Here is a 57,671-nt window from a genome sequence, read left to right as displayed (position 1 = left end):
CTTCGGACACTCAACTTATCCGCATGGTCGGCCACGGGGTCGACCGTAACCTCCACAATCTGCTGCGCGTGGCGGTACGTCATAACAGCCGAAGCGACAAGTAGCTCGCGGAGCTCCTCGGGCCGGCTCGATCCGACGCGCTCGCGATATCGCCGAGCTGGTCGACGCAGCCCTCGACGTCGTCGCGAGTCAGACCCGTCGCCCGGCGCTGAGGCCACGAGGCACTGGCCTCCGAATTCAACGAGAGGCCGGTGTCGCGGGGGAAGCGAGTTCGTGCGTCAGATCGGCAGCGGATCGTAGTTGGCGCCGAACGGGGCGTCCGGCCTTGCGAACTCCCCCATCAATGCGCGCCTCAGGGGCGTGGTGCGCTCAAGGAACTCGGGGTCATTGCTGAAACGGTCGGCCATGCGGACCCACGGTGGGCTGTAGACGTAGTGCGTTGTATAGCGGTCGTAGTCGCCATCGTGGCGGAAGGTTCGATGCCAGACGCCGTTGTGGAACACCAGAGCAGCCCCGGCCTCGGCGCACACGACATGGCCGATCGCGATGTCGTCGTTGCTCTCACGGATTGAATCAGGTAGACCGACCCGCGAGCGATGGCTGCCGGGAATCAGCTCCATGTTGCCCATGCCGGGCACAGTCTGATCGGTGAGCAGATACGACACGCGGAGCTGAAGCAATGGAACCGGGAACCCCAGGTCCTTGAAGTCGAAGGCGGACGATCCGTCCTGGTGCCAACCGCCGTCCCCCGCATGCGCCGGCTGCATGGTGTTCCAGCCGGCCTGCAGCACGAATCGGTCGCCGAGCAGACCCTGCACCTTCGGAAGAACGTCAGGATGATCTATGAGCCGCTCGAGAACCGGCTCGCTCTCGTAGGTCCGGCCGATCTGCCCGAACTCGCGGTCGCGGTTCTGGTGCAGACGCCGCGAGACATCGTAAGCCTCGGCGGCCTCGTCCTTTGTCAAGACGTTGGGAATCATGAAGTAGCCCCACGACTCGAAGATGAAGCGGTCAGTCTCGGTCAGCTGACCTTTGTCGACGACGGGATCGAGCATTCTGTGTCCTCTTCTTCATGTTGTTGGAACGGCTTCTCGGATCTGGCATCACAGCGACCAGGGAGTCGGACGAATCACCAAATCGGCTGGTGGTCAGCGCAACAGCCACCATCCCGAGGCAACCCGCGGATGGTGGCTGTCAATGTTCGCGAGGTACTCAGATCCTCAGCGCACGCGACCATCGCCGGCAACGGGGCAACGCGATGGTGTCCTGAGGTTCCGCAAGAATCTCGTGCAGGTACAAACGGAGCTCGTGGCAGCCCCCCGGCACGCGGCTCGCCAGGCGGTGCGCCAGGTGGATGATTGCGCTCACGATCCAATTCTGACGCCAGTCATGTACCGATAAACATCCAACTCGCCCAGATTGGCACCCAACTCAGAACTCGCCAGCTCGCCTGCTAAGTCCTGCGGAGCATCGCGAGCGGCCGGAGCCTCTGGGACCGGGACACTCAACGAGCGCGAGTGGCGTCCAGCAGAGTGGTGTACGGCAGGCCCGCTGATGGGCGTGGCGTAGACGTGTGAAAGCGGTCATCGCGTGATCCTTTGGAAGACCTCTCACAGACTTCTGAAGGAGAACTACGCGATGACCGCGAACACCAGTATCGACCCTACCGAGTTCCTGCAAGACCAGTTGGCGATCGCGTCGCCGGATCTGTTGCGTGACTTGTTGGGCACGTTCATCCAGGCACTGTTGTCGGCGGATGCCGACGCGGTCTGTGGCGCCCCGTACGGTGTGCCGAGCCCGGATCGGACCAATTCCCGTAACGGGTACCGGCACCGCGACTTCGACACCCGGACCGGCACCGTGGACGTGGCGATCCCCAAGCTCCGGTCGGGGTCGTACTTTCCTGACTGGCTGCTGGAACGGCGTCGTCGCGCCGAGCGGGCCCTGACCACCGTGGTCGCGACCTGCTACCTGCTCGGGGTCAGCACGCGCCGGATGGAGAAACTGGTCGAGACTCTCGGCATCACCCGGCTGAGCAAGTCGCAGGTCTCGGTGATGGCCGCCGAGCTCGACGAGCAGGTCCACCAGTTCCGGACCCGCCCACTCGACCAAGGCCCGTACACGTTCGTGGCCGCGGACGCGCTGGTACTGAAGGTCCGCGAAGGCGGCCGGGTCGTCAACGTGCACGCCCTGGTCGCGACCGGCGTCAACGGCGACGGACACCGCGAAATCCTTGGCGTGGAAGTGACTTCGGCCGAGGACGGCGCCGGCTGGCTGGCGTTCCTGCGCGACCTCACCGCGCGTGGCCTGACCGGCGTCCGCCTCGTCACCAGCGACGCCCACGCCGGCCTCGTCGCCGCCATCGGCGCCACCTTGCCCGGCGCGAGCTGGCAGCGCTGCCGCACCCACTACGCCGCCAACCTGATGTCGGTCACCCCCAAAGCCTCCTGGCCGTGGGTGAAGACCCTGCTGCACTCGGTCTACGACCAACCCGACAAGGACGCGGTGCACGAGCAGTTCGACCGCGTCCTGGACGCCCTGGCCGAGAAACTGCCCACGGTCGTCGACCACCTCGAGACCGCCCGCGCCGACGTGCTCGCCTTCACCGCGTTCCCCAAAGAGATCTGGCGACAGATCTGGTCCAACAACCCCCAAGAACGCCTCAACCGCGAGATCCGCCGCCGCACCGACGTCGTCGGCATCTTCCCCGACCGCGGCGCCCTGATCCGCCTCGTCGGAGCCGTCCTCGCCGAACAACACGACGACTGGATCGAAGGCCGCCGCTACCTCGGCCTCGACATCCTCGCCAAGTCCCGCATCACCCTCATCGACACCACCGAGGAGACACCAACCGACACCGACCTGAAAGCCCTCAGCGCCTAACCAACCCAAGGATCACGCGACAAAACCGCTACACCACTCCGCTGGACTTGACCCGAGCGCGTCGTCTACCACGTCGAAGGCGGGCCCCGTCCCTTCGGGCGTCGCGGCACCAAGCTGAACGTCTGACAACTGCGTGCGGTCTGCAAGGTCGTTGAGCGCGCCCAGCCGATGGTGAATCAGCGGTTATGGGGTTCGACCGATGGGATCCGTGTCGATGTCCAGGCGTGTGGTTAAGGTGCGTGTTCCGCCTCGGACACAGGTAACGCGGGGCTGATCTATGGATCAGGCACCCGCGTTTCGTGGTTGTACGACTTTCATCGCGTCAAGCTCCTTCAGCCTCGCGCGAACATCTGCAGCGCTCTCCGCTCGGCCGCATGAATGGCAGCTTCCTTGCCCTGAGCCCCTACAACAGTCTCATCAAGATTCTGAGCGCTGAACAGCCCCGCGTCCGTGCCTCTCGCGGCCGCACAATCTTCGACTGCACAGACCGACGGAACATCACGACGTGCCCGGCCACCACATCATCCGGATCCAGCAACTCCCCAACTTTCTGCTACCGCCCATAGATCGCATCCCCGGTATACCGCGGATTCCCCAAGATCGCCGTACGACGGATTGCTGCGGTTCTGACGCGGCGAGCATAGCCGCCCGAACTCGTGCCAGGCAGCGGAAGGCTTGGGCGTGATGGTCCAGACCTCAGCCGGACACGAGGTACAGAGAGCGTTGCGCGAGGGCCAGCGGCTGAGCATTCGCGAGTTCGTGGTCTCCAGGTGGATGGCCGGCGGAGAAGACCCTCACCCGAGACCGCTCAATCAAGAAGGGTCCCCTGGCCCTGATGTGCCGGCCATGCAATCGTTCCGATCCCCCCGACCGGCGGATCTCACCTGTACTCCACTGTCGTCAAGTACCTCCACATGCACGTTGGTCCTCGCCTGTAGAACTAATAGCGAGGGTGCCTACCGCCTGTGGTCTGGTTTCGATGATGCCCGTGCTGGCCTGTGACGATCATCAGGATGGGTCTCTGTTGGGGCCGAGCGGTGCAGTTGACCCTTCTGCTGCATCGTGCGGAGACGCTGCAGCCGCTGCCCGAGGTCGGCAGACACCTCGCTCGGGTCGGTGCCGCCCTCGATCCGCGCGGAGACTGCGCGGCGTAGTTCCTGCAGGAACAGGCTTCGTAGATGCTCTCTGGGATCGGACATGGCGGGTTCCGATCTCAGCAGCCACGGCAGGCCAGCGCGGCCCAGAGGGCCGGACGTGTCAGGTCGACCGTTTCGACGGTTTTGACGTGGGCGCCGGTAAGAAGAGGCGCGAGGTCACGGTCGGGATCGAGCATCCACCGGTGTACGGCGTTCACCGCCGACCCCGGCGGCAGGCGATGGTCGACGAGCATCAAGTGGGTCATGAACAGGGCGAGTTCGGCGTACGGCGCCGGGACCGGCCATTGCCAGCCGATAACGCTCGAGAAGCCCGCGTCGAGGAACGCGTCAGCGATCGACGCGAACCCCCCGGGGTCTGGTTTCGCGAGAACGACCAGCCCTTTACCGTGCACGTCGTCGTCGCGCACGGCGAGCACGTCCCCACCGGCCAGGAGGAGCGCCGGCACCCCGCCCTTTCGTAGCCCGCACGCCAAGTGCGTCACTGATGCGTCGGGCAGGCTGCTCAGGACATCGTCCCTCGTCCCTGCTGCGTCCACCAGCTCGATGGCGCGACCCATACAGGTCGAGCGCGGATAGAACAGGCGCCGGAGGACCATGACGTCTGCCATCTCCGAATCCCGGTCACCGCGCGGGTTGACCACGAACAGCGGAGCGTCATTGATCGGCACAGGGGGGCGGCTGGCCAGGTCGACCACGCGTGTCCCGGACGACACGTAGGTGACGCTCACGTCCAGGGCAAGGCGGCGGCCTGCACCGGTACGTACGGCAGGCATGGCGAGCCGGTTGAGCTCGCCAGTGGCGACGACGAGGAGGCTGCCGGCGCACCACCGCCCCGTGATCGCAGACCAGCCGGGGTCGTCCAACAGCAGCGGATCATTCACCGGAACGTTCGCGAGCACATCGAGGCGGTCGGTAGCCGGGTCCAAGCACAACACACCGACGGTCCGGCCCGCGTCATCGGTCGGGTGAAGATAGAGGAGCGCGGCAGCCCCGGTACTCCGGACCGCGGCGGCCACGTCCGTGGGCGCCGGCACCTCTATCGGCGGCGAGGCCTGGGGTTCGATGCCGAGAATGACACCGAGAACATCTTCGGCGAGCTGAACTGATCGACCGGACGCCACCGCGGCAACTTCGAGGGCGGTGAACGCTTCCGCACTGTGCCCCTCAGCCAGCATCTGCCCGGCGAACCAGGCCGCGCTCACCTTGTCTTGACCGCCGCCGCCCAATGCGTTCACCCCGGCATCGCGGCTCAGCTCAGCGTCTCTGGGCGCGCCTCGTCGGCGATAGGCCGTGGCCAGCCGCCACCATGATCGGGTGCGCAATCCCATGCACGCATCGTCCAGCTCCCGGGTCGCGGCGGACAGCAGGCGAATGGCCACGTCGAGGTTTGGCCGCTCCGGCGTCAGTTCGAGGTAGCTCGCGCCGACCACCGCAGCGAACCGCGGCGACAGAACATCGCCGGTGAGTCCGTCGACAGCGTCGCGCAGCATCTCGGCGTCATCGTGGACCAGTGCGTCGAGCAGCCTGGTGACTCCCTTCGGTTCCGATCCGACCAGTGCGCGGACGCCGGCGGGATCGAGCGCCCGCACAGCCGCCGCGAGTCGAACCTGCTGGACCGCGGTCGACAGCGCGGCGTACGCGAAATGATCCCTCGGTACGGTGGCGACGGCAGCCCTGAGCGGGTCTGGATCGACAGCGATACCTGTGGCCACCACGCGACACAACTCGCTGACTGCAGCCACCGGCGGCGGGCGCGTGGACACCTTGGCTGCGTACGCCTCGAACCGACCGGTGATCGCTCCGGCCAATGGCCGCGCCTCGTCCAACATGCCGCCGAGTGCCTCCAATACAGCAGCGGCGGCCGGATGGTCGGGCGGGATGAGCTCGGCCGCAGCGAGAAGCTGCTCCGCGGCGGCGAAGTTGATGCCGGCGTCGTCCTCCTCGCCCCACCCGCTGCCGTCCCGCCGCTCCCGCAGGCACAGCCCAACCGCCGACAGCAGGCGATCCAGCCCCGACTCGACCGGGTCATCGTCTCCGGCCGCGGCCGCGCTCACCGCCGCGCCGATGAACGCGTCCAACTCTGCGGCTCCAAACTGCTCCGGCCCCACCTGAAGCAGAGCCAACGTCTGTTCCCCGACGGGCTGCCCGGAGAGACCCGACAAAGTTGCCAACCGGCTGCGCGCGGCCCTCCTGGCGGCGTCCGGTTTGGTGGGCGCAACAGGAGCCGACTCGGGACGACGCGGCGCCGAGGCCGGCGTCAGTGGAGCCGGCCCTTGCAGATCGAGAACGGGATAGTCGAGCGGGTCGACGTTGCTGAAGTCGACGGAGAGGGACAGCGGCGATGGCATTCCGCCGACGCCGGACGTTGCTAACAGGCCGCCGTCCTGCTGGATCTGTTGCACCGCCGCCATCGCGCTCATGACCTTGTTCATGTCAAAGCCGGCCGGGTTGCCGCTGAGCAGGGGCAGGACTGCTTCCGCAAGCGTGAGCATGGCCTGGATCAACCTGGCGATCTCGGCGTTGAACGTCGGGCGGGCGAGAACCTCGCGGAAGCACTCGATCGCCTTGTCCGCATCGGCCTTGGCCGCCACGGATGTACCACCTGGGAAGCCGCCGCGCGCCGTCGCAGGGTTGAACGCCTCCATCGCGCGGTTCAGGTGCAGTTGGCCGAGGGCCACGCGCGCCGTGATGATCTCCATCGACGAGAAGTCCGGGTAGCTGAGTGCCTCGCCGAGTACAACGATGGCGGTTTCCGCGTCCTGCGCCGAATTTCCGTGCCCGCCGTAGCGAGCGAAGAGCAGCCAGCCAAGGAGCCTGGCGAGGTGCCCGCGGGCCTGGTCGCCGGGTCTGACCAAGCCATGGGCCTCGCCGATCGCCGCGATTGCGTCGGACAGATCGCCAAGCGCACCTGGGGTGCCCGGTCCGGTGCGCATGTAGCGCTTGCCAAGCTCCTGCCCCAGGAGTAGCAGCTTGGGCAGCCGCGCCGGGCCCTTCAGCTGCGAGAGGTCCTCCCGTAGCTTCGCGATGGTTACGTCCATGGCATTGCTACCTTCCCGGTTGGTCATTGTCCCCAGTGGACGAACCCGGCCCACGAGGTGATGCGGGTGGGGTCGGCGTCCGCGAGCATGCGGCGCAGCGGTACGGGCATATCCCTGGGCGGCGTTCGGGCGTCGTCCAGCATCCACAGCTGCGCTTGGCGGAGCGCGTCCCACGGTGGTCGGCGCTCGGTGATCAAGAAGTGGTGGAACATGTACATGAGCAGTGACGTGTCTTGATCCGGGATGCTCCACTGGGTCGACAGCACCGTGCGCGCGCCGGCGGCGAGAAACAGCGTGCCGAGGCTGTATGCCTCGTCATAGCCGTGAATCGACTGGCCGGTGTGGCAGCCGGCGAGCACCACGATGCCGATGGGATGTCGATCGGCGTCCAGGGTGCGGATCAGCTCCTCGGCGGTGAGGTCCCCGCCAGCTAGCAGCAGGCGCGACGAAGCGTGGGCGGGATCGGTCGTCATGTCTCCGTGGGTCGCGAAATGGACCATCGTTCCCGCGTGTGAACCGTCGGCCCGCAGCCAGTTCCGAACTTCGTCGGGTGTGCCGGCGCCCGAGCCGCTGACGGAGCCGTCCGGCCGGCGGCCGACATAGGTCGCGCCGGGATAGAACGTCCGATGGATCGCGTATGCCTCGAGGCGTGCCGACAGCAGGTCCGATGCCAACCCGCCAGTGTCCGGGTCTGCCACCATCAGCCCGCTTGCTGTCTGCCGCACCGGCTCGGCCGCGGCGGAGGCGCACAGCATCCGGGCCGACGCGGCCTGCGATACGGCGACGAGCTCCACCAGATGTTTACCGTCGGGTCGTCGTGCGGCCTGCCACGGAACCCGGGCCAGGTCGCCCATCGGAATGAGTACGAGACGTGGCGTCCGGTCCGACGCGTCGTCGAGGTACGGTTTGACGATCGGCCCGATCGCCGCCTTCCATGCCCAGCCGCACAGCGCGTCGAGGCTCTTCACGAAATCAGCCGTCTCGACGGATCCAACCTCCCGACGCTTACCGAGAAGGGCCGCATCCCTGCCGGCCGCGGCGGCGAGATACCGCTCGATCTCCATCCCCTCGTCGATCATGAGGTTGGGCAGCGCGAGGTAGCGTGGCGTCCCCTCGGCCGGAGCGATCACCGCCCAGCCCGGCATCGCCGCAGTAGCGGGCACCAGGTAAACCAGCGCATCGGCGCCGAGACGGCCCAGCGCTTCCTGGATCTCTTCGAGGGTTGGTGGATCGAGCAGGTCGGTCTCGCGGGACAGCACCTCGATAACGTCGTCCCGCAGCCAAGCCGACTGCTCTTCCGTCCGCCATCTCTCCGCCAGGCCACGCTCGCCGGCCTCGATCAGACGGGTGCAAGGATCGCGCAGCTCGGTCGCCGCGAACAACAGCAGCCCCCGGCCGGCATCCAGCGCGCGTAGCGCGCCCTCGGGTTCATGGTCGACGAGGCAGCGGCCGGCTTCATCCACGGCATCTTGTGCCGCGTTCCGTGCGGTAGCGCGGGCACTCCCCGGGTCAGGCTGCAGCAATACCTGCCAGGCGTGACCATGGAGCGCGTCCAGCCCGGCGGGACTCGACGACGAGCTTTCCCCGCGTCGCCGACGGAACTGGGACAACAGCTCGGTGACGATGCTCCACTGCGGATCCGCTGGTCCCCGGGCCAGTTCCCGGGCTTGCTCCAGTACCGCGATCGCTTCGTCGACGTCAGCGAGTGATCCGGTGACCAGCGAACGGTGGTAGAGGGCCAGCGCGAGGCTGGAGAGGTGGATAACGTGCTCCGGATGATTGCTGGAAAGCTTCACGGCCTCCCGCAGGTCAGCGATGCCCTCGTTGATCCGCCCGAGATCCTGCTCCTCGCCTTGGTTCAGTGCCGCGGTGCCGGCGGCAAGTAGGCCCATCGCACGTTCGGCATCGGTGGCACTCGGACGGTCCGCGAGCTTTCGCGCCGCTTCGAGCCGGCGGTCGTTGGCGGCCTCGTCGCGGTCCGGCACGCTGTCGTCCAGCGACTCCATCAGCTCTGACACGAGCGCTATGTGCGCCGTCAGCTGCCGCAGGAGAGACGAGTCCGGAAACCCCTCGGACCGCTTCAAAATCTCGGCGAACCGAGCGCGCGTGGCCGGCAGGTCGCCGCCATGCTGGAACGACTGCACGGCGTCCAGGTAGTCCGGCATCAGTTCCATGATCGGGTTGGCCTTTTCGCCGGCCACCTGACTGAGGTTTTCGAACATTCGGCGCAGCCCATCCACATCGACGAGCCCGGGTGCAGTGGTCATCTTCAGGACTGCGCGCGTGGCTTCGACCAGAGCCTGGACCTGTGGGTCTCCCGCGAACGCCACCGCCAGCCGGTCCACCTCGTCCAGGGCCGTGCGCGGGTCGCCCAGCTCGCGGCCGTCAGCCGCCTTCTGCAGCTCCAACAAGCGGGCGACCGCTTCCGCCCTCGTCCAGGTCGGGTGCCCCAAACCGTCGTCGTTCGGTCCGTCCATACCCAAGTCCTCCTCGGTCCGCCTCCTACTGCTCTGACGGACGGTCGAGGTTTCCGAGCAGGTCGAGTACCGCAGCGACGATCCGCTTGAGCTTGACCGGGTCCTCGATCAGCGCGGCAACATGGCGGAGGCCGCCCTCGTCGGCTGGCATCCGCTCCAGGTCGTGCGAAGCCGGCAGGCTGCCGAACACTGTGCCGAGTACATCGGTGATCACCGCGGTGGCGTCCTCACCACGGTCGATTTGCGTGATCATGACCTCGATGGAGACGTTCGCCAGCTCGTGCAATACCGCCTCGTCCCGCTCGTCCGGATCCACCAAGGCCAGCGGCGTCGGCTCGGTGTGCACGTCGGTTGAGCTGTGCGATGAGTACCAGACCTGCGCCTGCTTGCGACCGAACGGACGCTCGACGTACTTCTCGTACCAGGCACGCCGCCGACGCATGGCGGTCAGGACGACCTCGACCTCGTCGGCTACCACGGCCTCGCTGGCAGTGTGATCCCCGGTCTGGCCGGCACGCCTTTCGGCAAAGGCATTCAGCGGCCACAGCGAGGACCCGGCCGTAGCATCGGTGCCGACCCATTCGAGGATCGCCTTGGCCAGATCGATCAGCCATGTGTCCCGCCCGAGCGCGTCGGCGAGCCACCCCGGTACGCGGGGCCGCTGTGGCGCGCCGCGTTCGCCGCGGCGGCGGCGGTATCCGTCCACGGTCGCTCGGATGAGCCGCGAGGTGAGCCAGCCCTCGAGGTTCACGATCGGCTTGTCCGCGTAGGTGAACAGGTCGTCCAGGACCGCGTCGACGTCGTCATGGAAGCGGTCCAGGCAGTCCGGCAGCATCCGCCGCAGCGTGCTGGCGCACTCGTAATGGCGACGCTTGCGCTCCACCGGCTTGGTCACTCGCTCGTACACCAGCGGCCCGGCGATCTCGGCGGCGCCGGCGCGCAAACTGCGCCGTTCGTCGCGGGATCCGTTCTGGAATCGATTCGCGAGCTCTCCGGCGCCGGCTAATCGGCGTACCTCGTCCGCGGCCCCGGACAGCTCCTCTGAATAAGGCACGGTGCGCTCCTTTGCATCGACGCTGCACCGATCGTCGATGGTCAGAAATGCGCGGAGAATGGCCTCAGGCACAGATACCGGGAAATACGTAGACGCCCACGAAAAGGGTTCGCGGAATACGTACGGGCCGGGTCCCCAGCGGAACCCGGCCCGTCTTCACCCGATCGTCAGGACATCTCGCTGGGCTTCGGTCCCTTGGTCAGGTCGAGGACCGCGCTGGAGGTGGCCGCGCCATTGAGGAAGACCGTGACGGCATGCCCAGCAGGGTCGTACAGCTGGAGCTCGACCGTCGTGCCGTTGGTCATCGCGTCGCGTACCAGACGGGCGATGCCGTCCGCGTCCGCGTCGGCGATGCCCCACTCCTGCTGTCCGATGACGAGCTTCTTGCTGATGTTCATGCTGTTGCTACCTTTCGATGATGCTCGCGAGGCGAGCGTTTGTAGAGGTTCGGGACGGCTTTCTCAGGCCACCGCCTCGACCGAGAACGTGAAGGTGAAGTCCTGCGGGTGCCGCTCGTGGCGGCCGATCCCGAACTGCTCCTGCGCCAGCAGGGAGGTTCGGTACAACCCGATGTTTTGGCCGACCACGCCGGTCAACAGGTCGTACGCCGTGTTCACCAGCACGGCGCCGGCGCTCACCGCCGCCACCGCCACGGCGGCGTGCGGCGCTGTCAGCACCAGCCCAGCCAACGGACCGAGCGTGGCCTGTGCCGCGGAGGCGCTGAACTTCTCCGCCAGCAGATCGCCGAGCGCGAGGCTGCCCGCAACGTCGCGGGAGACCCAGACCGCGAGGTCGAGGTAGTCCACGGCGGGTCCGTGGTAGATCAGCAGGTTGTCGAGCGGCAGCCGCTCGCCGTCACGAATGTTGCCGAACCGGGTGGTCTCGGCCCGGTAGACCGGCTGGTCGCCCACACTGCCGGTCAGCACCATCGCGTCCACCCGGATGTCGGCGCTGAGCAGCGCCCGGTTGCGATGGACGACCAGTTCGGCGATCCGGACCGCGATCCTGCCCGGTACCGGGTCGCGCGGGGAGAGCAGACGTACCGGTTGTTGCGGCCGGTCGTCGATCAGGAACTTCGGCCGCTCCGCCGTGGGCGGTGCGGTCGGGCTCAGCGTGAAGTCGATCGGCTCGACCGAGTAGCGAACCGACGCGGCCGGGGCGTCGCCGACTTCCCGGCTGCCGCCGGTGATGATCTGATTCAGCAGTCGATCGAGCGTGGACGCGTCCTCACGCAGGCGGGGTACTAGGGAATCCCGTGCGCTGTGCTGCCGCAGTACGCCGACATCGACCGGCCCGTCGCTGATCAAGGCGATGACCGTCTCGGGCCGCGCGACTGTCGCCTCGACCCCGTCCGGCCAGCTCATCTCGACGCCGGTGAGCTGCCCCAGGTCGTCGTTCCAGCCGTACGTGTAGGACGCCCCTGGAGCGATTCGGACACCGCCGGGGTCGGACGCGGTGAGAACCGAGATCCCGTACGCGATGCCGATGTCGATCAGCGACACGAACATCGCTTGTTCGCCGGTGTTCCGCAGCCGGAAGAAGACGCGTTCCTGGTCGTGAGCGAAGAGCAACGCACCCGTTCGGGAGAGTTGCTCCTCCTGGCCGTCGCGGACCCGGCCCCACTCGATCTCGACCCCGTGCGACAACGGCTTGTCGGGATCGCCGGTCAAGCGCCGCAGCGCCTCGGCCTGAGCGATCCGCTGCAGGTTGCCGACGACCGTGCTGACGCCGAGCGCCGTCGGCGGATACGGCTGAAGGAGCGGCACACCATTCTCCTGCACCACCAGCTCGCCCTGCGCGTCGACCGCGACTTCTGTCGGGGGCTGCTCGTCCGTGGTCGGGTCGGCCGGCCGGAGCAGCGGCCGCAACGAAAGCGCCTTGATCAGATCATTGGTCACCGGATGGCCCTGAGGCAGCCGCACGGGCAAAGCGGGCGCGGCGGCGCGAGTGCGGTGCGCCCGGGCATCCGGGGGCAGCGCTTGGCCGGCCGTCTGGAGCCGCAGTTGTCCGACTGCGGACGTCGGCAGTACTCGGTCGACTGTCGTCGATCCGATGGCCGGCCCGTCCTCCGGTCCGGTGGCAGACGCCGGCATGATGGCGAACTCGTCGCCGATCTCGACGCCCAGCAGGGGCGCGCCGAGCAGCTGAACCCGGTGCGATCCCACGGCCACCACCGGCAGGGTGTCCAGTGGATCCAGATCGGTCGTCTCGAACGGCTGCCGTTCGGACCGGCCCTCCGCCTCCGGCCGCTGGATCGGGGCCAGGTTCTGTACGTCCCGACGGACCGCGTCGATGAGCGTGGACCAGTTGACACGCAGCCCCTCCGACTCGCGCAGAACCCGGGCCAAGGCGTCGGTCAGCAGGCCCATGTCGACCCCCTCGCGGTTGGTGCCCTCCCAGGCCGACTCCGATGGCGAACAGGCGACCACCCGGACGGCTCGCGGGTTGCTGATCAAATGGCGCTTGTGCACGGGCAGACCGGCTTTGACGAGCCGCTCGACGTGCTGCTGAACAACCTCGTACGTCGCCGCCCGCAGCAGCGACTTGACGCGCAGACCGGAGTGGCGGGACATGTGCGCGGCATGGCAGCAGTCGAGGATGACGGTGGTGTTGGCTGTGCGGGTGGTGAGCCGAGCCAGCAGGACGGACAGTTCGACACCAGTGATGCCGCGGAAGTCGTCGTCGTTGGAGTCGGCGTAGTCGTCCGGCACGATGAACTGCAGATCCGGGCCTTCTGGCGTCTGCAGGCGGCCGCCATGGCCGCTGTAGTAGACCACGACGGCGTCGTTCTCGCCGCTGTCGACGATGAGCTTCTCGTACGCGTCGAGCACTGCGGCCCGGGTGGCGTGCGGTGTCACCAAACGTTCGATCTGGAAGCCGCGCGGTTGGAGCGCCCCTGCCATCGCCTCGACGTCGTTGAGCACACCGGTCAGGTTGTTGGTCTGGGCACCGATCAGGAGAGCTTTTCGCGTCATGCCCGTCCCTGACGGACAGTGCAGGTCAGTCGAAGAGGCTCTCCTTGTGTGCCAGCGTCACGGCCTCGGTGGCACCGCGGACACCCAACTTCCGATAGATGCTTCCAAGCTGGGTGGTGACCGTTCGCCGCGCCACGTTGCGGTTGACGGCGATCTTCGCCGCGCCCTGGCCATCGGTGAGCAGGCGCAAGGTCTCGAACTCCGCGTCGGTGAGGTTGTGCGGCAGTTCGACCCGCGGCTCCCGATAAACGTCGAGGCTGATTCTCTTGGCCAGCGCGGCCATCATGGCGCGCAATGGGGCGGCGCCCAGCTTCACCGCCACCTGGTGCGCGTCTCGGAGGATCGGCCGTGCCTCGCTCCGGCCGTTTGCCGCGACCATGGCAGTCGCCTGGCGGAATCGGGCGTAGGCCGCCGGATACGGCCGGTCCAGATCAGTCCAGCCGGCGGCGACCTTGTTCCACAAGGCGGCGGTGTCCGCGCGCTGGATTCGTTGCCGCTCTGCCTTGCACAGCTGCACAAGTTGTTCCGTCTCGGCCGTCGACGGTGCTGGGTGGGCGTCCCATACTTCGCGAGCGAGCCAGTCCCCGGTGGTCATCACGCCAGTACGATCCGCCTTCCTCGCACCCTGCCGGGGTGCCTGGTCGGCCGTGCTCCGGAGGCCTACCGCGCACAGCCGCAGCAGCTCCAGCGTGTTCTCGCTGCCCCGGACGATCTCCAGGCCCCGTTTCACCTCGTCGACGGCGCGGTTCAGGTCACCTTCGCCGAGGGCCAGCTCGGCCCGGATCGTATGCAGTGGTCCGAGGAAGCGCGGGTCCTCGCCATGGTCGACGTTGGCGATCGAGGTGAGTAGTTCTCGCGCCTGGCCGAAATCGCCGCGGGCCACCTTGATCTCGGCCAGGGTGAGCCGCGGATAGAGACTCTCAGCCACCGGCCGGTCCAGCGACACCTCGGTGATGATGCTCTCGGCGTCGTCCCACTCGCCCAGCAGTACGAGCGCGGCGCTGCCGTTGTTGGCCAGGACCGTGCCCTGCCGTGAGCCCGCCAGATCCAGCTGCCGCGCTTCCTCGAGCCCCTCCTTCGCCAGATCTGCCGCTTCCCTCAGCCGTCCCGCGTGCTCGAAGACGATGCCGAGGTTGCCGTACGCCCTGAACAGGTCCTCGATGTGGTGAGCCGACCGTGCGATCTCGATCGAGCGCCGCAGGCGGTTCACACCGTCCTGCTTGCCGAGCATGCCCATCGCGAGGCCGGAGATGTTCAGCGCCCGGCCCTCCTCGGCTTGCGCTCCGACCTCGGTCGCCATGGCCAGCGCCTTGTCGGCCTCCGCCAGGCCCTCCGCGTAGTGACCGGCCCTCAAGTAGGCGAGTCCGATCTCGGCGAGGACACGCGCCTCCGTCGCCGAAGGTGGCTTCCCGGCCAGGAGCCGCGCGGCCTCGCGGAAGGCATTGGCGGACTCTTTGGCCTGGCCGGCCTCCCAGAGGTACGTGGCGAGCCGTTCCTGCAGCTCGCCGTGCCGATCCGTTCTGCTGTCGGCCGTAGCCTCATCGATGGCCTGCCCGATGTGCTCGACGGCCCGATCGACGTGGCCGGACCAGCGGGCGGCGTCGGCCGCCTCGATCAGCAACTGGATCTTCCCGACGCCGGCCAGCACCTCCGGATCGTTGACCTGCCGCCACAACTGCAGCGCCCGGCCGAACTGGACCTCCGCAGACGGGAACGCCAGCGTGCGGGCCGCGAGTTGCCCGGCCTGCACAGCGGACGCGAGTGCCTTCGGCCGGTCGTCCGCCTGGTACCAGTGGCTGGCTTGCTCGGCGGTCGCCGAGCCCTCGGTGAGGCTCAGTGTCGGATCGGACGCCAAGGCCTCCGCCATCGCTGTGTGCAGATCGACCCGAGTGTCGCGGACGGTGGCCTGGTACACCGCCTCGCGCAGCAACGCATGCCGGAACCGATAGACGTCCTGGTCCTGTCCGGGGATCAGCATCTGCCGGTCGAAACACTCCTGCACTGCGTCGTGCAGCACCTTAGTGGGCAGGTCGCTGACCGTACGCAGCAGCCGACGACTCATCGCCCGACCGCCAACGGCGGCCACCCGCAGCACCTTGAGCGCGTCCGTGCTCAGATCGCTCACGCGCGCGAGCACCACTGACTCAATATCGGGCGGGAGCCGGACGTCCTGGCTGCTCTCCAGGGCGCCGGCGGCGATCAATTGTTCCGCATAGAAGGCGATCCCGTCGGACCACTCGAAGCAGCGCTCGACCAGCCGCGGATCGGCTCGGCCACCGCTCGCCGAGTCGACGAACTGACTCAACTCGTTAAGAGTGAAGGCTGGCAGCTCGATCCGCTCGGTCCGACGCAGGAACTTCGCTCCGGCCATCAGCTGCCACAACGGATCGTCGCGGCTGATCTCGCGGGTGCGATAGGTGCAGACGAGCAGCAGCCGACGGTCGACCTGCTCGGCCTGGCCGAGGTGCCGGACCAGGTCGAGCGTCGACGGATCCGCCCAGTGAAGGTCCTCGATGATCAGTACGACCGGGGTGTCTTCGCCGAGGTCGTCCAGCATCCGGCGGACGGCGAGGAAGACCTGTGACGGGTTGGTCATCGAGTCGCCACCCAGGTCGAAGAAGTCGGTCAGCCGCTCATAGGCCGGTCCGCCGATCGCACGTGCCCGCTCCCGGCCGTGCTCCCGGGCGAACCTCTCCAGCAGCTCCAGCAGCGGCCGGTACGGCATCGGGTCGCCGAAGTGTTCTTCGCAGGCACCGGCCAGCACATGGGCTCCAGTGGCGCGGGCCGATTCGGCGAAGGTCCCGACCAGCCGGCTCTTCCCGACGCCGGCGTCACCTCCGACCAGCACCGTTCGGGCGTAGCCGTCGCGCACGTCGGCGAGTCGCCGCGCCAGCAGTTCCCGCTGCTCCACCCGCCCGACGAACTCCGCTTCCCTGGACACAGCTCAGTGCCACCGGAGTGCGGCGCCGCCAGCTGCCACCGGCTGCGCTCGTCGGGGGTCGGGGGGCATCTCCACGGAGCGTATGTACCACGCTGTCGCTCGCAGCATCATATGGATGTCCCCCTGCACCTCGGTCCCCTGCGTCGCTGAGCCACCATCATGCTCGCAGTCAGAGCTGTGGGCGAGGTCTCAAGTTGGCCAGAACGGCTTTCGTTGGCGCGGCGGCGCGTGTCTCTCGCCGGGCCGCGCGTGCGAGGACTGATCGAAGGCGCGGTTCGAGGAGGCCAGCGACGCTCATGCCGTCAGCCCTGCCTGAAGATCGGACTGCTCCTGGTTGATCCGCGCCAACAGGACTGCCGGTGTGTAGAAGCGCCCGTAATGGGGTTCCGAGTCGATACAGCTTGTGTCTCGTCGCCGTGTGCTCGCCGCCGAAGATGTCGTCGACCCCGACCGGCTACCGACCATGCAGGCCGCAAGCACGTCCACTGCACCGCTCTCGTCGGACCCCGCCATCGGCGAGCCCATCGCTGTGGTCGATCAGCCGACCTCCTGTCGGCTGTCCGGCCGGTGTCGAGGTCCCACACTCGAATCATGGTGTCGCCGCCACCACCGGACGGCCATTTCGGATTCGGTGGTGAGGGCGTTCACCATGGCGTCGTCGCCTCCGCTGACCGCATCACTTGCTCTGCGGGCACTTCGGAATCTGTGAGCACCGGTGGTCGGAGAAATTGTTGATTCGTGCTTCCTTGCACCAGGCGCACTGACAGGTACAGGCCATGTTCACTCCTTGGTTCGTTCAGCTGATCTGGTCGGATCTGCCACGAGTACACCCTGAGCTTCGGTAGCAGCCGTGGTACCCGTATCTGACGGACAGAACGATCGGCTGCGCTGGAAGGGACAAGATCGCAACCGGCTGGGCGCGCGCGATTGCGCTGGGAGCGGTACGGTGCCGACAGGTCCCCCACCAGAAGAGCTCCACCGGACGCGAGGGTGAGAATTGGTGACTTCCAGAGTCGATCTGCTGACCAAGGAGCTGGACGATCTGCACCGCGGCCGCGGCATCCACGCGGCGCAGGCCGTCGAGAAGCTGGGACCGATGTTGCGGGAGCTGATCTTCGGCGACAACGTGCCCGAGGAGGCCGACAGTCGCGCCCTTGTCCGCGCAGCACTCCTGTCTGCCGCCGAGGTCCTGCCGGTTGATCTCGCCGAGGTCTTCCGCGCCGGGCTGGGATCCGACGACACCTCACGATTGCTGAGCGATCGGCTGGAGCGGCTGGGAAAGAAGATGGACCGCGGGCCCCGGACGATGAGTCGCCGGCTGACGGAGGCCAACCGTGCCATGGCACTGGTTCTGGAGCGCCGGTCCAAGCTCAGCAACGACCGGAATCCCTTTGCCAGCAAAGGCTGGTACGTCGACAGTCTCGCATCGCACGCCCTGATCGGCGACCGGCCTCAGTTCACCGGGATCCGAGAGATCAAGTTCACGCACGACGACGTCCGGTACCTGCGCGAGTCCTTCAGTGTTCCCAGGCCTCTCGGCGACGCGGCCGGTGAAGGCATCACGGTCGAGCCGACGGAAGGTTGTGAGTTCGTGGAGGTGGACCGGTTCTCGCCCAGCTGCTGGCGTCTGACGATCCATCTCCCCCGGACGTTTAGAGCCTTGGAGTCCCACCGGGTCGGCCTGACGGTGACGATGCCGTCGCGGGCGTTCATCCGGCCGTACAACGTGGTCACCCCGGTACGCCGTACACGCGCCTTCCACGCCACCGTCAAGTTCGCCCCGGAGATCGAAGTGAGCACGGTCTGGGGTTACGACGGCGTACCGCCCCCGTTGATCGAGGACGGCGTACCGACGCCGAGGCTGATCGCGCTCGGACCCGAGCGGTCCGTCACCGGCGAGTGGCCGATCGTTCGGCAGGGGCTCGCCTACGGGATCGGATGGTCCTGATCCTCGCGAGCTCAGCATCCGGGAGCAGGTCGTCCAGAACCTCGTCGACCTCGCAGCTCGGACGCCGCCCGAGTACTTCATCGGCGGAACGATCCAGCGCCTCCTGCGCCGATGCTCCCGCCAGCATCAGCGAGCGGAACCTCCCCCGGAGCTCGGCGACCGAGACGACATCGGCCGGATCGGCCTGCGCCGCGGCCAGCAGCCGTTGATGGTCCTCCGTCAAGGGCGTGACAAAGGTCTGCAACGGATGCAGGATCGCGTCGTCCATCCAGCGGCGGCCGGCCACCTTTTCGGCCGTCGCCAGCACCAGCTGGATGTCCTTCGACAGCTCGGCCCGGGTCGAGGACGCACCGATACTGCGCAGCACTCCGTCCACCGTGCTCTTCTCGGTGGACCAGACATCGAGTGGCCAGACCGCGCTGGCCCGGTTGTCGCGGCAGGCGTAACCCCGCATCATCCGGAACAGCGTCCGGAGCCAGATCCGGCCGTGGTCGTCCGCCGCCTGCCCGTCGAGCGCCGAGTTGATCCTGGCGGCGACGCCGTCGTTGCGGGTCGGCTTGGCCGGCAATCCGCGCCGGACTCTGCCGTGGCGCTCGTACTCGGACACCTGCGACGAGACGATCCGGCGCGCATAGCCCAGCAGATCCAGGACCGGTGCGGCGGCCTCCCGCCGGTCACTCAACCTCTGAATCGACCGAGCGTAGATCTCGTGCATGATGCCCAGGCAGCCGACGTCGAGGCAGAACTGATGAACCTTCCCTCCTGTCTCGGCGTACGGCACTCCCCTGGTCGGGCAATGCGCCTGGCCCACTACCGCATGGGCACGGTGGCGGAGCGTGGCCGTACCGAACCACACCAGTTCCGCCAGCCCGGAATCGACAACAGCTGACATCCTCATCGAACCCCTCCTACGAACCACGGCCTCACCGGCCGCCGCCCCCACAAGGCGTTGGTGCTCCCATGTTTGAGGTGGATCCGCGCAGTACCGAGCAGAACGGGAGAACTGTCAACTATTTGTCAGGTCGACGATTCGCCACCGGATCTGTCACGGTGATCAGGCACCTGGACGTGCCTGACCGGGCCGTTTCCTGTTCCGCCTCCGCCACCAGCCGGTCCAGGCCGCTGCCGCCTCGTGGATTCGGCCATTCGAGGGGGATCCCCATGTCCTCCAGGGGTGTCTCGGTCAGCAGCAGGGACTGGGCCCTGCCCAGCCGGAAGCTCCGGACCATTCGCGCGTCGATGGCCGCGCTCTGGAGACTCCGCACCGCGGCCGGGGCAGGATCGACCCGGGCGGCATAACCGTCGTCGACCAGATATGTCGGCAGCTCGCCGGACGCGGCGATCGCACCGCCACCGTCTGCGGCCAGTACTACGGCGGTCAGATGGATCACCACATGGTCGAACAGCCCGCGCTCGCGAAGGAGCCCGTCCTTGGCCACCTGGATCTGTTCCAGAGCTTGTTGATGTGGGGTGCTGCCCTGCGCCTGTGCAGACGGTCTGACGCACAGTTCGGCCGCCACGGCAGCCAGCTCGGCGGCTCCGGAGGCCGAGGCCAGTACGACGGTGCTGGCTGCTCCATCCGCCCTGGCCTGCACCGTGATCGCGCCGGGAACGTAGCTCTTGAGGACCCAGCCGTTCACACAGACGGCGTGCTGGTGCGGTCCCGGACCGAGAGTGATCAATCGGATCGTCACGACTTCCAGTGCCCCTTTCGGCTGACCACGCGGCTGCTGCCTCGGATCGTGACGACGACGGCAAGGAGTTCGGCCAGGCCCCAGAGCCACCAGGCGAGCACGAGCCCGGCAATGTCGCCGCCGGCCAGTGCGAACGCCGCGGCTACGGCGCCACCGGCAAACGCTCCGATCAGGCCGTAGGCGCCGAGGTGGAGCAGCAAGGCCCGCAGGTTTGTCGACGGCATTCGGACCGCACCCAGGACGCAGAGGACCGCAACGCCGACCGATGTCAGAACGTACGCGGTCACCGAACGGGCAGCCAGGGCCCAGGTCTGGAGGGCGACGAGACCGAGGACGACGGCAACAGCCGCGTAGACGGCCGGAGTGAACCCGAACCGCGACCGCCGCTGCGCAAGGCGGGCATTCATGATGCGCTCCAGGTAGTCGCTGGCCCAGGCATCGATCCCAGTGTGAACACCCGGGTCGGGTCCTTCGGCGATCGGCGCCGCAGCGATCATCACCGCGTGCCGCGCCGCCCCGTCAACCCCTCCCCCGTCCGCTGAAAGCTGGGTGAACCAGGGCACCCCCGCCGTCCGGTCATTCAGACAGGCGGCCGCCAACTCTGCCAGGTGCCGAACAGCGTCCGGGCTGAGGATCACCAGCAGCAGGTGTGCATGCAGCAAGGTCCGGTCCACCGTCCGGCCGGGTGGAAGGTGCCGGGCCAAGAGACGATCGGCGGCCGCGACCAGCTCCTGCCAGCGATCGGTGACGTGCTGGAGTTCCTGATGGGCCGGCCGCAACGCGAGAACTTCCAGCGCCGAACTCTCGCGCAGTCGGTCCAGGACCGTCGAGGCCTCCGCATCGGTGGCGATCACGGCACGAACGAGTTCGATCAGGCCGGCCCGGTCCAGGACCCGCCCGTCGAAGGAGGGTGGCGAAGCAGGATCGAGGGACCAGATCGTCTCCGCCACGGCTCGATGGACATTGATCAGGCCCGCCTGCCGGCGATCTCTGATCGAGACGATCTGTGCCGCCAGCTCCGGGCAATGATCTGCCACCCAGTCCAGCAGTTGGTCGTAGTCGCGACCGAGCAGTGTGCGGACGGCGTCGCCCCAGTGCTCGGCCATCGCCGCCGCGATCGCTTGCCTGGTGTGCAGAAGCATCCCGGCGAGGACGAAACTGTCCTCGACCGACGCGGCCCGGACGCGGGTCGCAGCCGCGTCGTCCGCCTGCTCTGCGGAACCGCGGGCGTTCGGCACCGCCGTTCCGGCCGGCGTAGGCAGCGGCTGTCCGTCGAGCCATTTGACGATCTCCGGGTGACCGAAACGCTCGCCGCTTCGCCGGGCCAGCAGGCCCCGAACGAGAACCGCCGTCTCCTCCTCGAGTTCGGCAGGAACCTCGAGAAGATCTTCGGTCAGCAGTCGTTGGATGAACGCCGGTTCGAAGAACTCGTTCACGTCGATGCGCTGAAGGGGATGCCGACCCGCGCCGAGCTCGGCCAGCGTCATTCCCAGGGACCAGTAGTCCATCGGAGGATGGGCCGCATAGCTTGCGTCGGCTGCCTCGTAGAGGAAGGTGCCCCGCCGCGGCAACGCCGTGGCCGTGTCCAGCGGATCGACCAGGACGACGGTCTCGGTGTCCGCGAGCTCGACCACGAGCGGATCCAGCTGGGTCACCAGGATGTTGCCTGGTTTGACGTCCCGATGGACGGCGTACCGGTGGTCCGCCCCGGCTCGGTGCAGAGCCGTCAGCGCCTCGTCGACCTGCCGTGCGATGCGCTTGAGATCCTCGGTGCTGCGCCGCCGGTGCGGGAACTGGTCGTCGGCCGTCAGCAGCTCGTACAACGACCGCTCCGGCCGGTAAGGCATCTGTTCGAAGGCGATCGCCGGTCCGAGGCTGGTCCTGTCGAGCGGGGTCAGCGGAGCACCGGCTGCCCGGCACGACTCCCAACGGCGCCAGACGGCCAGGACGTCCTGGTGCAGGACCCGGAACGCCTTCACCACGACGTCCTTCCCGTCAGCCGTCGCGAACCGGGTGACCCGGCTGTGCGCACTGCTCGCCAACTCCTCCTGCAACGTCAGGTCGGACCATTCGTCCGGATGCGTCGAGAGCACGACCGCCTCGGTGCTCTCGTCGTCGTGGAGGGTCCGGACCTGACCCGGGCCGACGTCCGGCCGCCCCTTCGCGACCTCCCCCGCGACCGGATCGAGCTCGGTCTGCGGTGGCTCGACGGGCGTCGCGACGCCGGTCATGCGAACCCTTGAACGATCGGCTTGCCCGGCAACTGGGCCACGGTCAGGGTCAGATGGCAGTTACGCGCCAGCCGGAGAATCCCCCTGCTCTCGAGTGGATGCGGACCTTCGCCCTTGATCGGGACACCGTTGACGAAGGTGTTGTTCAGCGACGAGTCGTCCTCGACCTGGAAGTGGTCACCGACGACTGTGATCCGGGCGTGCCGGCGCGAAACGTTCGGATAGTTGGCCAGCCGGTCGGCCAACGGGCTGTCCGGACCGGGCTGCCGGCCGAGGACGAACACCGTGGCGGTCACGGACACCGGTGAGCCGTCCAGCTCGATCAGTACCGTCGCACCGCCCGGCGGCGCCTCGAGCCCCGGCACGGAGCCCGCCCTCAACTGCTCGGCATTCCGGATCGGTTGCGGAACCGACGCGGTCACGATCTCACCGAAACGCTCGTGGCCCATCGGACAGCTGACCGCATCAGGATCGAACGGCGAACCGCACAGCGGACAGTTCATCTCCGCCATGAGGTCCCCCGAAGATGCAGTCCCGCCGCCTCCGCCTGCTCGGTCAGCTTCGTGAGGGCACCGGGAGTCGGGATGCCGATCATCCGGACCTCACCGTCGACGACGTCCACCTGGACCTTGCGCCGGTCCGGCAGTGGGGAATCGAGATAGCGGGCCGACCCGAGCCGGGTCAGCGCGAGCAACCGCTGGTTGTCCGAGCCACGCAGCGGCAACCAGCCGGCCTCCGCACCGACGAATGGATCGGCCATCACCGCGTCGGCCCCGTCGACGATCGGCCGTCCATCCGAGAGCACCCATTCCGCCGATCGGCCGGTGTACAGGAGGATGTCGACCTGCCCGAAGTCCGCTTTGAGTTCCCCGACGCCGGCCAGCAGGGCCTGTAGCGCCTCCGGCTGATCGGTGGGCTCACCTCCGCTGATCGTCACGCCGTCCAGTTCCGGCCAGGGCAGGGCAGCCAGCCAGGCGAGCACGGCGTCGACGTCGCTGCGGGATCCGGCCGGCCGGCCCCACGTGTCCTGGGCGACACAGCCCGGACAACCGATGCCGCAGCCCTGGGTCCAGATCCCTGCTCTGGATCCGGGGCCGAGTGCGTGCACGGGATGGACCAGCCGGCTCACGAAGAACGGAATGCTCATCCCGCGACCTACCGCTCGGCTAGGACGATGTCGTCCGCCCTGATCTCCAGGACCGAGCGGCTTGATCCGGCCGGGAGATCGAGCAACTTCCGGGCGAGTGGATTGACCAGTCTGCTCTCGACCACGTTCTTCACTCCGCGGCCGCCGTACTTGAGCACATCGGGCGCGACGACGAGATCCGCCAGTTGGGCGGTGGCGGCCGCCTCAACCCGGACGGCGACCTCCCTGCGCTCCCGGACCGATCGGGTCAGCGCATCGACCTTCTGGACGAGCAACTCGCGGGCATGCGCGGGCGACAGGTAGTCGAACACCAGGATGTTGTCGCCGATCCGGTTGATGATCTCGGGTCGCTGGAGCTCCTCCGTGAAGTGCCGCTCGACCTCCTTGCGGACCTTGGACTCGACCTCGGCGTACGGCTCACCGGGATGGACCAGGGGCTCGCGGTTCTTCGGCCCGTCGCCCCGCTGGTAAATGCCGAGGTTGGAGGTGAAGACGATCAGCGTCTCGCCGAAGTACACGGTGCTGCCCGCGCCGTCGGTCAGCCGGCCGTCCTCGAGGATCTGGAGGAATTTGTCCAGCACCAGCGGATGCGCCTTGTCGACCTCATCGAACAGGAGCATGCTGAACGGCCGCTGCCGAACGGCATTGGTCAGCTGCCCACCCGACTCGTAGCCCACATAGCCGGGCGGCGAGCCGATCAGCCGCGCCTCACTCTGCTCGGTCGAGTACTCGCTCATGTCGAAGCGGACCATAGCGTCCTCGCGACCGAAGATCGTCGTAGCCAACTGCTTGGCGAGGAAGGTCTTCCCGACACCGGTCGGGCCGGCCAGGAAGAGGACCCCGCGCGGGCGGCTGGAGTGCTGCGACTCGTCCCAGTCGGACAGTCCCATCACGCTCCGGGTCATCACGTCGAGAGCCTTGTGGACGGCGACCTGCTGGCCGAGCACCTGCCGCAGGCTCGACTCCGGAGCGGGTGGCTTGTTGCCGAGCAGAACGTCACGCGCGGCAGCGACCCGAGCACCGAGCGAGGGGCTTCGCCAGGGCGACTCGCGCAGGCCCGAGCGGATCCCCCGGACCGCGTCCTCCAGATGCTCGGCGGTGATCTGCCGATCGGCGGCGAACCGTCCGACCTCGCGCATCTGCGCCTGGGTCATCCCTTCGCACAGGTTGGCGAGCTCCGTCACCCTGGCTGCCTTCTCCTCGCCCGTCAGATCCGGATAGCCCTTGAACTGCGGAACGATCGTCTCGGCGACCCTGCTGCGGACGTCGAAATCGGGCAGCGGAATCGCCATCACGTGCACGCCCCGCGTGGTGAGGAACCAGTTCGGCAGATCGTGCTCCTGACCGACCAGCCAGATCACCGTGTTGTACAACGTTCCTCGGGGGCCTCCGGAAGCCTGCGGAACGGCATCGAGTGCCAGTTGCTGCGCGAGCGCCATCACATCTCGCAGCGGCGACATAGCCGGGCTCTCGGCTAGCCGCTCGGCACCGCTGACGAGCAGTGCGGCCCGGCCCGGTACCCCGGACAGCGTCGGCGTGAAGGCACTGACAGCACGAAGAGCATTCGCCAGCGAAGAAGCGTCACCGCCGATCCGCTGGCTCGCCTGAGCAGGACCGTTCCCTGCCAGCAACTGATCCGCAAGGCGCTCCTTCGCTTCCGCCAAGGTCTGCAGTCCGCGGTCGATTCCCCAGCTCAGAGCCAAGGAGTAGCCGGTCTCGAGGAGGGCGTTGGTGACCGCAGTGGTGAACGTGTGCCAGGACTTTCCCTGCGAACCGCGAAGCAGGTGGAGCTCGTTGGGAGCTCCGACCAGGACCAGGTGGGCGCTGGTCGCCAAGCGCGCGCTCAGCTCCTCCAGCCACTCGGGCCGCCGGTCAGAAACTTCAGTGGTCGCCGACATCACCGTTTCCCACCCTTCCGCATGTGGTGCGCGGTATCGCGCCACGTGGCCTTGTCCCCGGTGACGACGATGGTCGCGGCGAGCTCCTGGGCCTCCTTGACCTCCTTCACGTGAACTGCCATTCCGTCGGCAACGGCAAGAGCCTCGACCTCGCCGGCAGCCGAGCAGAGCGAAGCGTGGACGTCAGCCGCCGAACGGCCCAGATCGACCTCCTCCTTGAGGTTGACCTGCGTCATGCTGGTGGAGTTCCCGGCGGGACCGACCCACATGCCCCGGCCCTCGCCGGGCTTCCTGGCCAGGAAGCCCGGTACCTCGTCGTCAGCGGCCAGCTGGTAGCCCAGCTTCTCCCAGATCTGCCGCAGCAACTGCAGCGCGTGTGCGTCGTGCTGGTCCCGCTCGAACTCCTGCTGGAGTGCGACGGCCGCGGTCACGAGTACGCCGGAAGCCACCTCGCCGCCATCTCGGTACTCGGCCTCCGCGACCGCTGCCCGCTCGGCCAGCTGCTCCGCCGTACCCCGCAACCGGGCGGACAGTCCATTGCCCTCAGCAACCAGAACGCGGAGGATCGTATCGGCGTGATCGAGCTCGACCCGGATCTGCGCGCGTCGGCGACTTCCCTCGACCTCCGCCTTGACCAGGCGGCGGACATTCTCCAGCGCCGAGGCCCGGGCCGGCCCCTCGGTCGTACTGACCTTCTCGGCCGCGGCCGCCACCGGCGCCGGCACATGGTCCGACGGCAGTCGCGCGAGTAGGCCATCCAGCCTCTGCGAGGTCGCCCGATCGAGACCTGTGGTCAAACCTGTCCGGGCCTGTGCCGCCTTCTCGGTGCTCGCGGCGAGCAGCCGCTCCTCGTACTCCTCGACCTGCCGCGACGGAGCCTCGACGTCGACCATCGCGCGGAAAGCGGCCTCGATCTCCGCAGCCGAAGGCAGTGTGACGGTCGGAGCCTGACCGGCCAGGCGATCCAGCTCGACCAGCATCCGGTCGCGGGCCCGGGCGATCCGCCGGTCCGCGATCGCTAGGTTCGCCCCAACGACCTGACGAACCTGAGCTCGCTGTTGCGGACTGAGTTCGAAACTGACAACCCGTTGGCTGCTCACGCTGCGCTCCTTCATCTGCCGGTTACCCCCGACCTGACGGACAGGCCCCGGCCGGACACCGAGATCTGTTCGTCCGTCAGGTCCGGTCAGGGGCGATGAGGAAGAGGAGCAACGATGAGCGACCAGGAGAGCCGGCGCGCGGGGGGACGGCCGGCGACCCGGCTCGGTTGGCGGGCACGACAGAAGGTCCGCCGGTCAGCGGTCCGGGTCGCGGCCCGCGGAGAGCCGTCACTGGACCTGAATGACCGGCCTGTGACGACCCAAGAGCGGGAGACCTTCTTCGAGGAGCGGAACAACTCGATCGGCGAGCTGCAGCTGGCACTGACCAAGAGCCTGGAGAAGGACCTGCAGCGGCTAATCTCGAACAACCACCGCCTGCCGCAGCTGCAGGCCGGACTCGCCGCCGCGCGTGAAGAGCTCGTGCGCCTCGGGTCGGCACCGGACGGCCCGGGCCGCGACGGTCCACAGGCCGATCCGCGGATCGTCGCCGCGCGCGCCCTCCGCAGCCGCCGGCAGACAATTGCCCAGGCTCAGGCCCGGCTGTCTGCACTCACGAAGGAGATTGCAGACCTGAGCGCCCAGAATGCCAACCTGCTCGCCACGCGCGACGCGCTGAGCGAGCGCTACGAGGCGCAGAAGGTGGCCATCCACCATTCGGCCGTGCTCAAACGGGCGCTCTTCGACGAACACCTGACCAGGCACCACCGCTTCCGTGGACTCCTCGAACTCCGCCTCGACCGGCGGATTCCGCCGATCCCGCCAGAGCTCGATGTCCGGCTGGACGGCCGGATGGGCGCCGCGATCGAGGCGGATCGATGACCACCGCCGCGGCGCCGCCAGCGACCGGTCCGTGGCTACGGCTGCGGGCCTGGTTCCGTCGCCCGGCGCTGCTCACCAGGCCGGCCAGCCGGCCGCCGTCAGCCTCCGCACCGCAGATCGATCTTCAGCAGCCGGCCCTGTTCACCAAGTATCCGGACCTAATCGAGCCGGACGACATGATCCTCGAGATCCGGCGGCGGATCGACGAACTCTACGCCGCGGGCGCGATCGACGAAGGCACCCCGGCGACGCTCGACACCTGGATCCAGTCGCTCCGGGCCTTGTGGGTGTACCGGGCCGGGCTCGAGCAGCTGGAACGACGTCGTACCCGAGCGTTCGCGACGGCCTCGCTGAAGGCCAGGACCACCGCACAGGCGGCTCAGATCGCAGCCCTGGAAGGACGGCTGGCCGCCATCGACCGGGCGCTTCAGGCCGAACAACAGGCGCCGGGCAACCGGCAACGGAAAGGATCTTCATGAGCGACGGTATTCGCCAGGACTTCGTCGCCGAGAAGCCCGCATCACGACTCCTCGAGTTCGGCTGGTGGCTCGTCATCGCGATCCTCACCGGAGTCGACGCGTTCGGCTTCTACCAGAACATGGCACTGCTGCTGAAAGATGCCGGGAACGACATCATCGTCGGCCTCGTCGTCGTTGGCTGCACGACAGCCTCCATCGTGTTGCCCTGGCGGTTCGGCGTGGCGATGAGCAATCGCCGTCAGGGCGAGTCCGGGATACTGCCGACTGCTCTCGTCTCGGCCTTACTCTGGCTCGGGCTGGCCGGCGCGATGTTCACCTTGCGGTTGACGACCAGCCCGATCCGCCCGGCTGCCGACTCGGCTCCCGGCGGATTCGACGATCCGTTCCCCACCGGCAGTCAGGCGGGCTCGGCCTTCGACACCGACCGCCTGTACATCGCCGTGTTCCTGCTGATCATCTACTGCGTGACCGGACTGATGGCCTCACGGCACGCGTTCGACCGGACCGAACAACGCACCGTCCGGTCCCTGCGTCGCGAACGTGGGCAACTGGTGCGCTTGCTGGCACGCGAACGCGAGTCCGCGACCCGGGAGGCGGACCTACTGACCGAATACCAGGCGGAGACGGACCGGCTCGCCGAGGCCCACGTCCTCGAGCGTGAGCTTGCCGCCGCGTTCGCCAACCTCGGTCACGACGAGAAGATCGAGCGGCTCAGCCGCAACATCGGTGAGCCGGAGGCCACCGAGATCCTGCTGGCCAACTACCGGCGACCCGGCGACATTCCCACCGAATAAGGAGTTCCAGATGCATCGACATCTCGTCGTCGCCTGGCTGGCCCTGGCGGCGACACTCGGTCTCACCCTTAGCGGCTGCACTCCACCAGAACAAACAGGCGCAACCGCTCTGGTCATCGGCAATCGCCAGAACATGCCCCGCCCCGCTCTGCTCCAGACAGCCGCCGACGCGTTAAGCAAGGCGATCAAGCGGGGCGACAGGCTGGTCGTCATCGCCGTATCGGGCGAGCCACAAATCGTTGCCAAGAGCGACCTGAGGTGCCCGTACGACAACAAGCCGTCCTGTGCCAAGTACACCAAGGACAAGCTGGCCGCGATCCCTGGCGTCGTTGCCAAGTACCCCGCGACGGCGACCGAGAGCAGTCTGCTCGCCGCGATCAACCTGGCCAGGGACAACATCGCCAACACCACCGGGCCGAAGCAGATCATCACCATCGACAGTGGCATCGACACCGTGGCGCCGATGCCGCTGACAGATCTGTCGGTGCTCGCCGCGGACCAGCCGACGATCGCGAAAGGGCTGGCGAACAACGGTTTCAGCCCGAACCTCAGCGGCATCTCCGTGCTGATGACCGGCCTCGGCCAGACGATGTCTCCACAGCCGAAGCTGACGTCTCCCGAAATTGCCCGGCTCCAGACGCTCTGGACCGCCGTTCTCGATGCAGCCCACGTGGATAACGTCGAGATCGATCCGGCCGCGCTGCCGCAAGGGACCAGAGATGCGACACTGCCGCGGGTCACCCCGGCCAAGCAACCGCCCCCGCCCGAGACGGAGGACCCCTGCAAAGAGTTCAGTTTCAACGAGTCCGACCTCGGCTTCGAACCCGACCGGGCGACCTTTCGGGACCATGCCCGGGCGAAGGCCGCACTGAGCGGTATCGCCCGTGTGCTGGTGAAGACGGGGCTGAATGTCGTCCTCACCGGCACGACCGCGTACCGGGAAACCAACCCGGACAACCCGCTGTCGAATGCCCGGGCAACCGCCGCGAAAAACATCCTGGTCGAGCTCGGTGTGCCGGCGAAGCGCATCCTCACCCAGGGCGTCGGGATCGCCTGGCACGGCTACCGGGATCCTGGGCACAACCCGGTCGACGAGATCAAGATGCGATTGGTGCTGGTCAGACCGACCTGCCCCTGACGAGCTGGTGGGGTGCGGCGCACTGCAGTTCTCGATGCGCCGCACTCCACCCCGTGTCGATCAATTAGCCATCAACACTGCTCATCGGCACACTCGGCCGACCTGGTCCCCCTTGAACGGTATCCAGCACACGGAAATCCTCCCCCCACGTATTCGGAACCGTCAGCGCGACGGCCCGAAGACCTTCTTCTGCGGGGAAACCCCCGCTCCCCTTGCGCCGGGCGCCCGTCGAAAACGGCGAGCCGACGCTCACCCCGATGATCCACGGAGCGTAGTCAGAGAGCTATACCGTGCCGGGTGAGGAACGGAGCAGGTCGGCTCACCCCGCGGGTGAGCCGACGCATTAGGACACCTGGTGCACCTGCCCCAGATGCTTGTTGACGTCAGCAGCGATCTCCGCTCGCGTGCTCATCCCGTACTTCGCGGCGATGTTCTTCAGGTGGGTCTTGACCGTGTTGATGCTCGTCGGCCGCAACTGCTCTGCGATCGCTTGGTTGGTCAGGCCGTCAGCCAGCAGAACAGCGATCGTTTGCTCGGCAGGGGTCAAGGTGTTGAACCGCAGCGTCGGTCGATCATCGACCAGCAATGTCATCTCGACCAGTTCCGCCTGGATGCGTAGGCATTCGGTGGTGACCTCAGTCAGGACGCCGCGGGCCTGGTCGAAAGTGATGCCGGAATCGCCGAGCGCTTGTTCGGCCATTCGCCGAACCTGCCCGACCCGCTCGACCAGGTACTCCACCATCTGGTCCGAGGTGAGGAAGTCTTCACCGAGGGCGTCGTCGGTCCCCAATCTCAATTCGGCGAGCGCATCGCGATCCTCCTGTTCACGCAACAGCACCCGGCCGATCACGTCAGCGATCCACTCGAAGGCAGCCACTGCCTCCCCGGTGTAGACGCCTGGCTCATAGCTCTGCATCGACATCATGCCGAACACCTCAGGCCCGTCCAGGGTCCAGGACATCAGCGGCACCGTCACAGCGTCGGCGGAGCGTTTGTGGACATCGCCGAACCCGACTCCCCCGTTCAGCAGGATGCCGCCGTCGAGATCGAACCGATAGGTTCGCTTGTTGGTGAGCAGCCAAGCGGTCAGGCCGTCCCGCCCGATAGTGTGAGTGTCCGAGTCGTCATGCCGCGCACCGTCGTAATTATAAGGAAACCGCACCCTCGTCCCCGCGTGAATCAGCCCGACATAAAACGCGTCGACGGGGACGATCTTTGTCATCACCACCCGCGCGTAGTCGTACAGTGCGTAATGGTTGCCCGCCAGCGGGCCCGACATCTTCGTGTATGCCTCGTACAGCACAATCGCCACACTCGGACTGACATTCGGACGAGCACTCATACCGGACACCAACGCTTCGCACATCCCCCACTTACTCGCGAACCTGTACCTGGGCCAGCCCCACAGCCCAGGCCCTCTCTGGAGCTATCGTCCGCGGGGAACGATCTGTTACAGAGCGTCATCAGATCGTGAGCGTGGTGCCGGCCGAGGAACGTGCAGAGCCCGACTCAAGCAGAGATCTCGAGGCGTGTGGTAAAGGTGTGTGTCGCTCCTCGGACACGCAATGCCGCAGGTCTCACCAGACCAGCGGCTTTGCCTTGCGCGGGGTAGACGAAGATCACAACTTCACCTCGATCCCCGGCGCCGTAGCTGTCCAGATCCCGCCAGCCATCTCTGCAGAGCCGCCTCGATCGGTGCCGGGATGATCCACAGCGCACGTAAGACGCGCAGATACAGCCGCGTCTGCCAGCGGTAGTAACGGAGAAGCCAAGGCATCCGGCGAGACCTTCGCTCCGTCATCATCGTCTTGGCCGGTCAGCTAGTCCGAATGAGGTGGTCGACCGGTAGAGCTTCGAGATGTTCATGGTGATCCCTTTCGTTGCCAACAGGATCCACCGATTCGCATACGGTTGTCCGACAGTTCCGAAACCTGTGGATAACCCCGCATCTTGGGGACAATCGGTACTGAAGAGAGCGCCGTCAACGCCTAAGATGCGATCTCCTTGGGACTGACATGGCCGGTGTCGCCAGTAGAAGGCCCCGAGCCCACTTATCATCGAGGGGCAGACGCGGAGGGGGAACCAGTGTGCCGGTGACCAGCCAACGGCAGGCCAGGCGAACATCGCGTGCGGCGCCGAAATGGTGAACGCCAAACCGGGACCGCCAGCTTCGCATCACGTCACAGTAGAAGGACCAGTCAAGGGCTGCAGATCACGGGTTCGATCCGATGGTTAGTGCGGACCTAGGCCTGACCCGCCGGCTCAAGGCCCTCGCATGCACGGTTCCGCTGCACGAGCTTGATTATCACAAGGCCAAGCTCGACTGGGTCGACGCCTCCATCTACCAGATGGCAGAGATCGCGATGCATATCATCGACCAGGTCACGATCGCCATGGACTTCGACACAGGGGTCGCACACGAAGCCGTGCAGGATCGTGTTGCGCCCTTCGTGGCCGCCCAAGCGCCCGACCGCGCGCGAGACGAGCATCGGCGCGTGGCCCGGTGGGTGCTGGAGAAGCTGATCAACGTCGGCACCGTCGACCGCGTGTTCCGGCATGAATACGGTGAAATCGATGCCAGTGGCCGGTACCAGCGGCGTACGTTCGACTTCAAGCTGGTGCGCGAGGTGCCGAATACCGCGGGAGACATCTATTTGCGGGCTACCGACGAGGCGATCAACGTCCTTGTCGGAGCGCTCGATACAGACGTGCGGTCGGCGCAGGTGGCGGCTAAGGTGAAGCTGGACAACCTGATCAATCGCGGCCAGCTCGCCGACGCTCGGGTGGCCGCAGAACAGGCGCGCTACCGGACGGTGCAGTACGGCGAGATGCTGAGGCGCAAGCTCGAGGCCACCCGGCGTGACGTGCGCGTAGTCGACTGGGATTCCGAGCTGCCACAGATGCTCGACGCCGCGCTGGACCACATCGAACAACGGTTCAAGGTCGAGCACGCCATCTTGCGCAACATCACCGATGCACGCGACGAGTCCGACGACCCCGACCACAAACGCCAGGCAGCCGATTTGGTCGAGATCGTCGCCGACTGCATCCGCAGGCACACCCAGCTCCAGAGCCGCCTCCAGGACGCCCGATCGGTATTCCGATCCGAACAGGACCGTCAGCAGTTCTCCGGACCACCCCAGCGAGCGGCCCTGGATCTGCACGGCCAGCTACTCAAACCGGTGCTGAGTCTGTCCGTCACCGAAGCGGTCGGTCCACTGGGGCGGTTCTTCAGCGCTGCATCAGGCGTGGACAGCCCCGAAGCATTGTCACTACCGTTGCTCGTGACCATGCTGCTGCGACCCGTGGTCGACCGCGACCGCACGGCAGGACCAGTGGTCAGACCCGTGCTCGACGAGACGGCGGAGGATCGCCGGTTCACCGACGAGCACCGGCAAAGGGCCGACGTGTTGCTCGATCTGCCCGCACGAGTCCGAACCCTCAGCTCGGTGTTGCGCGAAGCCGCGGAGTTCGACAACGACCTCCCTGTGCTCGTAGCTCTTCGTGCTGTGCACGGGTACAGCCCCTCCATCAGCGCCGCGATCCGGCACGGGCGGGACAGTGTGCTGATAGCGGTGCCCGCGAACCGGCTGGTCGAGATTTCAGCGGCGGCTGTGAGTGGCGACGACCTGCTCTTGACCACCGCCGACGTCATCGACTTGCCCGTCAACCTCCCCGACACCGACGATATGGAGCGCGCGTGAATCTACTGGGTCAAGTCGACAACGAACACGCAGCTCAGCTAATCGCGCTGGGGCTGCGGCACAAGCACCTGCCCGGTCGGGACGCTGGATATCGCGACCTCGTTCGTCGGTACCGGCAAGACGACGTGTTCGCCGCGTCCGTCGACGCAATCGCGACGGGGCTCGGTCTCCTGGTGCTCGACGTGACCGAAGTCAGCGGGATCGTAGTGGCGGCCCAGCCCGGCTCGAGCTTCGAGATCAAGATGGACGACTACGCCCGGCAGGCAAAGCTGAGGGAGAGACGGGACACCGAAAAGGTCCTCCACGGAATCACGCACCTCGCGGTTGCTGCGCTGTGTTTTCCCAGAGCGGACGATCTCGCCAACGACCAGCACGTTGGCCGTACCTCGGTCGAAGAAGTCGACCTCGTCGTGCGTGAAACCTGCCGGCTGCTCGACGAACGGGCGAGTCAGGACTCCACCAACAACGACCCGTCCATTGATGAGCCCGAGCTCGAACGCGCCTGGCGCGCCTACCTGAGACGACCGGAGGTGGCGGCCACGAAGGACAGCAGGCTCAACCGCGACACCACTCGCGGCATGGTCAGCCGCGCACTCAAATGGCTCGCGGACCGCGGGCTCATGCAAGTCGTCGGCGAAGAGGCTGATGAGGTCTTCCGTGCGACCAGCCGCTACCAGATCCATGTCCGTGAGCTCGCATCACAGGCCGCGTTCCGCGAACTGCTCGACCTCGGCGTCGTGCCACCTCTGGCATCAGGCGGGCCCATGGTGCGAACCCCCGACGCGAGCTGAACCGAGGACCACGCGATGTACGAACTGTCCAAGGTCAGGTTGTATTCGGTCGGCCCGGCCGGCGCCCGGTACGAGGATGTCCTGCTCGACTTATCCGACGTCGGGGCCGCGGTCTCCAACCAACAGCTGATGCTCGGCGGGGTGGAACTTCGCCGTCCCTCTCCCGCGTCGATCCTCTTCCTGGAGAACGGTGGCGGCAAATCTGTGCTGATGAAGCTGATCTTCTCGGTCATACTTCCAGGCCGCCGGGAAGTGGTTGGCACTTCCAATACGAAGGTGCTGGAGAAGTTTGTCGGTCGGGACGACGTCGCCCATGTGGTGCTGGAGTGGATGCACACGCGGACCGGTCGCTTGCTGATCACCGGTAAGGTCTCCCAATGGCGCGATCGCGGCCCCCAGCCAGGTGAAGACAAACTCCTCGACCTCTGGTATACCGTGCGCCCCGGGGCCACCCTCGATGTCGATTCGTTGCCATTCGCCGAGGACGGACGGAAGCTCACGGCCGCCAGCTACCGTTCGAAGCTCGATGACCTCGCCCAAACAGACCACACTCTCGAGCTGCAATGGGCGAGCAAGCATCACGAATGGTCCACTCAGCTGGACGAGTTGGGACTGGACGCCGAGCTGTTTCGCTACCAGCGAGCGATGAACGCTGGCGAAGGAGAAGCGGCCGACACGTTTACGTTCACTACCGACGAAGCGTTCGTCGACTTCCTCCTCAAGGCGATCCTTTCGGCCGCCGACGCGGCAGGCCTTGCCGAATCCATCACGGGCCATGCTGTAAAGCTCGCGACCCGCAAGGACCTCGAGTTGGAGCACGTGTTCCTCGAGGAGGTGCTCCAACTGCTCGGTCCGTTGGCCGAACAACGGATTCTCGCCGAACGCGCCCGCGAATCCGCCGATACGGCTGCTGGTGACCTTCACGACTTCGTCGCACGGCTCAGGGCGCGGGTGAACCACGAGAACACGTTGCTGGCCACGCGCGAGGAGCACATCGGCGACCTGTCGGTCGCAGTGTCAAATGCTTCGTCTCGCGTCGACCGCGCCCGCAAGATTACGGACGCCCTCGCTCATCGCACCGCACAGATGCGGCTCACCGCCGCACAGTTGGAGGAGAGCGCAGCCGCCGGCGCCTCGGAGCTCGCCGAGCAGGTCGCGCAAGCCTGGGTGGCGACGCGCAAGCTCCTGAACTACGAAGCGGCCGGCGAGGCAGCAACAGCTCTGCGGAAGGTCGTGAGCCACCGACAAGACTCTGCACGCTTCGCGTGCAGGAGCGTGATGAGAGGTCCCGAGACTTGGCCCGTCGTCTCCTGTCCACCGTCGACGACGCGATAGCGGAAGCCCGGGAACTGGACGCCACCATCAAGAGCCTGGCGAACTCGGCTAAGGCAACAACCTCAGAGTGGCAGTCCGCGATCGATGGACGTGCCCAAGCCATGGCGCAGGCCGTGCAGCTCGATGAACGCGTCGCCGAGGTCGAGGCCGAAATCGACGCTGCCGTGCGAGTCGGCCTGACCTCATCGGCCGCCACTCTCGCCGAAGAAGCCAAGGCATTGATCGAGCGGGTTCGGTCAGACTCGGCCGCCGTCCACGAAGGCGAAGCGCAGTTGACCGGACTCGAAGCGCAGGTCGAAGAACGCCGCAGCGATTTGCTCAGCTCTCAGCAGGAGAGTCTCGAAGCCCGCAGCCGGTTCGAGAAGGCACAGAGCGCCATCGACTTGGCGCAAGAAGCCGCGGAAAGGCTCACTCGGGAATTACGGCTGGGTGAGCTACTCGACACCGACGACGTCGTACTGGAACACGATGCCGAGATGCTTCTCGACCAATTGGCCAAAGCCCAGGCAGATGTTGACCAGCAACGATCGGAACTCAGAGTCGCAGACGCCACCGACGAACCCGCGCGCATTGTCTGGGATGACGACCCCGATGCCCTGCTGCCTCCTCATCACGAGGTGAGCCGCGCCCGGCAGCTACTGGAGTCGGCGGGCATCACCAGCGAGGCCGGCTGGGCCTACCTCGCCGAGCGCTCCGACGAGTCTGTCCGCGCCGAGCTAGTGCGCCGCCTGCCTCACCTGGCGGGTGGAGTCCTGATCAACAAGCCGGACCAGCTTGAGCAGGCCCGTGAGGTCCTCTCCGAGAACGGCTATCACTCGACCGGGACCGTGGTAGTCGCCACCACTCAATCCTTCGACCTCGTGGTCGAAGCGGACTTCGACCTTTCGTTTCGCTCGACTGCCGGGTTCGTCGCTGCTCCAAACCCGGCACTGTACGACCACGAAGCAGCCAACGCCGATCGAGTACGTATCGCGAAGGAACACCTCGAGCGCAGGACCAAGCTGACAACGCTGGACACCGCGTACACGGCGGACCGAGATCTCTCGGCGCGGCTGATCACGTGGCGAGCCGAATACCCAGTTGGCACCATTGGCCAGCTGTCCGACGCCGCCGCATCAGCCCAGACCTTGGTGCAGGAAGCAAGCGACTCCGTTGACCGCCAAGGTCAGGCACTCCAGCTCGCCATCGAGGCGCGCGACGACCTGAGGGAACAACTCGGCAGCATGCGCCGAGCCCTTGCCGAGCTAACCGAGCACTCTCGCCAGCTGACCGAGCTCGCCCATCGAAGCCGCCAAGCGGATGGCTGGAAGCAAGACGCTGGACGCGCTCGCGTAATGGCCGAAGCCGACAATACACGCGCGCAAACGCTGTTCAGCATCCTCGAGGGGATACGACTCAACATCCAAGAGAGGCAACTGCTGGCCGCCAACCGTCGCGATTTGGCGGTCAGGGCCAGGGAAGAGATCGATGAGCTGCCCGCCGGTGGCACAGTCGACCCCGCCGACCCAATACCCGTGCTGTCCGTCGCCGTGCTGCGTGCCGTCTTGAACGATGTACAACGCGCCTACGACAAGGCCGAGGTCGGCGACGATCAGCTCAAGGATCTTCAACACGCGGAGCTCAAAGCGAACGATGCGCGCGCGGCCTGGGAGGCAGAGACTGATGTTGTCCGCGCCACAGCACGGCAATTGCTCGCATCCATGGACGGAGCAGACGCCGCGTCACGCGCCGCTGCGGGCGCAGCCGCCGCCAGCAGGCACAAGACCGCAGCGAAAGCCCATCAGGACGCGATCGCGAAGAAGGCGAGCTATCTCGCACGTCTGGACCAACTACCGAAACCGGCAGTCGTCTTGGAACCGGCGCTTCAGCCGACGGATCCCCAGCACGGGGATCAGTTGATCATTGAGGCCGGCCGCCAGGTGAGCGAGGCCGAAGATGCTCATAGGCGGTGTGTCGGCGGGCTGGAGGCGGTGGAGGACGCTCTTGAGAAAGCCAAGGCGACAGTCGAGTCGTTCACGACGATCGTCGACACCCACCAGGCAGGTTTGGACGACGAGCCAAATATTGAAGCGACCGAAGCAGAGCTATTCACGGGCGACAGGGAAACAGCGCAGAACCGGTACAGCGGGCTTCGCCAGTCTGCCTCACGAGCCCAAAAGACCTCCCAGGAAGAGCACCGGGAACTACTCCAGCGGGCCGAGCGCCTCACCAGACATGTCATCGACAACAGATTCGAAACTCTCGCGATCCCTGCCCGGACACAGATTCAAGGGGTGGCAATGTCAGCCCTGGCCGATCATGCGGCCGAGTGGTCCCAGCAGCTGCGCCCGCGGCTGCGGTCGCTGGTTGACGACCTGGCCCAGATCGGCCGGCACAGGGTAGCAATCCTCGAACGGATGAGCGCGATCGTGGACGGCGCGCTACGCCGCCTGCGCACCGCCCAGCGGCTGTCAAAGCTCCCGGACGGGCTCGGCGACTGGACTGGAAACGAGTTCCTGCGCATCGGTTGTTCGCCCGTCGAAGGGGACCTGCTTGCGCATCAGCTCGGGCTGCTTCTCGACGACGTGGTGGAGCACCATGCGAAGACCAAGAAGTGCGATGGTCTCACGGTGGTCCTGCGTGCTGTCCGAGCGGCCGTGCCCAAGGGATTCAGGGTGACGATGCTCAAGCCCGACGCTGTCCTGCGCGACGAACGCGTTCGGATATCCGAGGTAAGGGACGTGTTCTCCGGAGGGCAGCACCTGACCGCCGCGATCATCCTCTATTGCACCTTGGCCGCGCTGCGCTCCAACGACCAGGGAAAAGTTCGCCACAACCACTCTGGCGTCCTATTCCTCGACAACCCAATCGGCCGGGCATCCGCAGGCTACTTGCTGGACCTTCAGCGTGGTGTCGCCGCCGCGCTCGGTGTCCAACTCGTCTACACCACAGGACTATTCGAAGAAGAAGCGCTGGCCGGCTTCCCCCTGATCATTCGGCTACGCAATGATGCGGACCTGCGGGTCGGGCGCAAGTATCTGTCCGTGCACGAGCGGGTAGCCCCACATCTAGGCGCGCTCGCACCCCAACCGATACTGGAATGCTCACCACGACCAGGATTGTCCTTCCGGAACGGCACCATGACGAAGCGAACTGAACGACTTGCCGACGCTCTCTATCAGCAGCTCCTCGATGGAGCGGGTGCTTGGTCTCGCACCACCCACAAGGTGGTGTCCATTGATGAGGTGAGTCGCTGCTTCGGAGCCGTCTTCGAGCGCAGAGAAGGCGACGGCGGAATCATGGCTACACTGCGGGCGTGTCTGACCGTCCTCACTGAACGCGAGCTGATCGTGCCGCTGAAGGCCACCAACCTCGAAAAGGTAGAACTTCCACAGAAGATCAAGCTCGTGCCAACGATCGCGAAGACACAGAAGGCCGTTCCCTCGATGCCTCGCTGGCACCGTTCGCTGTACTACCTCGAGGATGCTTGGCCGACGGCCACGGACCACCAGCGCATCCGATACGTGGCGATAAATCGCTGGCTTATGAGCGACCCGGACACGACCGAGGTGCCGTTGCGGGAACGTGCCCTGGAGGTCTTCAGTACCTTCGGGACCGAAGACGACTTCGAGTTCCCGGAGAAGGCCCTCGACGGGATGCGCAGTGGTCCCTTGTTCGGTGATCAGGAACGGCTGCTGCGTCTGCTGCGAGCCGTTGCCACGCCGCCGCCGCTGTTGAGCAAACAGCCCCTCCATGAGGTCACCCACAATCACCTGACGCGAGTTGGCGATGGTGATCTCCTTCTCGTTGTCGAGAACAGCGCTACCTGGTGGTCGATCGTGCATGCGTTGCCCGCGCGGCACAACGTCGGTCACGTCGCCTGGGGCCTGCGCGCGAGCTTCATGTCCTCGATCCGATCCATCACGGACAATCAGGAGATCCGCCGAATCCGCTACTTCGGGGATCTCGACCTGTCCGGTCTGCGCATTCCGGATTCCGCCCGGCACACGGCGCGCGCCAACGGCCTGCCAACCGTCAGCCCCGCCGTGAACCTCTATGCGGAGTTGTTCACGATCGGCCGAAGCTGGCGAGCCGCAGAGAAGTCCGTGGACGAAGCTCGTGCCCGCCGATTGACCGGTTGGCTTCCCCCCGAGCATCACGATTCCGCTGCCCGATTGCTTACCGAAGGGCGTCGCATCGCTCAGGAGTGGGTCGGCTACCGACACCTCGCCCGCACCACTGAGTGGCACTCCGACCTGCTCTGACGTCCGCGGCAGTTCGCGAGGCGCAGTACCGGGTGTCCCTTAGGAGGACGACTAAATCGGCCCAAACACCTCCTGACGGCGTATTCGGAACCTTAGGCACCCAGCTCCAGGCGTGTGGTTAAGGTGCGCGTCCCTCCTCGGACACTGAAACACTTGTTTCATACGGACGGGCGACATGCGAAAGCGTGCCGCCCATTGTCGTGTCTGTGGGCGGCGAATGGTTGCACTGGGCAACAGCGGCGGCGGATGCTGCCGTCAGACATATATCGGCGCGCCAAGGTCCAGTTGACCGACGGCTCCCCAAAGAAGGCGCGTCAGTCGCCAACTCTGGGACGCTCTGGCTGAGGGCGACGAGGTGCACCAGCCAATCAACGGCGACGTAGCCAACGGTTCAAGGAACTAGTCGATGCCGCAGGCATGGATCTCCGCCAATTCAACGCCGTGAGCTGACGGAAGAGCCGTCATGCTTCCGCGCCGTTGACGATCCAAGTACGAGCCCCGCGCGGCCGGCGGCACCCGTTGGCCAGGGGTGAGCGACCACTGACTGCCGCCTCGACCTCTGTCCACTGACACTGGACCTGCAGCACAAGCGCTGCGATCTGCGACCGCTCGAACGCGATCGTCGCGCCCCCGGAATCGTGCTCGTCGTCAGACCTCGTGGCGATCGCGGCTCACAATGACCCGCTTTCCGCCCGCTGCCGCGCTAGATCATTGCGCCGCTCCGCGGACGGTCGCCCGCTGCTGGGCTGTCAAGGCCAGGCGCATGGTTTCGAAGGTGTGCGCCTGCGGCGCGGCCGAGGTGGTTCGTTCCCGTACGTCGCGAACCAGGTCAGGGTAGTAGGTGGTCTCGACCTGCGAGCAGTCGATGTACTGCGTACCTTGCTGATTGACCAGGAAGAGGTGGTCTCCGCCATCCCGGCCGGCGATGTCGACGTACTTGCGCAACTCGATGTAGCCGTCGGTGCCGAGGATCATCAGGCGGCCGTCGCCCCAGGTCGGCAGCCCGTCTGGCGTGTACCAGTCGACCCGGATGTAACCCTGGGCGTTGTCACTGCGCAGCAGGATCTCACCGAAATCCTGCAGGCCAGGCTCATCGGGGTTGGCGAAGTTCCCGACCGCGCTGGCCACGACTTCGGCGGTCCGTGCGCCGGTGAACCAGAGGAACTGGTCGATCTGGTGGGAGGCGAGGTCGGTGAGGATGCCGCCGTACCGGTCCTTGTCGTAGAACCAGTCCGGGCGGCCGGCCCCACCGCCGAGGTGGCCGCGGTCCCCGACGCGGTGCGGCCCGATCCCGAGAGTGTGCACCACGGTCCCGATCCGGCCCTCGCGGACCAGCTCGCCGGCCTTGATCACGCTGGGCACCTCGAACCGCTCCGAGAACGTCACCGACCAGAACCGCCCACTCTGGCCGACCGCCTTCTCGATCTCCTCCAGCTGATCGAAAGCGACACAGCCGGGCTTGTCGGCTACGACGTCCTTGCCGGCCCGCAGCGCCGCGACGGCGATCGGCCCCCGCCGATCCGGTACGGCGGCGGTCACGATCAAGTCGATCTCGTCCCGGCTGACCAGGTCGTCCGGGCTCTCGACCACCGGAACCTCCGGATACTGCTCCCGGACCCGGGTCGCGATCGCGGCCGATGGATCGTCGGTCGCCATCCCGACGAACTCCGCACCCGCCCCGACGAGCCCAGCGATCTGACCGAAGATATGCGCGTGATCAAGCCCGACGGCGGCGAACCTGACAGCGTGGGTGGAAGTCACCCGTATTCCTCCCAAACTCGGCAACGTGTCAACCGCCTCAGGCTATGCCAGATCGGCAAACGCTTGCCAACATCCTGCGAGTCGCTCACAGCCAGCTTTTGTAGCAGCGTTCGACCGATGCCTGTTCAGGAACGCGCCACGAGGGCCACCTCTCAACGCTCAGAGGTCGAGGCTGATGCGTGTGGATAAGGTGCGTGTTCCTCCTCGGACACTGAAACACCCGTTTCAACCCCAGAGGTGACACGACAACTCGTGTCACCTCTTCTTCATCTCCCTGCGGCGGGCGGTACGCCGACAACATGTTGCTGGCGGCAACAGTTTGATCACGGGACAGCGGACGATGACGAGGGCAACCGATGTCCAGCTCGGCTCATGCGGTCGCGACCCGACTGCCAGAAACCGAAGCCAGACTGACCTACCGTGTCACGAGGTATCGGCGTCACGTGGCATGCTGCGTCGGTGACCCTGTATCTACACCGCGCCGAGCGTACAGACCTGCTCGCTGACGGGCTGGGTGACGTGCTCGCCGTGCCACTCGCCGATCCGTTCGCTGAAGAGCTCGTAGTGGTGCCTGCGAAGGGTGTGGAACGCTGGCTTTCCCAGCGCCTTGCACATCGGTTGGGCGCCGCTCCGGGGCGAGGCGACGGAGTGTGTGCAGGAGTGCGGTTCACGACACCGCGCTCGCTGGTGTCCACGGTTTTGGGCCTCACGGATGACGACCGCTGGGCCGCGGATGCGATGGTGTGGCCGCTGCTCGCTGTGCTCGACGACTCGCTCGACGAGGGCTGGTGCCAGCCTGTCGCACGACACCTCGGCCATTTCGATACCGGCGCCGAAGCGGAGCTGCGCCAGGGTCGCCGGTATGCCGTTGCAGCGAGGCTGTCCCGGCTCTTCGCCGCGTACGCCGTACAGCGACCGACCGTCCTAGCTGACTGGAGCCAAGGTCAAGACACCGATGGCTGCGGGGCCCCTGTGGATGACGATCTGACCTGGCAACCTGAACTCTGGCGGCGTCTTGTCGAACGGATCGATGCACCGCCTCCGAACGTTCGCCACGCCGATACTCTTGCCCGGCTTCGCGGTCGGCCAGAGTCTCTAGACCTGCCGGCGCGAGTCTCGCTGTTCGGGCACACCCGACTCCCGGTCACAGAGGTCGAGTTGCTCTCGGGGCTGGCCGAGCACCGCGACGTACACCTTTGGCTCCCCAACCCCAGCAATGTGCTGTGGGCACGCCTGGCCGCAGCGGGTACCACCGCTGGCGACCGTGCCTCCGACACGAGCCACCAGGCAGCCGACCACCCGCTCCTGGCCACACTCGGGCGGGACAGTCGAGAGCTGCAGTTGTCCCTCTCCGTTGCGCCGGCAACTGATCGCCACATTCCTTCGCCAGCGATGGCCGACACACTTCTCGGCTGGCTACAGAAGGACCTGCGCAGCAACACCGTCGGGTCCGCTGGGCGCCACCTCACCGCTAGTGACCGTAGCGTGCGGGTGCACTCCTGCCACGGCACTGCCCGGCAGGTCGACGTACTGCGCGAGGTACTGCTGGGGATGCTGCAGGCTGACCCGACGTTGGAACCCCGCGACATCCTCGTCATGTGCCCTGACATCGAGACGTACGCGCCCTTGATCAGCGCTCGCTTCGGCCTCGGAGACCTACGCAACGACGGCCACCCGGCGCATCGGTTGCGGGTGCAGCTAGCCGACCGATCGCTCACCCAGACCAATTCCCTGCTCGGGGTCGCATCCCAACTGCTCGGGGTCGCGGGCAGCAGAGCAACCGCCAGCCAACTGCTCGACCTCGCCCAAACGGAGCCGGTACGCCGCCGCTTCCGGTTCACCGATGACGACCTGGACACCATCACCGCCTGGGTCCGCGAGTCGGGCGTCCGGTGGGCGTTCGACCAGGACCACCGCGAACCGTACGGCCTGGCCGACTACCCACAGAACACCTGGCGCTTCGGCCTCGACCGGATCCTCGCCGGCGTGACGATGTCAGCCGACGCGCACGCCTGGATCAACACGAGCCTGCCACTCGACGATGTCGGCAGCACCCGGATCGAGCTGGCCGGCCGGTTCGCGGAGTACATCGATCGATTGCAGGCGGCAACCAAACGATTGGACGGCACCCGGCCGCTCGCGGACTGGCTCGACGCGTTGCGCGCGGGGATCGATCAGCTGACCCGGGTCGTCCCCGACGACAACTGGCAGCTCAGCCAGGTCCACCGCGAGTTCGCCGAGGTCGCCGCCGACGCCGGCCCACTGGCCGAGACACCATTGAAGCTCCCCGATGTCCGGGCCCTCCTGTCCACCCATCTGGCCGGCCGGCCGAGCCGCGCCAGCTTCCGGACCGGCACGCTGACCGTCTGCACGATGGTGCCGATGCGGTCGGTCCCGCACCGCGTCGTCTGTCTGCTGGGACTCGACGACGGCGTCTTCCCACGGTTCGGCCTGACCGACGGGGACGACCTACTGGCCAGGACCCCGATCACGGGCGAGCGCGATGTCCGCAGCGAGGATCGCCAACTCCTGCTGGATGCGATTCTTGCCGCGACCGAGTCCCTGGTGATCACCTACACCGGCGCCAACGAGTACTCCGGACAACGGCGGCCGCCCGCAGTACCGCTGGGTGAACTCCTCGATGTCCTTGATCGCACCACCGAGACGAAGGTCCGGGATGCTGTCCTGATCAAGCACCCGCTCCAGCCCTTCGACCGCCAGAACCTCGAAGCTGGTCGTCTCGGTACTCCGGGACCTTTCACATTCGACCCGACCGCCCTGGTCGCAGCACGAGCCGCCGCAGGATCCCGGCCAGCACGGCCGGAGTTTCTGGACGGGCAACTGGCCGCGGCGGGCGACGAGGACATCGCGCTGGCTGACCTCCTGGCGTTCTTTCGTCACCCCGTGAAGGGATATTTCCGGGCACTCGACCTGACCCTGCCGTGGGAGGTCGACGGCGTCTCGGACGTGATGCCGGTGGAGATCGACAACCTGCAGAAGTGGTCGGTCGGCGACCGGCTGCTCCGCGACATGCTGGCGGGGGTCAATCCGAACGACGCCCTGCAAGCAGAGTGGCGACGAGGCACGCTGCCACCCGGGCGACTCGGCTGGCGGACCGCGACCGACGTACGCGATGAAGCCAAACAGCTCGCGATCAGTGCGCATCCGCACCGGCAGGCGAGTCCCAGGGCCTTCGATCTGGACATCGATCTCGGCGCAGGCCGGCGACTCACTGGCACCGTGCCGAGCGTGCACGGCTACCGGCTGGTCTCGGTCAGTTTCTCCCGTCTCGACGCCAAACAGTTGTTGTCCTGCTGGATTCAACTGCTCGCCCTGTCCGCCAACGACGACGACCACAACTGGACAGCGCTGGCCATCGGCCGGGGCCGGAACAGCCCGGCGAGCCGCCTCTTCGGCCCGGTCGGGCCGGAAGCCCGCGCCTTGCTGGCCGACCTAGCCGCAATCTACGACGCCGGTCGACGGGAGCCACTTCCGCTTCCGCTCAAGACCTCGTTCGCCTGGTACGAGGCACGCCGTACCGGCGACGATCCGGCCACCGCGGCCGGGAAACGCTGGCGCCCTACCGCCTACGACGGGGAGAACGCCGACCCCGCGCACGTCCGTGTCTGGGGCCCGTACAGCCGGCTCGACGACCTGCTGGAACCGACCCGACCCGAAGAGGAACGCCCGGGCGAGCCGACTCGGCTCGGGGCGTACGCCGCCCGACTCTGGGAACCGATGCTTCGCTTCGAGCAAGGAGCGACGTGATGGAAACCTTCGATCTTCTCGGTGAACTCCCCACCGGAACCGTCGTGCTGGAGGCGAGTGCCGGCACGGGCAAGACCTATGCGCTGGCCGGGCTGGTCACCCGCTTCGTGGCCGAGGGCCGCGCCAGGCTCGACGAGATGCTGCTGATCACCTTCGGCCGCGCAGCTAGCCAGGAACTCCGCGAGCGCGTACGCACCCAGCTACTTGAAGCCGAACTCGCACTGGCCGACCCGACCAGTTGGCGTGACGACGAAGGCCTTCTCGGTCACCTCGTCAAGGGCAGCGCCGACCAAATCGCGTTGCGTCACCTGCGTCTTCGCGACGCGCTGGCCAACTTCGACGCCGCCACCATCGCCACCACGCATCAGTTCTGCCAGCTCGTACTGCGCTCGCTCGGCATCGCGGGTGACACCGACGCCGGCGTCACCCTGGTCGACGACCTGGGAGAACTAGTCACCGAGGTGGTCGACGACCTCTACCTCAAACTCTTCGGGAATTCAGCAGACCAGCCGCCCATCACCCGTGGTACCGCACTCGAGATCGCGCTGAAAGCAGTCGGCAATCCGCACACCCGACTGGTTCCGGACAAGTACGCCGAGGCCTCGCCGGAGGGCGTCCGGATCGAGTTCGCGCACGCCGTACTGGCCGAGATGGAGCGTCGCAAACGCCGCCTCGGCATCCTTGGCTACGACGATCTGCTCACCCGCCTCGCGGCCGCGCTGGAGGATCCCGACGCTCCGGCCCGCAAGCAGATGCAGCGGCGGTGGTCGGTGGTGATGGTCGACGAGTTCCAGGACACCGATCCGGTGCAGTGGAAGGTGATCGACACCGCCTTCAACGGGCCCAGCACCCTGGTGCTGATCGGCGACCCCAAACAAGCCATCTACGCCTTCCGCGGCGGAGACATCGCGACCTACCTCGCGGCCGCGGCCACCGCCGGACAGCGGCGCACCCTCGATACCAACTGGCGTAGCGACCAGCCGTTGGTCGACTGCCTCCAGGTCGTCCTGGGCGGAGCCCAACTCGGCCACCAGGACATCGTCGTTCATCCGGTGGCCGCCCATCACCAGGGCAGCAGGCTCGCCGGAGCACCATCCGACGCGCCTTTCCGGCTCCGGGTCGCCCGGAGAGAGCAGTTCGGCTCGGCCAGGCGCAAGAGCATCCCGATGGACGAGCTCCGCGACCACATCGCTCGCGATCTGGCGGCCGACATCGGCTGCCTGCTGGCCGCCGGCGCGACGTACGCCGGTCAACCGCTCCGAGCCGGTGATGTCGCGGTGATCGTCGAAACGCACAAGGACGCGCGCGTCTGCCGGGAGGAACTGGCCCGGGCCGGCATCCCCGCCGTCTACTCCGGTGACCTCGACATCTTCGCGTCGCAGGCCGCCCAGGACTGGCTCTGCCTGCTCGAGGCGTTCGAGCAACCGCACCGCTCCGGCCTGGTCCGCGCCGCGGCGACCACCATGTTCTTCGGCGAAACGGCAGCGAGCCTACGGGCCGGTGGCGAGAAGCTCACCGACCGGACCGGGCAGACGCTGCGGGCCTGGGCGGACCGGCTGCGAACCAGCGGCGTCGCGGCGGTCTTCGAGGCCGCGCAGGCTCACGGGATGACCCAGCGAGTACTTGCCTGGCGCGGCGGCGAGCGCGACATGACCGACCTCACGCATCTGGCCGAACTGCTGAACGAGACCGCGCACCGTGAAGGTTTCGGGCTACCCGCCCTACTCGACTGGCTACGCGGGGAGTGCACCGGCAGCGGCCGGACGACGGAGCGGACCCGTAGGCTCGACAGCGACGCCGCCGCCGTGCAGATCATGACGGTGTGGGTCAGCAAGGGCCTGCAGTACCCCGTCGTCTACTTGCCGTTCGGTTTCACCCGCCACGTTGTCGAGGACACCGAACTGCTTGTCTTCCACCAGGACGGCGAACGGCGCCTCGACCTCGGCGGCAAGAGGCACCGTGGATACCGAGCCACCCAGAAACTCTGGCGAGCCGAGGAGGCCGGCGACGACATCCGCCTCACCTACGTCGCGCTGACCCGGGCCCAGTCACAGGTCGTGGCCTGGTGGGCGCCGTCCTGGGACGAGATCAACGGGGGAATCTCGCGGCTGCTGCGTGGCCGCAAACAAGGCGAACCGATCGTGCCCGACACTCTGGAAAGAGCATCGTCCGACGACGACGTGCTGATCTGGCTACGGCGCTGGCAGCGAGCCGGCGGTCCGGCGGTCGAGGACTCGGTCATCGCCGAGCATGTCGAGCCCGTACGCGAGCAGCTGCCCGGCGGGCTCGCAGCCGGAACCTTCTCCCGCGAGGTCGACCTCGCCTGGCGCCGTACGTCGTACTCGGGCCTGATCCGTGCGGCCGACCAGCAGGTGGGCGGTGTAGCCAGCGAGCAGGAGGAGAGTCAACTGGAGGATGAGTCCGTAGATCCGGTACCGACGCCTGAGGCCGCTCCGACCGATGCGCTGCCGTCTCCGATGGACGGGCTGCCGGCGGGAGCCACGTTCGGGTCGCTGGTCCACGCAGTGCTCGAAGACGCGGACCCACACGCGCCCGACCTGTACGCCGAGCTGGCCGGAAAGGTCCGCGAGCAGTTGCGATTCTGGCGGGTCGACGTGACTCCCGATGCCCTGGCCACCGCGATGCTGCCGCTGCACAGCACGCCACTCGGGCCGCTAGTTCCCGGGCTGACCCTCGGCGATCTGGGCCGCGCCGACCGGCTCCGCGAACTCGACTTCGAGATCCCGTTGGCTGGAGGCGACCAGACGGTTGCGACCGATGTACAGCTGGCCCAGTTGGCCCCACTGCTCCGCACACACCTGTCAGCCGACGATCCGCTCCTTGCGTACGCCGACCGGCTCGAGCAGCCGCTGCTAGGCGGACAGAGTCTGCGGGGCTACCTCTCCGGTTCGATTGACGTCGTACTGCGCGTCCCCAACGGCGAGAGCCACCGGTTCGTAGTGGTCGACTACAAGACCAACCGGCTCGGCGATGCCGAGCAGTCCGCTACCTCCGCGGAGTACGGCTCGGAGCAGCTAGGTGCCGCCATGCTGCACTCCGACTATCCGTTGCAGGCGATGCTCTACTCGGTGGTTCTGCACCGGTACCTCCGTTGGCGGCTGCCGGCCTACGACCCCGAAGTACATCTCGGTGGGGTGATCTACCTCTATCTGCGCGGAATGTGCGGACCGGAGACGCCTCTGGTGGACGGGCACCCAGCAGGGGTATTCAGCTGGCCGATGCCGACAGCGCTCGTACTGGCGCTGTCCGAACTGCTCGACGGGAGCACGACATGACCACGCCGGTCGACGAGTTCGACTCGACCCTGGCGCTTGCCGCGACCGGGATCCTGCGCGACTTCAACAGAGCCGGCGTGATCCTGGCCGCCGACGTCCATGTGGCCTCCCGGCTCACGATGCTGCTTGCCGAAAGCAACGAATCGGTGGCACTGGCCTGTGCACTGGTGGCGCGAGCCGTCCGAGCCGGATCCATCTGCCTCGACCTCACCGAGGTCCGTGATGAAGTCGGCGACGACGGCGCCGAGCTGACCTGGCCCGCCTTGGACGAATGGCTTGCGGCACTAGCGGCCAGTCCCCTACTCGCTGCCCCGCGTCCACTCCACCTCGAGGACACTCTCCTGTACTTCGATCGCTACTGGCGAGAAGAGGAGCAAGTCGAGCACGACCTTCGTCGGAGGGCCAGCCGAGCCGCCCCAGAGATCGCCGACGAAGCAGCTCTTCTTGCAGGGCTTGACCGACTCTTTCCCGGTACTTCGTACATCGAGCAGCGGACGGCGGCAGAGACTGCGGCTCGTCAATGGACGACGGTTCTGACGGGTGGCCCTGGTACCGGCAAAACCACCACCGTCGCCGGCTTGCTGGCCCTCCTCGCGGAACAGGCAGAGATCGCCGGGGATCGCCGCCCGTGGATCGCACTGACCGCTCCAACCGGCAAGGCCGCTGGTCGCCTCGAAGAGGCCGTACGACGCGAGATGTCCGAGCGCCTTACCCTCAAGGACACCGAAAGGCTGGGCGAATTCCACGCCAGGACACTGCACATGCTGCTCGGTGGGCGCACTGACTCGTCGAGCCGATTCCGCCACGACCGAGACAACCGCCTGCCGCACGACATCATCGTCGTCGACGAGACCTCGATGGTTTCGCTGACGATGATGGCGCGGCTATTGGAGGCGGTCCGGCCAGAGGCCCGGCTGATACTGGTTGGCGACCCCGACCAACTAGCCTCCATCGAGGCAGGGGCGGTGCTCGCCGACCTCGTCGAGGGACTGGTCGCCGGCGGGCACATCGAAGCAGCCGAGCTTCGCACCTCCCACCGATTCGGAAGCGAGATCGGTGACTTGGCACTGGGTGTCCGCGAAGACCGCCCCGAAGACGTCCTCGCCGTACTGCGCAGCGGCGGTGACTGGGTGCATTATCTCGAGGACGACGACCCCTGCGAAACCCTACGGTCCGCTTTACTTCCCGACGTGCTCGCAATCCGAGAAGCCGCCGAAGCGGGAGATACCGACGCCGCCCTGGCAGCACTCGACCGGCACCGCCTGCTCTGCGCCCACCGGGAAGGTCCATGGGGCGTCAACCACTGGAACCGAACCGTCGAGCGCTGGATCACCGAAGAAACCGAAGACCCACTTTGGGACACCTGGTACGTCGGCCGACCGGTATTGGTGACCGCCAACGACTACGCCCTCGGCATCTACAACGGAGACGTCGGAGTAACGATCCGACGCCCCGACGGCTCCCTGCGAGTCTGCATCGACAGCTCCCGCGGCCGCCTCGACTTCGCCCCCAGCCGACTCGGCAACATCGAGACCCTCCACGCCATGACTATCCACAAAGCCCAAGGCAGCCAAGCCGCCGAAGTCACCGTCCTGATGCCAGGCGAAGAATCCCGCCTCCTCACCCGCGAACTCTTCTACACAGCGATAACACGCGCCCAAGACCGAGTACGCGTCGTAGGCACCGAGGCTGCCGTCCGCCTAGCCGTCAGCCGCAGAGCCCTCCGCGCCACCGGCCTCGGCCAACGGCTAACCGACGGCAACTGACCGGCGCGATCCCGCGTTGCGCCATCCTTCCAAGCCTCGCCAAGCGCGCCTAGACTCCCGAGATGGTGAGCGGGATATTGGACGAAGCAGACTGGCCAACCGTCCCAGGCTGGATGTGGCTGGAAGTGTGCGGCGGACCAGACGGAGCTACAGTGCCGTTCTTGCAGCTCTCGTACACCCGAGGCGCAGAGGCAGTCGACTTACCCCTGCCCTACAGTCCTTCCCTGCTGCTGCTCTGGTGGGCATTAGTCGCAGACCTTCTCCAGCCCGGAGAAGAGCCCGGATGGGTGCCGGCGTGGGTGTGGACAGAGCAAAGCAGTCACACGCAATTCGCGTTGGCGTCCTTGGACCGAACCAGCGATGTGACCCCACGACAACTGACCCTGCCCACTTCAACGCGAGGGCGGTCGGCAGTCCGAAAGGCCGTGGCTCAAGGGCTCCTGCAGTTGACCGGAGAGCGAGTAGTGGAGGCCGCTGTCGCAGCCCTTGAGTCCGCCCAGCACGACCATTCCATCGTCATCGAGCCGGAGATGACCGAGCACACCATCGATGATGACGATCTGCCGACTGACCCCGCGGACGCCGGCCGTTCAGAGGACGGCGATGATGCCTGGCCCACCCTGCCGGTGTGGATCTGGCTCGAGGCAGACAAACACGAAACCTGGCAAGCGAATGCACGCCTGAGTCCTACTGATGGCATCCCTGCCTCGGCTGTCGAGGCCCCAGTGTCCCCAGTAGGCCTCACCCGTTTGTGGTTGCCAGTCGTGAAGGCCCTGAGAGACCTCGAGAACGGAAACATGCTCATCAGAACTGTGCCGGTGTGGCTCTGGACCGAACAGGATGACAACGGGCTGGTTGCCTGGTTCTCGTTCGAGCGCGCGCCGGCGTCAAGGCAAAACTGCTCGACATCCCCTACGACGAAAGGTCTCTCACCGCCCTTCGTGAGGGACTGGGCGCGGCAATGATCTGGCTGACTGGTTGCGAGTCGCCGGATGCGGCAGCGCGGGAACTCATGAAGCAGCCCTTGAGTACGCTGACGCCGCACGGAAAACCCCATACCGGCGTCAAACGCAAACCTAAGAGCCCTACGAAGAAGCGCGCGGCCAACAGATCAAGCGAGCGCAAAATGGTCATCCCGCGGATCCGAATCGTCAGCGGTGGGGCACCCGGCTTGGGCAAGCGCCGCTAGCCCGGCCGGTACTCTCAGCAATGGTGGCCTCGGCCCGGAATGCCAGAACTCAGGGATACATGTGGTGCTCACCGAGAAACGTCTCTCCGACGACCCTGAGCATCCGAGATCGCCAAGGCTTGAGCCCGATCGCCCCAGCACACCAGTGGCCTGATGGAAACATCAGGCACCCGCGTTTTGTAGTTGTAGGAGACGTCCAAGCCCAAGGCGCCGTACAGCTCGGCCAGATCACCTCGATCCGCCTGATCCAGCACCGTCTTCATCGCGCCTAGTTCCTCCACCATCACGCGGATGTCCGCGGTGCTCAGCCGCTCGGCCGGCTCCAAGGCCTCCAGTCCGGCAAGAGCGGCCTTCCTCCCGGCCACGGCTGCGTTGTATTGACTCGCCAACGCCTCGGGGTCCCAACCAGCCTCCAGAGCACGTTGAAGCCGCGTCATCGTCGCATCCGCGTCGGCGATTTTCTTCCGGAACGCTCGCTCGGCCGCATCCGCGGGATCCTCGTCGCCCCTGTGCACCCGCCAGAAGTGCGACGGTCTGATCAAGATTTGCAGGACCGAACAGTCCCGCAAATCCACTCGTTCACACCGTCGGAGAGGTGGTCCTCGCGGACATAGACCGTCGGCGGATGCCCAAGGGTCGCCCTCGACCCTGGAATCAAGGTCCGTGCAGCACAGCGGTAGAACATCGTGTGCTTCCGCGGAGAGCCCTCCATCTTCCGCCCGCGGGTCTCACACCGGATCGTTCCGCGGAACAGGTACGACGCTTTCGGCTCGACTCGAGTCTGCGGCTGAGACGCTCGCGCCGCCATGTCCGAGCCACGACGAGCGCGCATCTCCAACTGGACCCGTGTGAAGACCTCCACGGAGACGATGGCCGGGTGCGCAGGTTCACGCGACCGCACGATCTTCGACTGGGCAGACCGTCGAAACCTCACGATGTGGCCGGCCGCAACGTCATCGGGGTCCAACAGTTCCTCAACTTTCTGCCTGTCAACGGACAGCCGGACTTCCCTGTGTGTGGACGGTTGGTCTCCTTGCTGGCGGACGGTTGATCTCCCTGTCCGCGGACAATTGATCGCCCGGTAGGTCAGTTCAGGGGCATCACTCCTCGTCCGGCGGTGGCCTCGGACAGGCGGAGTGAGGTGCCTTCGGTGAGGACGACGTGGGCGTGGTGCAGGAGTCGGTCGACGGTCGCGGTGGCGAGTGTTTTGGGCATGATGGTGTCGAAGCCGCTGGGGTGCAGGTTGGATGTGACGGCGATGCTGCGGCGTTCGTAGGCGGCGTCGACGACGCGGTAGAAGGCCTCGCCGGCGGCTTGTCCGGCGGGGAGCATGCCGATGTCGTCGATCACGATGAGTTCGGCGCGGGTGATCTTGGCGATGGTTTTGGCGACCGAGCCGTCGACGCTGGCGCGGCCGATCGCGGCGGTGAGGGTTTCGAGGGTGAACCAGGAGACCCGCAGGCCGGCGTCGATGACCTTGTGCGCGAGGGCTTCGACGAAGTGGGTCTTGCCGGTGCCGGACGGTCCGGCGATGGCCAGGTTCTCGGCGCGGCCGACCCATTCCAGGGTGGCGAGTCCGGTCTGGGTTCCGGGTGGGATGGAGGAGTCGTGTTCGCGCCAGGACTCGAACGTCTTCCCGGCCGGCAGTCCGGCGGTTCGGCGGCGCATCCGGCGGGTGGCGTCGTCGCGGCCGCGGATCTCCTCGGTGATCAGCACCCGCAGTACTTCGGCGGGGTCCCAGCGTTGCGCGCGGGCGGTGGCCAGCACGTCGGGTGCCGCGTTGCGCAGGTAGGGCAGCCGCATCCGCTTGAGCACCGCGAGCAGCTCGTCGGGCAGCGCCGGCGGGGTCGGTGTGGTGTTCATCGGCCGAATCCCTTCCAGGCGGCGGTGCCGGGCTGGACCGAGTGGGTCTCGTCGGCGACCACCAGGTCGGCGCTGGGTGCACCGCCTGCGCGGTGCTCGACGATCGCGAGCAGGTCGCCGTCGGCGAACCGTCCTGCGGTGGCGGCGATCCCGAGGGCGGCGTCGACCGGCGCGGTCCCGACCAGCGCGGCGAACTCGACCGCGGTGGTCATCTTCGACCGGACCCGCTGCGCGCCGGCCGCGGCCGCCTCGACCAGCCAGGACTGTGCGCCAGGTCCGAGTGCGAGGAACGCTTGCTCGGCCGAGCTGCTCGGGCGTGGTTGGGGTGGCCGGGGCCCACCGTCGGGGGTCTGCGGATGGTCGGGGTAGTGGCCCAGGTCGATCCGCGGGTTCCCCGGTGTCGACAACCGGTGCCGGGCCACCTCGGCCAACCCCGTGTCGGTGTCGGCGACGATGACGAGCTCGTCGCCCTCGGCTCGGGCCCAGACCTCGGCGCCGACCAGTCCTGGTGGGGTGGAGTAGCGCACCGACCCGAACCGGATGGTCTGGTCGGTGTTCACGCACCTGGTCTCGCCGAGGGCGGCGGTGAACGGTGCCATCGGCAACGGATGCAGCCGGGCCCGCTCGGCGACCAGTGCCTCAACGGGGATCCGGCCGGTCTCGCGATGCACCCTGCCGTTCACCTCGGCGCAGAACGCTTCACTCGCCTGAGCCAGTTCGGTGAACGAGTCGTAGCCGGGCAGCAGGTTCGCCTCGGTCGGCACCAGGTCGGCCTTCGCGATCCGCACCGTGGCCTCCGACCCACCCTTGGACTCGGGGTCGAACGGCACACAGGTGTGCACCTGGATCCCGTAGTGCCGGCCCGCCGCCACGATCGCGGGGTGCCGGACCGCGACACCGGCGACATGCTCGACGGTGACGGTCTTCTCGTTGTCGGTCAACGCATACGTCGGCACCCCACCCAGCCTGCGCAGGGTCGCGTCCAGACAGGCCAGCAGCGTCCCCAGCCGACGGTCCCAGGTCGGGATCACCACCCGGAACCGCGACCACGCCAACCACGCGCAGAACAGCAACGTCGAACGCGCCCGCCCGTCCGGGCCGGGCACCACCGGCCCGGCGCCCCAGTCGAACTGCAACCACAACCCCGGCTCGGTGATCCACGGCCGATACGTCCGCCGGTGCCCGGCCCGCCACGCCGCCTTCACCTCCGCGACCGCGCGGCGGGTGGTGCGCTCATCACCGGTGAACCCCACCGCCTGCAGCCGCTCGTGGATCACGTCGGCGCGGACCTTGCCCTGCGAGCGGTCCACCCACTCCTCGACCTTGGCCAGATACGGGTCGACGATCCGCGGCCGCCGGCCCGGTCCCGTCACCGCACGGCCCTCGTCACGAGCCGCGACATACCGGCGCACCGTCTTCGGATCCACCTTCGCGATACCAGCCGCCGAATGCGCACACCCGGTCGCATCGAACGCTTCCAGAATCTCCATGATCTCCCTGTCAGACTTCTTCACAGTCCCTCCGGTGAACCGGACTCGAGCGTGGTCAGAGACCTCGAGCCTCGACCCGGAGGGACACCTCATTCCGGACCGACACGAGCCGATCCACTGTCCGCGGAAAGGGAGATCAACTGTCCGCGAGAAGGGAGATGTCGTGTCCGCCAACAGGGAGATTGGCATGTCCGCTGTCACTGCCAGCGCCCGTCGATCGCGTAGCCGGTGTAACTCGGATTCGTGCGGCATCGCATCGACGTCACCAGGACTGTTTCAGGGCGTACTCGACCCCGGCATCGCACTTGTTCGGGTGCGCGATGTGAAAGTGGCGCTCGCGTCCCGCCGGGTTTATCGGGCGGGGAAGGCGCTATCGGCGCTCAGCAGAATCAGCTGCCCGGCACCTCTTCTGTTCGTTCGCCACTGCTTCGACGAGTCGGGATTGGTGCGTTCGAGCAGTCGGGCTCCGCTCGGAGGCAGCAGCTCGCAGGTTCGGCCAGCGTCTGTTGCGGCGATGTCGTCAGTTGGTGTTCGGCTCGCCTGCTGACGGCGTGGTGTTCGCCGTGCCGGCATGCTCTGGCACGGGTGGGTGCAGGACCAGGACAGCGACGACCAAGGTCATGACGACGGCTGTGATCGCGAAGGGAATCGGGAGTATCGGGTCGAGGAGGATGAGGACGACTGCCAGGGGGATGACTGCGTTGACGACGCGGTCGGCGGCGCCACGGAGAGCGATCCACCAGATGCCGAGGACAAAGATCGCGATCGGGACAGCGATGGTGAAGGAGGCGGTGACTTCCCCGAGTTTGCTGTGGTGGGTCAAGACGCCGATCTCGACTTCAATGCCCGCCGACAAGGCGCCGGCTGCGGCGAAGACGAAGTAGTGAACGTAGCCGTAGCGCAGAGAGCTGCCGAAGGCACTGATGGCTCGGTGATGTGGTGGCCAGAAGTACATCCACCACAGAGCCGCGGTGACCACGAGGGTGAGCACGGCGATCGAGATGAGTGAACCGAGGGCTTGATCGTCGTGCAGGGCCTCGATGATGGCATTGGCCGAGGCGAGGAGGCTCTCACCGAGCAGGATGAGGGTGAACAGACCGTAGCGTTCCGTGATGTGGTGTGGGTGCCACGGTGTCGTGCCCTGCCTCTCGGCGATGATGGGGATGGCGATCTCGGCCGCGATGAGTACGAGCAATGCGACGGACGAGACGGGGCCTGTCAGCAGCAACTGGAGCAGCCAGAGAGCTTGGACGGTGGCGATGCCGCCGGCGTAGATCTGCGTGGCGCGTCGGCTTTGTCCTGCGGACCGGGAGGCGCGGAGCCACTGGGCGACCATCGCGACGCGCATGACAACGTAACTCAGGACGAGGACGGTGTAGTCGCGGTCGGCGAAGACGCGTTCGATGCCGGCGGCCAGGACCAGTACGCCGCCCATTTGGACGATGGTGAGAACCCGGTAGAGCCAGTCGTCGGTGGCGAAGGAGGTGGCGAACCAGGTGAAGTTCATCCAGGCCCACCAGATGCCGAAGAACACCACGCTGTAGGCGAGCAGGCCGTCGATGATATGCGCCTCGGTGAATGCGTGATGGAGCTCGGCCGCGGCGATGCTGACGGCCACGACGAAGACCAGGTCGAAGAACAGTTCCAGCGATGAGGCGGTCCGGCCGGGCTCGTTGGGGTCGCGTGGCCGCATCGGGACCAGGCGAGACTTCGCCAGCGCAGCGGTGGGTAACGTCATCACCCGTCCTTTCGCAGAGCCGAAGGACCATGCGGCCCAAGTGCCTCCCAGTGGAAGTCGCGCTTCCGGCAGTCGCGGCTCGCAAGCTCAGGTCAGTGGCGCCAGGTCGCGAAAAGCGCGTCCGGCTCTCCGTTTGAAAGTGCGCCGCCTTAGAACGTCTCCTCCGAGCTGGAACGCATATGGCTCCAGATCCGCGGAGTACACCTCGACCATGTGTGTCGGGTCCATGCCGATCACGTCCGTGGTGCGCGGATTCGGCGTTGACATCACCACCCCGACGAGCGCCTTCTGCTGCATCCGCTCGATCAGGGCGCGCCAGTTGGCCAGGTGCTCGATGATCTCCAGGGCGACGAAGAAATGCGCCTCCCGCGGTGGCGTCCAGTAGTTCAGATTGACACCGTCGATGCCGCCGTCCACGGGGATGTACCGTCCCCGCCACCCGTACTCCGCGCGCAGGCAGTAGTCCAGTTCGGTCATGCCGGCGCCGACGTCCACGATCGTCATGTCATGGGTGAGGCCGCTCGCTGTCAGCCAGTCGGCGGCAGCGCGGTACCGGACTGCACGGAATTCGTACTTGCCGGTGCGATCGTCCAGGTAGGAGTCGCAGGACTGAATGGTGGGGGTCCAGGTCATGCTTCAACTGTCGGAGCCGAGCATGAGGGCGCGCGCCTGTAAGGCCCCCGGCCACCCCCGGGTCTGAGGCCGAGGGCCAACGGCGGACCGCGACGACTGGATCAGAACAACCCGGCACCGGGCGACGTACCGGGAGGGCGACCCGGGCATTGGCCCGGGACTACGCGGGTGCCCGGGGCCAGCCTTTGCACCCAGAGTGGCGGCATCCCCTCACCAACGGACTCACCGCATTAGGAGAACTCCATGAGGACTCATCCCAAGCACAGGACCGCCACTCCCCCAGGCCGCCGCCGGAGAATCGCTGCGCTCGGGGCCGCCGT

Annotated in this window: 35 protein-coding genes; 14 read left to right on the top strand and 21 right to left on the bottom strand. The window is 66.7% G+C overall.

What is annotated here, in order from left to right; all coding sequences use genetic code 11:
• Window positions 1–278 precede the first annotated feature (278 nt).
• Window positions 279–1,055: a phytanoyl-CoA dioxygenase family protein gene (locus ACFPJ1_RS09330; RefSeq protein WP_380103015.1), complete on the bottom strand. Its 777-nt coding sequence runs from the start codon at window positions 1,053–1,055 to the stop codon at window positions 279–281.
• Between the two features lie 583 nt (window positions 1,056–1,638).
• Here ACFPJ1_RS09330 and ACFPJ1_RS09325 point away from each other — a divergent pair.
• A complete protein-coding gene (locus ACFPJ1_RS09325; RefSeq protein ID WP_380103014.1) occupies window positions 1,639–2,883 on the top strand; it encodes an IS256 family transposase in 1,245 nt (414 codons plus the stop codon).
• A 1,213-nt stretch (window positions 2,884–4,096) separates the two neighbouring features.
• Here ACFPJ1_RS09325 and ACFPJ1_RS09320 read toward each other — a convergent pair.
• The 6 genes from ACFPJ1_RS09320 to ACFPJ1_RS09295 form a co-directional block, all read right to left on the bottom strand.
• The gene (locus ACFPJ1_RS09320; protein WP_380103012.1) at window positions 4,097–7,078 is read right to left on the bottom strand and encodes a CHAT domain-containing protein; all 2,982 of its coding nucleotides are present in this window, start codon (window positions 7,076–7,078) and stop codon (window positions 4,097–4,099) included.
• Between the two features lie 23 nt (window positions 7,079–7,101).
• Window positions 7,102–9,555: a CHAT domain-containing protein gene (locus ACFPJ1_RS09315; RefSeq protein WP_380103010.1), complete on the bottom strand. Its 2,454-nt coding sequence runs from the start codon at window positions 9,553–9,555 to the stop codon at window positions 7,102–7,104.
• 25 nt (window positions 9,556–9,580) lie between these two features.
• Window positions 9,581–10,609: a hypothetical protein gene (locus ACFPJ1_RS09310; protein ID WP_380103008.1), complete on the bottom strand. Its 1,029-nt coding sequence runs from the start codon at window positions 10,607–10,609 to the stop codon at window positions 9,581–9,583.
• 167 nt (window positions 10,610–10,776) lie between these two features.
• Complete coding sequence (locus ACFPJ1_RS09305) at window positions 10,777–11,007, bottom strand: hypothetical protein (protein WP_380103006.1); 231 nt, start codon at window positions 11,005–11,007, stop codon at window positions 10,777–10,779.
• Between the two features lie 63 nt (window positions 11,008–11,070).
• Window positions 11,071–13,584: a caspase family protein gene (locus ACFPJ1_RS09300; protein WP_380103004.1), complete on the bottom strand. Its 2,514-nt coding sequence runs from the start codon at window positions 13,582–13,584 to the stop codon at window positions 11,071–11,073.
• Between the two features lie 25 nt (window positions 13,585–13,609).
• Window positions 13,610–16,525: a helix-turn-helix transcriptional regulator gene (locus ACFPJ1_RS09295; protein ID WP_380103002.1), complete on the bottom strand. Its 2,916-nt coding sequence runs from the start codon at window positions 16,523–16,525 to the stop codon at window positions 13,610–13,612.
• A 1,000-nt stretch (window positions 16,526–17,525) separates the two neighbouring features.
• Between ACFPJ1_RS09295 and ACFPJ1_RS09290 the strand changes: the two genes are divergently transcribed.
• Window positions 17,526–18,473, top strand: a complete 948-nt coding sequence (locus tag ACFPJ1_RS09290) for a hypothetical protein (protein WP_380103000.1) — start codon at window positions 17,526–17,528, stop codon at window positions 18,471–18,473.
• Here the strand turns inward: ACFPJ1_RS09290 and ACFPJ1_RS09285 are convergent.
• The 7 genes from ACFPJ1_RS09285 to ACFPJ1_RS09255 all read right to left on the bottom strand — a co-directional run bounded on the left by ACFPJ1_RS09285 (window position 18,415) and on the right by ACFPJ1_RS09255 (window position 26,543).
• The gene (locus ACFPJ1_RS09285) at window positions 18,415–19,371 is read right to left on the bottom strand and encodes a hypothetical protein (protein WP_380102998.1); all 957 of its coding nucleotides are present in this window, start codon (window positions 19,369–19,371) and stop codon (window positions 18,415–18,417) included. The two genes, ACFPJ1_RS09290 and ACFPJ1_RS09285, sit on opposite strands and share 59 nt — an antisense overlap.
• A 112-nt stretch (window positions 19,372–19,483) precedes the next feature.
• Window positions 19,484–20,167, bottom strand: a complete 684-nt coding sequence (locus tag ACFPJ1_RS09280) for a hypothetical protein (RefSeq protein ID WP_380102996.1) — start codon at window positions 20,165–20,167, stop codon at window positions 19,484–19,486.
• Entirely contained in the window at window positions 20,164–22,398 is a 2,235-nt protein-coding gene (locus tag ACFPJ1_RS09275) for a protein kinase domain-containing protein (RefSeq protein ID WP_380102994.1), read from the bottom strand. Before ACFPJ1_RS09275 ends, ACFPJ1_RS09280 begins: the two co-directional genes overlap by 4 nt.
• Window positions 22,395–22,820 carry an FHA domain-containing protein gene (locus tag ACFPJ1_RS09270; RefSeq protein ID WP_380102992.1) on the bottom strand — a complete coding sequence of 142 codons (426 nt, stop codon included), beginning with the start codon at window positions 22,818–22,820 and terminating at the stop codon, window positions 22,395–22,397. Before ACFPJ1_RS09270 ends, ACFPJ1_RS09275 begins: the two co-directional genes overlap by 4 nt.
• A 77-nt stretch (window positions 22,821–22,897) precedes the next feature.
• Window positions 22,898–23,545 (bottom strand): 4Fe-4S cluster-binding domain-containing protein, encoded by a 648-nt coding sequence (locus ACFPJ1_RS09265; protein WP_380102990.1) that lies wholly within the window; start codon window positions 23,543–23,545, stop codon window positions 22,898–22,900.
• 8 nt (window positions 23,546–23,553) lie between these two features.
• Complete coding sequence (locus ACFPJ1_RS09260; protein WP_380102988.1) at window positions 23,554–25,443, bottom strand: AAA family ATPase; 1,890 nt, start codon at window positions 25,441–25,443, stop codon at window positions 23,554–23,556.
• A complete protein-coding gene (locus ACFPJ1_RS09255) occupies window positions 25,443–26,543 on the bottom strand; it encodes a hypothetical protein (RefSeq protein WP_380102987.1) in 1,101 nt (366 codons plus the stop codon). The genes ACFPJ1_RS09260 and ACFPJ1_RS09255 overlap by 1 nt, the downstream gene beginning before the upstream one ends.
• A gap of 114 nt (window positions 26,544–26,657) precedes the next feature.
• Here ACFPJ1_RS09255 and ACFPJ1_RS09250 point away from each other — a divergent pair, with 114 nt between their 5' ends.
• The 4 genes from ACFPJ1_RS09250 to ACFPJ1_RS09235 are packed head-to-tail and all read left to right on the top strand — an operon-like array spanning window position 26,658 to window position 29,773.
• Window positions 26,658–27,362, top strand: coding sequence for a hypothetical protein (locus tag ACFPJ1_RS09250; RefSeq protein WP_380102986.1), 705 nt, complete (start codon window positions 26,658–26,660; stop codon window positions 27,360–27,362).
• Entirely contained in the window at window positions 27,359–27,841 is a 483-nt protein-coding gene (locus ACFPJ1_RS09245; RefSeq protein ID WP_380102985.1) for a hypothetical protein, read from the top strand. Before ACFPJ1_RS09250 ends, ACFPJ1_RS09245 begins: the two co-directional genes overlap by 4 nt.
• Window positions 27,838–28,635: a hypothetical protein gene (locus ACFPJ1_RS09240; protein WP_380102982.1), complete on the top strand. Its 798-nt coding sequence runs from the start codon at window positions 27,838–27,840 to the stop codon at window positions 28,633–28,635. Before ACFPJ1_RS09245 ends, ACFPJ1_RS09240 begins: the two co-directional genes overlap by 4 nt.
• Before the next feature lie 10 nt (window positions 28,636–28,645).
• Window positions 28,646–29,773, top strand: a complete 1,128-nt coding sequence (locus ACFPJ1_RS09235) for an OmpA family protein (protein WP_380102980.1) — start codon at window positions 28,646–28,648, stop codon at window positions 29,771–29,773.
• 343 nt (window positions 29,774–30,116) lie between these two features.
• Here ACFPJ1_RS09235 and ACFPJ1_RS09230 read toward each other — a convergent pair whose 3' ends face one another.
• Window positions 30,117–31,115, bottom strand: a complete 999-nt coding sequence (locus ACFPJ1_RS09230) for a LuxR C-terminal-related transcriptional regulator (RefSeq protein ID WP_380102978.1) — start codon at window positions 31,113–31,115, stop codon at window positions 30,117–30,119.
• Between the two features lie 886 nt (window positions 31,116–32,001).
• Between ACFPJ1_RS09230 and ACFPJ1_RS09225 the strand changes: the two genes are divergently transcribed.
• The 4 genes from ACFPJ1_RS09225 to ACFPJ1_RS09210 all read left to right on the top strand — a co-directional run bounded on the left by ACFPJ1_RS09225 (window position 32,002) and on the right by ACFPJ1_RS09210 (window position 39,847).
• On the top strand, window positions 32,002–33,477 hold the full coding sequence (locus ACFPJ1_RS09225; RefSeq protein WP_380102976.1) for a hypothetical protein: 1,476 nt from the start codon (window positions 32,002–32,004) through the stop codon (window positions 33,475–33,477).
• A gap of 173 nt (window positions 33,478–33,650) precedes the next feature.
• Window positions 33,651–34,268 carry a hypothetical protein gene (locus ACFPJ1_RS09220; protein WP_380102974.1) on the top strand — a complete coding sequence of 206 codons (618 nt, stop codon included), beginning with the start codon at window positions 33,651–33,653 and terminating at the stop codon, window positions 34,266–34,268.
• A gap of 15 nt (window positions 34,269–34,283) precedes the next feature.
• On the top strand, window positions 34,284–35,603 hold the full coding sequence (locus tag ACFPJ1_RS09215; protein ID WP_380102972.1) for a hypothetical protein: 1,320 nt from the start codon (window positions 34,284–34,286) through the stop codon (window positions 35,601–35,603).
• A complete protein-coding gene (locus ACFPJ1_RS09210) occupies window positions 35,564–39,847 on the top strand; it encodes a Wadjet anti-phage system protein JetD domain-containing protein (RefSeq protein ID WP_380102971.1) in 4,284 nt (1,427 codons plus the stop codon). Before ACFPJ1_RS09215 ends, ACFPJ1_RS09210 begins: the two co-directional genes overlap by 40 nt.
• A gap of 708 nt (window positions 39,848–40,555) precedes the next feature.
• Here ACFPJ1_RS09210 and ACFPJ1_RS09205 read toward each other — a convergent pair.
• A complete protein-coding gene (locus ACFPJ1_RS09205) occupies window positions 40,556–41,608 on the bottom strand; it encodes a Gfo/Idh/MocA family protein (protein WP_380102969.1) in 1,053 nt (350 codons plus the stop codon).
• A gap of 420 nt (window positions 41,609–42,028) precedes the next feature.
• Between ACFPJ1_RS09205 and recC the strand changes: the two genes are divergently transcribed.
• From recC to ACFPJ1_RS09185, 4 genes are all read left to right on the top strand, one after another.
• The gene (gene recC / locus ACFPJ1_RS09200; RefSeq protein ID WP_380102967.1) at window positions 42,029–45,376 is read left to right on the top strand and encodes an exodeoxyribonuclease V subunit gamma; all 3,348 of its coding nucleotides are present in this window, start codon (window positions 42,029–42,031) and stop codon (window positions 45,374–45,376) included.
• On the top strand, window positions 45,376–48,672 hold the full coding sequence (locus ACFPJ1_RS09195) for a UvrD-helicase domain-containing protein (RefSeq protein ID WP_380102965.1): 3,297 nt from the start codon (window positions 45,376–45,378) through the stop codon (window positions 48,670–48,672). The genes recC and ACFPJ1_RS09195 overlap by 1 nt, the downstream gene beginning before the upstream one ends.
• Window positions 48,669–50,438, top strand: coding sequence for an exodeoxyribonuclease V subunit alpha (gene recD / locus ACFPJ1_RS09190; RefSeq protein WP_380102963.1), 1,770 nt, complete (start codon window positions 48,669–48,671; stop codon window positions 50,436–50,438). Before ACFPJ1_RS09195 ends, recD begins: the two co-directional genes overlap by 4 nt.
• A 464-nt stretch (window positions 50,439–50,902) precedes the next feature.
• Complete coding sequence (locus ACFPJ1_RS09185) at window positions 50,903–51,403, top strand: hypothetical protein (protein WP_380102961.1); 501 nt, start codon at window positions 50,903–50,905, stop codon at window positions 51,401–51,403.
• Window positions 51,404–51,695: 292 nt separating this feature from the next.
• Here the strand turns inward: ACFPJ1_RS09185 and ACFPJ1_RS09180 are convergent, their stop codons facing one another.
• The 5 genes from ACFPJ1_RS09180 to ACFPJ1_RS09160 all read right to left on the bottom strand — a co-directional run bounded on the left by ACFPJ1_RS09180 (window position 51,696) and on the right by ACFPJ1_RS09160 (window position 57,351).
• The gene (locus ACFPJ1_RS09180) at window positions 51,696–52,169 is read right to left on the bottom strand and encodes a hypothetical protein (protein WP_380102959.1); all 474 of its coding nucleotides are present in this window, start codon (window positions 52,167–52,169) and stop codon (window positions 51,696–51,698) included.
• A gap of 544 nt (window positions 52,170–52,713) precedes the next feature.
• The gene (gene istB / locus ACFPJ1_RS09175; RefSeq protein WP_380102958.1) at window positions 52,714–53,490 is read right to left on the bottom strand and encodes an IS21-like element helper ATPase IstB; all 777 of its coding nucleotides are present in this window, start codon (window positions 53,488–53,490) and stop codon (window positions 52,714–52,716) included.
• Window positions 53,487–54,980, bottom strand: a complete 1,494-nt coding sequence (gene istA / locus ACFPJ1_RS09170; protein WP_380102956.1) for an IS21 family transposase — start codon at window positions 54,978–54,980, stop codon at window positions 53,487–53,489. The genes istB and istA overlap by 4 nt, the downstream gene beginning before the upstream one ends.
• Before the next feature lie 520 nt (window positions 54,981–55,500).
• Window positions 55,501–56,718, bottom strand: coding sequence for a low temperature requirement protein A (locus ACFPJ1_RS09165; protein ID WP_380102954.1), 1,218 nt, complete (start codon window positions 56,716–56,718; stop codon window positions 55,501–55,503).
• Window positions 56,719–56,805: 87 nt separating this feature from the next.
• A complete protein-coding gene (locus ACFPJ1_RS09160) occupies window positions 56,806–57,351 on the bottom strand; it encodes a hypothetical protein (RefSeq protein WP_380102952.1) in 546 nt (181 codons plus the stop codon).
• Between the last annotated feature and the right edge of the window lie 320 nt (window positions 57,352–57,671).

The organism is Kribbella qitaiheensis (assembly GCF_042657745.1).
Taxonomy (GTDB): Bacteria; Actinomycetota; Actinomycetes; order Propionibacteriales; family Kribbellaceae; genus Kribbella; species Kribbella qitaiheensis.
The sequence above is the reverse complement of the archived record's forward strand: the minus strand, read 5'-3'. Positions and strand labels throughout refer to the sequence as shown.

What these genes read in the sequence shown, in the direction of transcription:
- ACFPJ1_RS09275 (WP_380102994.1), bottom strand. Translation starts at nt 22,398, where the DNA reads ATGACCGGCGTCGCGACGCCCGTCGAGCCACCGCAGACCGAGCTCGAT.
- ACFPJ1_RS09165 (WP_380102954.1), bottom strand. Translation starts at nt 56,718, where the DNA reads ATGACGTTACCCACCGCTGCGCTGGCGAAGTCTCGCCTGGTCCCGATG.
- ACFPJ1_RS09305 (WP_380103006.1), bottom strand. Translation starts at nt 11,007, where the DNA reads ATGAACATCAGCAAGAAGCTCGTCATCGGACAGCAGGAGTGGGGCATC.
- recD (WP_380102963.1), top strand. Translation starts at nt 48,669, where the DNA reads ATGACCACGCCGGTCGACGAGTTCGACTCGACCCTGGCGCTTGCCGCG.
- ACFPJ1_RS09235 (WP_380102980.1), top strand. Translation starts at nt 28,646, where the DNA reads ATGCATCGACATCTCGTCGTCGCCTGGCTGGCCCTGGCGGCGACACTC.
- ACFPJ1_RS09260 (WP_380102988.1), bottom strand. Translation starts at nt 25,443, where the DNA reads ATGTCGGCGACCACTGAAGTTTCTGACCGGCGGCCCGAGTGGCTGGAG.
- ACFPJ1_RS09195 (WP_380102965.1), top strand. Translation starts at nt 45,376, where the DNA reads ATGGAAACCTTCGATCTTCTCGGTGAACTCCCCACCGGAACCGTCGTG.
- ACFPJ1_RS09330 (WP_380103015.1), bottom strand. Translation starts at nt 1,055, where the DNA reads ATGCTCGATCCCGTCGTCGACAAAGGTCAGCTGACCGAGACTGACCGC.
- ACFPJ1_RS09315 (WP_380103010.1), bottom strand. Translation starts at nt 9,555, where the DNA reads ATGGACGGACCGAACGACGACGGTTTGGGGCACCCGACCTGGACGAGG.
- ACFPJ1_RS09225 (WP_380102976.1), top strand. Translation starts at nt 32,002, where the DNA reads ATGGTTAGTGCGGACCTAGGCCTGACCCGCCGGCTCAAGGCCCTCGCA.
- ACFPJ1_RS09245 (WP_380102985.1), top strand. Translation starts at nt 27,359, where the DNA reads ATGACCACCGCCGCGGCGCCGCCAGCGACCGGTCCGTGGCTACGGCTG.
- ACFPJ1_RS09285 (WP_380102998.1), bottom strand. Translation starts at nt 19,371, where the DNA reads ATGAGGATGTCAGCTGTTGTCGATTCCGGGCTGGCGGAACTGGTGTGG.
- ACFPJ1_RS09325 (WP_380103014.1), top strand. Translation starts at nt 1,639, where the DNA reads ATGACCGCGAACACCAGTATCGACCCTACCGAGTTCCTGCAAGACCAG.
- istB (WP_380102958.1), bottom strand. Translation starts at nt 53,490, where the DNA reads ATGAACACCACACCGACCCCGCCGGCGCTGCCCGACGAGCTGCTCGCG.
- istA (WP_380102956.1), bottom strand. Translation starts at nt 54,980, where the DNA reads ATGGAGATTCTGGAAGCGTTCGATGCGACCGGGTGTGCGCATTCGGCG.
- ACFPJ1_RS09250 (WP_380102986.1), top strand. Translation starts at nt 26,658, where the DNA reads ATGAGCGACCAGGAGAGCCGGCGCGCGGGGGGACGGCCGGCGACCCGG.
- ACFPJ1_RS09230 (WP_380102978.1), bottom strand. Translation starts at nt 31,115, where the DNA reads ATGAGTGCTCGTCCGAATGTCAGTCCGAGTGTGGCGATTGTGCTGTAC.
- ACFPJ1_RS09320 (WP_380103012.1), bottom strand. Translation starts at nt 7,078, where the DNA reads ATGGACGTAACCATCGCGAAGCTACGGGAGGACCTCTCGCAGCTGAAG.
- ACFPJ1_RS09160 (WP_380102952.1), bottom strand. Translation starts at nt 57,351, where the DNA reads ATGACCTGGACCCCCACCATTCAGTCCTGCGACTCCTACCTGGACGAT.
- ACFPJ1_RS09300 (WP_380103004.1), bottom strand. Translation starts at nt 13,584, where the DNA reads ATGACGCGAAAAGCTCTCCTGATCGGTGCCCAGACCAACAACCTGACC.
- ACFPJ1_RS09215 (WP_380102972.1), top strand. Translation starts at nt 34,284, where the DNA reads ATGTACGAACTGTCCAAGGTCAGGTTGTATTCGGTCGGCCCGGCCGGC.
- ACFPJ1_RS09265 (WP_380102990.1), bottom strand. Translation starts at nt 23,545, where the DNA reads ATGAGCATTCCGTTCTTCGTGAGCCGGCTGGTCCATCCCGTGCACGCA.
- ACFPJ1_RS09240 (WP_380102982.1), top strand. Translation starts at nt 27,838, where the DNA reads ATGAGCGACGGTATTCGCCAGGACTTCGTCGCCGAGAAGCCCGCATCA.